Source organism: Lutibacter sp. (genome assembly GCF_016342705.1).
Classification (GTDB): domain Bacteria; phylum Bacteroidota; class Bacteroidia; order Flavobacteriales; family Flavobacteriaceae; genus Lutibacter.
Map to the genome: position 1 here is coordinate 173,015 of NZ_JAEINV010000005.1, position 57,671 is coordinate 230,685.

47 protein-coding genes (2 of these 47 running past the window's edge) are annotated in these 57,671 nt (G+C 30.3%); 25 read left to right on the forward strand and 22 right to left on the reverse strand.

The genetic code is table 11. From position 1 onward, the window contains the following. From JEY78_RS06640 to JEY78_RS06650, 3 genes are all read left to right on the forward strand, one after another. A protein-coding gene (locus JEY78_RS06640; RefSeq protein ID WP_291848415.1) for a TonB-dependent receptor crosses the window boundary here: on the forward strand, positions 1-1,891 show its 3' portion. It extends 881 nt beyond the left edge of the window; the window shows 1,891 of its 2,772 coding nt (coding positions 882-2,772); the start codon falls outside the window, past its left edge; its stop codon occupies positions 1,889-1,891. 87 nt (positions 1,892-1,978) lie between these two features. Then, on the forward strand, positions 1,979-4,171 hold the full coding sequence (locus JEY78_RS06645) for a hypothetical protein (RefSeq protein WP_291848418.1): 2,193 nt from the start codon (positions 1,979-1,981) through the stop codon (positions 4,169-4,171). A 226-nt stretch (positions 4,172-4,397) separates the two neighbouring features. Beyond that, a complete protein-coding gene (locus JEY78_RS06650) occupies positions 4,398-4,910 on the forward strand; it encodes a DUF3124 domain-containing protein (RefSeq protein WP_291848421.1) in 513 nt (170 codons plus the stop codon). A 16-nt stretch (positions 4,911-4,926) separates the two neighbouring features. Here JEY78_RS06650 and JEY78_RS06655 read toward each other — a convergent pair whose 3' ends face one another. Continuing rightward, a complete protein-coding gene (locus JEY78_RS06655) occupies positions 4,927-5,538 on the reverse strand; it encodes an FAD-dependent oxidoreductase (protein WP_291848423.1) in 612 nt (203 codons plus the stop codon). A 60-nt stretch (positions 5,539-5,598) separates the two neighbouring features. Then, on the reverse strand, positions 5,599-6,183 hold the full coding sequence (locus tag JEY78_RS06660) for a MarC family protein (RefSeq protein WP_291848426.1): 585 nt from the start codon (positions 6,181-6,183) through the stop codon (positions 5,599-5,601). Positions 6,184-6,269: 86 nt separating this feature from the next. Between JEY78_RS06660 and JEY78_RS06665 the strand changes: the two genes are divergently transcribed. From JEY78_RS06665 to JEY78_RS06700, 8 genes are all read left to right on the forward strand, one after another. Continuing rightward, complete coding sequence (locus JEY78_RS06665; RefSeq protein ID WP_291848429.1) at positions 6,270-6,836, forward strand: DUF3109 family protein; 567 nt, start codon at positions 6,270-6,272, stop codon at positions 6,834-6,836. A 75-nt stretch (positions 6,837-6,911) separates the two neighbouring features. Beyond that, the gene (locus JEY78_RS06670) at positions 6,912-9,713 is read left to right on the forward strand and encodes a response regulator (protein WP_291848432.1); all 2,802 of its coding nucleotides are present in this window, start codon (positions 6,912-6,914) and stop codon (positions 9,711-9,713) included. A gap of 256 nt (positions 9,714-9,969) precedes the next feature. After that, positions 9,970-11,247 carry an OmpA family protein gene (locus tag JEY78_RS06675; protein ID WP_291848435.1) on the forward strand — a complete coding sequence of 426 codons (1,278 nt, stop codon included), beginning with the start codon at positions 9,970-9,972 and terminating at the stop codon, positions 11,245-11,247. 10 nt (positions 11,248-11,257) lie between these two features. After that, positions 11,258-12,766, forward strand: coding sequence for a hypothetical protein (locus JEY78_RS06680; protein WP_291848438.1), 1,509 nt, complete (start codon positions 11,258-11,260; stop codon positions 12,764-12,766). A gap of 7 nt (positions 12,767-12,773) precedes the next feature. After that, positions 12,774-13,463 carry a hypothetical protein gene (locus tag JEY78_RS06685; RefSeq protein ID WP_291848441.1) on the forward strand — a complete coding sequence of 230 codons (690 nt, stop codon included), beginning with the start codon at positions 12,774-12,776 and terminating at the stop codon, positions 13,461-13,463. A 53-nt stretch (positions 13,464-13,516) separates the two neighbouring features. Then, positions 13,517-14,431, forward strand: a complete 915-nt coding sequence (locus JEY78_RS06690) for a hypothetical protein (RefSeq protein WP_291848444.1) — start codon at positions 13,517-13,519, stop codon at positions 14,429-14,431. Positions 14,432-14,724: 293 nt separating this feature from the next. Continuing rightward, positions 14,725-15,699, forward strand: a complete 975-nt coding sequence (locus tag JEY78_RS06695) for a ribonucleotide-diphosphate reductase subunit beta (protein WP_291848447.1) — start codon at positions 14,725-14,727, stop codon at positions 15,697-15,699. Between the two features lie 149 nt (positions 15,700-15,848). Then, complete coding sequence (locus tag JEY78_RS06700; RefSeq protein WP_291848450.1) at positions 15,849-18,230, forward strand: ribonucleoside-diphosphate reductase subunit alpha; 2,382 nt, start codon at positions 15,849-15,851, stop codon at positions 18,228-18,230. 88 nt (positions 18,231-18,318) lie between these two features. Here JEY78_RS06700 and JEY78_RS06705 read toward each other — a convergent pair whose 3' ends face one another. After that, the gene (locus JEY78_RS06705) at positions 18,319-20,586 is read right to left on the reverse strand and encodes an inorganic phosphate transporter (protein ID WP_291848454.1); all 2,268 of its coding nucleotides are present in this window, start codon (positions 20,584-20,586) and stop codon (positions 18,319-18,321) included. Between the two features lie 148 nt (positions 20,587-20,734). Further along, positions 20,735-22,990, reverse strand: coding sequence for an inorganic phosphate transporter (locus JEY78_RS06710; protein ID WP_291848458.1), 2,256 nt, complete (start codon positions 22,988-22,990; stop codon positions 20,735-20,737). 394 nt (positions 22,991-23,384) lie between these two features. Between JEY78_RS06710 and JEY78_RS06715 the strand changes: the two genes are divergently transcribed. Continuing rightward, positions 23,385-25,172 carry a Na/Pi symporter gene (locus tag JEY78_RS06715; RefSeq protein WP_291848461.1) on the forward strand — a complete coding sequence of 596 codons (1,788 nt, stop codon included), beginning with the start codon at positions 23,385-23,387 and terminating at the stop codon, positions 25,170-25,172. A 13-nt stretch (positions 25,173-25,185) separates the two neighbouring features. Here JEY78_RS06715 and phoU read toward each other — a convergent pair whose 3' ends face one another. The 6 genes from phoU to JEY78_RS06745 form a co-directional block, all read right to left on the reverse strand. Continuing rightward, positions 25,186-25,848: a phosphate signaling complex protein PhoU gene (gene phoU, locus JEY78_RS06720; RefSeq protein WP_291848464.1), complete on the reverse strand. Its 663-nt coding sequence runs from the start codon at positions 25,846-25,848 to the stop codon at positions 25,186-25,188. Positions 25,849-25,860: 12 nt separating this feature from the next. After that, positions 25,861-26,640 (reverse strand): phosphate ABC transporter ATP-binding protein PstB, encoded by a 780-nt coding sequence (gene pstB, locus JEY78_RS06725; protein ID WP_291848591.1) that lies wholly within the window; start codon positions 26,638-26,640, stop codon positions 25,861-25,863. A 41-nt stretch (positions 26,641-26,681) separates the two neighbouring features. Continuing rightward, complete coding sequence (gene pstA / locus JEY78_RS06730) at positions 26,682-27,536, reverse strand: phosphate ABC transporter permease PstA (protein WP_291848467.1); 855 nt, start codon at positions 27,534-27,536, stop codon at positions 26,682-26,684. Further along, positions 27,529-28,404, reverse strand: coding sequence for a phosphate ABC transporter permease subunit PstC (pstC, locus tag JEY78_RS06735; protein ID WP_291848470.1), 876 nt, complete (start codon positions 28,402-28,404; stop codon positions 27,529-27,531). The genes pstA and pstC overlap by 8 nt, the downstream gene beginning before the upstream one ends. A gap of 54 nt (positions 28,405-28,458) precedes the next feature. Further along, the gene (locus tag JEY78_RS06740; protein WP_291848473.1) at positions 28,459-29,388 is read right to left on the reverse strand and encodes a PstS family phosphate ABC transporter substrate-binding protein; all 930 of its coding nucleotides are present in this window, start codon (positions 29,386-29,388) and stop codon (positions 28,459-28,461) included. A gap of 102 nt (positions 29,389-29,490) precedes the next feature. Then, positions 29,491-30,498 carry a hypothetical protein gene (locus tag JEY78_RS06745; protein ID WP_291848476.1) on the reverse strand — a complete coding sequence of 336 codons (1,008 nt, stop codon included), beginning with the start codon at positions 30,496-30,498 and terminating at the stop codon, positions 29,491-29,493. Positions 30,499-30,948: 450 nt separating this feature from the next. Here JEY78_RS06745 and JEY78_RS06750 point away from each other — a divergent pair, with 450 nt between their 5' ends. Beyond that, positions 30,949-31,296 (forward strand): hypothetical protein, encoded by a 348-nt coding sequence (locus JEY78_RS06750; protein ID WP_291848479.1) that lies wholly within the window; start codon positions 30,949-30,951, stop codon positions 31,294-31,296. A 73-nt stretch (positions 31,297-31,369) separates the two neighbouring features. Here JEY78_RS06750 and JEY78_RS06755 read toward each other — a convergent pair whose 3' ends face one another. The 6 genes from JEY78_RS06755 to JEY78_RS06780 form a co-directional block, all read right to left on the reverse strand. Beyond that, positions 31,370-32,461, reverse strand: coding sequence for an MBL fold metallo-hydrolase (locus JEY78_RS06755; RefSeq protein ID WP_291848482.1), 1,092 nt, complete (start codon positions 32,459-32,461; stop codon positions 31,370-31,372). A gap of 69 nt (positions 32,462-32,530) precedes the next feature. After that, on the reverse strand, positions 32,531-32,785 hold the full coding sequence (locus JEY78_RS06760) for an NAD-dependent epimerase/dehydratase family protein (RefSeq protein WP_291848485.1): 255 nt from the start codon (positions 32,783-32,785) through the stop codon (positions 32,531-32,533). 11 nt (positions 32,786-32,796) lie between these two features. Further along, on the reverse strand, positions 32,797-33,579 hold the full coding sequence (locus tag JEY78_RS06765; RefSeq protein WP_291848488.1) for an SDR family oxidoreductase: 783 nt from the start codon (positions 33,577-33,579) through the stop codon (positions 32,797-32,799). Between the two features lie 73 nt (positions 33,580-33,652). After that, complete coding sequence (locus JEY78_RS06770; RefSeq protein WP_291848492.1) at positions 33,653-34,216, reverse strand: TetR/AcrR family transcriptional regulator; 564 nt, start codon at positions 34,214-34,216, stop codon at positions 33,653-33,655. 69 nt (positions 34,217-34,285) lie between these two features. Continuing rightward, complete coding sequence (locus tag JEY78_RS06775) at positions 34,286-35,419, reverse strand: saccharopine dehydrogenase C-terminal domain-containing protein (protein ID WP_291848495.1); 1,134 nt, start codon at positions 35,417-35,419, stop codon at positions 34,286-34,288. Positions 35,420-35,655: 236 nt separating this feature from the next. After that, positions 35,656-36,597 carry a TIGR01212 family radical SAM protein gene (locus JEY78_RS06780; protein WP_291848498.1) on the reverse strand — a complete coding sequence of 314 codons (942 nt, stop codon included), beginning with the start codon at positions 36,595-36,597 and terminating at the stop codon, positions 35,656-35,658. Positions 36,598-36,649: 52 nt separating this feature from the next. Between JEY78_RS06780 and JEY78_RS06785 the strand changes: the two genes are divergently transcribed. Further along, the gene (locus tag JEY78_RS06785; protein ID WP_291848501.1) at positions 36,650-37,108 is read left to right on the forward strand and encodes a GreA/GreB family elongation factor; all 459 of its coding nucleotides are present in this window, start codon (positions 36,650-36,652) and stop codon (positions 37,106-37,108) included. Between the two features lie 47 nt (positions 37,109-37,155). Here the strand turns inward: JEY78_RS06785 and JEY78_RS06790 are convergent, their stop codons facing one another. Continuing rightward, positions 37,156-39,300 (reverse strand): prolyl oligopeptidase family serine peptidase, encoded by a 2,145-nt coding sequence (locus tag JEY78_RS06790; RefSeq protein ID WP_291848504.1) that lies wholly within the window; start codon positions 39,298-39,300, stop codon positions 37,156-37,158. A gap of 84 nt (positions 39,301-39,384) precedes the next feature. Further along, on the reverse strand, positions 39,385-39,750 hold the full coding sequence (locus JEY78_RS06795) for a DoxX family membrane protein (protein ID WP_291848507.1): 366 nt from the start codon (positions 39,748-39,750) through the stop codon (positions 39,385-39,387). A gap of 161 nt (positions 39,751-39,911) precedes the next feature. Between JEY78_RS06795 and trxA the strand changes: the two genes are divergently transcribed. Continuing rightward, a complete protein-coding gene (gene trxA / locus JEY78_RS06800) occupies positions 39,912-40,271 on the forward strand; it encodes a thioredoxin (protein ID WP_291848510.1) in 360 nt (119 codons plus the stop codon). A gap of 70 nt (positions 40,272-40,341) precedes the next feature. Here trxA and JEY78_RS06805 read toward each other — a convergent pair whose 3' ends face one another. Further along, positions 40,342-41,331: an aspartate-semialdehyde dehydrogenase gene (locus JEY78_RS06805; RefSeq protein ID WP_291848513.1), complete on the reverse strand. Its 990-nt coding sequence runs from the start codon at positions 41,329-41,331 to the stop codon at positions 40,342-40,344. A 173-nt stretch (positions 41,332-41,504) separates the two neighbouring features. On the opposite strand from JEY78_RS06805, the gene JEY78_RS06810 reads away from it, so the two are divergent. From JEY78_RS06810 to JEY78_RS06855, 10 genes are all read left to right on the forward strand, one after another. Then, on the forward strand, positions 41,505-42,758 hold the full coding sequence (locus tag JEY78_RS06810) for a peptidase U32 family protein (protein ID WP_291848516.1): 1,254 nt from the start codon (positions 41,505-41,507) through the stop codon (positions 42,756-42,758). Continuing rightward, complete coding sequence (locus tag JEY78_RS06815) at positions 42,759-42,989, forward strand: ferredoxin (RefSeq protein ID WP_291848519.1); 231 nt, start codon at positions 42,759-42,761, stop codon at positions 42,987-42,989. A 113-nt stretch (positions 42,990-43,102) separates the two neighbouring features. Beyond that, positions 43,103-44,593 (forward strand): regulatory iron-sulfur-containing complex subunit RicT, encoded by a 1,491-nt coding sequence (locus JEY78_RS06820; RefSeq protein ID WP_291848522.1) that lies wholly within the window; start codon positions 43,103-43,105, stop codon positions 44,591-44,593. Beyond that, a complete protein-coding gene (locus JEY78_RS06825; RefSeq protein ID WP_291848525.1) occupies positions 44,586-45,068 on the forward strand; it encodes a gliding motility lipoprotein GldH in 483 nt (160 codons plus the stop codon). Before JEY78_RS06820 ends, JEY78_RS06825 begins: the two co-directional genes overlap by 8 nt. Then, positions 45,068-47,356 (forward strand): transglycosylase domain-containing protein, encoded by a 2,289-nt coding sequence (locus JEY78_RS06830; RefSeq protein ID WP_291848528.1) that lies wholly within the window; start codon positions 45,068-45,070, stop codon positions 47,354-47,356. The genes JEY78_RS06825 and JEY78_RS06830 overlap by 1 nt, the downstream gene beginning before the upstream one ends. 5 nt (positions 47,357-47,361) lie before the next feature. Next, the gene (locus JEY78_RS06835; RefSeq protein WP_291848531.1) at positions 47,362-49,182 is read left to right on the forward strand and encodes an AMP-binding protein; all 1,821 of its coding nucleotides are present in this window, start codon (positions 47,362-47,364) and stop codon (positions 49,180-49,182) included. Then, the gene (locus JEY78_RS06840) at positions 49,179-49,940 is read left to right on the forward strand and encodes an exodeoxyribonuclease III (protein WP_291848534.1); all 762 of its coding nucleotides are present in this window, start codon (positions 49,179-49,181) and stop codon (positions 49,938-49,940) included. The genes JEY78_RS06835 and JEY78_RS06840 overlap by 4 nt, the downstream gene beginning before the upstream one ends. 23 nt (positions 49,941-49,963) lie before the next feature. Continuing rightward, complete coding sequence (locus tag JEY78_RS06845; RefSeq protein ID WP_291848537.1) at positions 49,964-50,917, forward strand: OmpA family protein; 954 nt, start codon at positions 49,964-49,966, stop codon at positions 50,915-50,917. Next, positions 50,918-52,429, forward strand: a complete 1,512-nt coding sequence (locus tag JEY78_RS06850; RefSeq protein WP_291848541.1) for a lytic transglycosylase domain-containing protein — start codon at positions 50,918-50,920, stop codon at positions 52,427-52,429. Next, on the forward strand, positions 52,426-53,400 hold the full coding sequence (locus JEY78_RS06855; protein ID WP_291848544.1) for a DUF4837 family protein: 975 nt from the start codon (positions 52,426-52,428) through the stop codon (positions 53,398-53,400). Before JEY78_RS06850 ends, JEY78_RS06855 begins: the two co-directional genes overlap by 4 nt. 3 nt (positions 53,401-53,403) lie before the next feature. Here JEY78_RS06855 and dinB read toward each other — a convergent pair whose 3' ends face one another. The 3 genes from dinB to JEY78_RS06870 all read right to left on the reverse strand — a co-directional run. Next, positions 53,404-54,498 (reverse strand): DNA polymerase IV, encoded by a 1,095-nt coding sequence (dinB, locus tag JEY78_RS06860; protein ID WP_291848547.1) that lies wholly within the window; start codon positions 54,496-54,498, stop codon positions 53,404-53,406. 70 nt (positions 54,499-54,568) lie between these two features. Beyond that, positions 54,569-55,906: an NADP-specific glutamate dehydrogenase gene (gdhA, locus tag JEY78_RS06865; RefSeq protein ID WP_291848550.1), complete on the reverse strand. Its 1,338-nt coding sequence runs from the start codon at positions 55,904-55,906 to the stop codon at positions 54,569-54,571. Positions 55,907-56,085: 179 nt separating this feature from the next. After that, positions 56,086-57,671, reverse strand: partial view of a PEP/pyruvate-binding domain-containing protein gene (locus JEY78_RS06870; RefSeq protein WP_291848553.1) — the 3' portion only. 1,444 nt of this gene lie beyond the right edge of the window; the window shows 1,586 of its 3,030 coding nt (coding positions 1,445-3,030); its start codon lies off the right edge, out of view — the gene reads right to left on this strand; its stop codon occupies positions 56,086-56,088.

Sequence of the window (57,671 nt, forward strand, 5' to 3'; positions counted from 1 at the left end):
TAGAGAAAAGACAAATTCACCAATTAATGGAAGTGTTTCTATAAAAGGCGGAGAAAGTTTTAATATAGACGAAGATACAAGAGTAAATATATTTGCTGTTGGATCTTTTGATAATGATTATTCCTATAAAGAAGGTGTTTCTCGCGGATCTGTAAACGTAGCTGGTGTAGCCAGAAAAAATTACGATTTTACAAGCTATGCTTATGACACCAATACTACTTTAATGAGTAATATAGGCATTACACATAAAGATCAATCGTTAAAATATAATGGCTTATTTGTAAACTCTACAAGTCAAAAGCAAGACGAATATTTTGGGACTGTTGATATTTTTGATTACGCTCCAGAAGGTGGTGCATTTTTACAAAGAGCAACTTTTGAAAAAACGCAACTTATTGTTCATCAATTATTAGGGGAACATAAAATTACCGATGCATTAGATGTAAACTGGGCTGCATCCTACAATTTTGTTAAAAATGCTATACCAAACCGTAGGCAAAATATTTTAACTCCTGATAACTGGGACAATCCAGAGGGTACAAAATCATTTCAGCAAACAAATAACGCTTCAGATAATCATAGGTTTTATCAAGATTTAGAAGAAGAAGAAATTGCTGCCAATTTTTCAACTATATATAAATTTGGTAAAAATGAAACCGATGAATATAAAGGAAAATTAACTGTTGGTTATAGCGGCAGATTTAAAACAGTTGATTTTAAAGCAACACAATTTAACTTCAGAATTAATACCAGAGTTAATCAACCTTTTGTTGAAAATATTTACAATTTAGATGCTTATTTTAATCAAGTCAACTTAAATGCTAATTTATTCAGTATTGAAACTTTTAGAGGAAATGTAAGTCAGGCAAATGCTTTAAATCCCCAAACATTTGGAGGTCCTCAAAATATTCATGCCGGATATATTTCAGTTGAATATATTTTATCTCCAAAACTAACATTTGTTGCAGGTACAAGAGCCGAGCAAATAAATCAAACCATAAATTGGAATACTTCTTTATCATCAGGTTCAAGTAAACTAGATGAATTGGAAATTTTACCAATGATTTCCTTAAAATATGAATTAAATGATCAACAAAATTTAAAATTTGCTACAAGTAAATCGTATACATTACCTCAATATATTGAGCGTGCTTTATTTCAATTTGTTGGTGCAACCCAATCTTCTGTAGGTAATCCAAATTTATACGCATCAACAGATTACAACGCTGATGTTAAATGGGAATTCTTTCCAAAATCTAATGAAATTATTGCTTTAGGCGTTTTTGGAAAAACTATACAAAATCCAATAAATGAAGTAGTTATAAACTCTGCTTCTAATGATATTAGTTATGTAAACTCCGGAGATATTGCAACTGTTGTTGGTGCTGAGTTTGAAATTAGAAAAACCCTTTTAAACAACAATACAAAACTAACTGCAGGCTTTAATTCATCATATATGTACACCAACCAACAGTTAGATAAAGAAAAAGTTATAAATGAAACTTCGGCTTCTGGATATGGAATTAGTGTAGATTTTACAAATAAGGAAGATAAATTATCTGGTGCATCAGACCTTCTTTTAAACGCAGACATCAGCTTTGAAAGAGAATTTAACAATCAAAAAAGCTTACAAGCAACAATTGCATATAATTATTTTTCTGACAGAATATTTGCTTTAGGAACCGAAGGAAAAGGAAACTTGGTAGATCAAGGTTCTGGTTCACTAGATATTATTTTAAAATCAAAAATAAGTGAAAAACTTGGACTAAACATTTCTGCAAAAAACATTTTAAATCCATCAATAAAAAGAGTTCAAGAAACTCAAAATGTAATTGTTTCTTCCTTTAAAAAAGGAATGAATTTAAAACTATCTCTTTCATATAAATTTTAATACATAAAAATACAATTAACATAAACAGTAATTAAATTTTACAAATCAATTAAAACACAAATGATGAAAAAACAATTTTTAAAATTAATGATACTAATTGTCAGTGCTACTTTCGTAATTTCATGTGGAAGTGATGATAATACAGACCCAATTATGACTTGTGGAGATGGCATTCAAAATGGTGATGAAACCGGTATTGATTGTGGTGGTTCAACTTGCGAACCTTGCGCAGCCAACACAACATTAGCAGGTGATGTAACCGAAAATGTAACTCTTAATGCAAATTTAATTTACAAACTAACAGCGGCTTATGTAGTTAGAGATGGTGGCTCATTAACAATTCCTGCAGGAACTGTTATTAAAGCAACTGGAGGTACTGCAGCTTATATTGCTGTTGCTCAAGGAGGAAAAATTTATATTAACGGAACTGCTGACAACCCTGTTGTTATGACATCAGGAGCTGATTCTCCTACTCCAGCAAACTGGGGAGGTTTAGTAGTTTGTGGTAAAGCACCTACAAATGTAGGAGCAACCGCAACTTCTGAAGTAGCCGATTTAACTTATGGAGGAACAGTTTCTAATGACAACTCTGGTTCAATAAGATATTTACGTTTAGAATATACTGGAGCCAATTTTACACCAGATAAAGAATTTAACGGTTTATCACTTTTTGGAGTTGGTTCTGGAACCGTTGTAGAGTACGTACAATCTTATGAAGGTAGTGATGATGGAATTGAATTTTTTGGAGGAACAGTTCAAGGTAAATACTTAGTATCCACAAATAGTCAAGATGATGGAATTGATTTTGCTGATGGTTGGGCTGGTACTGGAGAAAACTGGTATATTTCTGGTGCAGCCAAAGCTGGTGTTGAAGGCTCAAACAATGGTGATAACGGTGATGCCACACCTGTAACCAATGCAACTTTAAGAAACATTACAGTTGTTGGTCCAGTAACAGAAGGTGCATTATATTTTAAAGAAGGTGGAGGGAACTTTAACATCGATAATTTTTATATTGCAAGTGTAGATTTAGGAGTAAAAGTAAAAAGCTCTGATGCTTCAGCCATCGCTAGAATTGATGCTGACAAATTGGTTATGACTGACATTCAATTTGCATCTAACGCCACAGGATTTAAATATACTGATTACGCTGGAACAAATACAGATTTTATACAAGAAGGTATTGCAACTGGTGCTGGAAATGGTGCTGCTGCACCAAATTGGACAGCAGGTTGGACAAGAGGTTTAAGTAACAGTGGTGTAACTTCTGAAAATTTAGCCGGTGTTGTTACGGGTAATATTACTTTAAATGCAAGTATAGCGTACAAATTAACAAGTTCATTTGTTGTGAAAGATGGTGGCTCATTAACTATTCCTGCAGGAACAGTAATTAAAGCAACTGGAGGAACTTCTGCATATATTGCAGTAGCGCAAGGTGGTAAAATTTATGTAAACGGTACATCAACCAATCCGGTTATTATGACTTCAGGTGCAGCCACTCCAAATCCGGCTGATTGGGGTGGTTTAGTTGTTTGCGGTAAAGCGCCAACAAATGTTGGTTCTGTTGCTACTTCAGAAGTTGCCGATCTTACTTACGGCGGAACCATAGCAACCGATAATTCAGGTTCTTTAAAATATTTAAGATTAGAATACACAGGTGCTAACTTTACACCAGATAAAGAATTTAATGGATTATCCTTATTTGGAGTTGGATCTGGAACTACGGTTGAATATGTACAATCTTATGAAGGCAGTGATGATGGAATTGAGTTTTTTGGAGGAACTGTAAGTGGAAAATACTTAATATCAACAAACAGTCAAGATGATGGAATAGATTTTGCTGATGGCTGGGCTGGAACAGGTGAAAATTGGTACATTACTGGAGCTGCAAAAGCAGGTATTGAAGGTTCTAATAATGGTGATAATGGTGATGCTACACCAGTAACCGTTGCTTCACTAAAAAATATTACTGTAGTTGGTCCAGTTACAGAAGGAGCATTATACTTTAAGGAAGGCGGAGGAAATTTTACTGTTGATAATTTTTATGTTGATAGTGTAAATTTAGGTGTAAAAGTAAAAAGCACAGATGCAGCAGCTATTGCACGTATTGTAGCAGGTAAATTAGTGATGACAAATGTGCAATTTAAAAATAATACTACCGATTTTAAATTAACAGATTATGCTGGTTCTTCAGCATTTATTTCCGAAGTTTCAACTGCAACTGGAGCGGGAAATAAATCTGATGTACCAAGTTGGGCTGCTGGTTGGGCTAAATTTTAATTAACATTATAATTGAGTCGTCCTAAAATAAGTTGACGATTATTAATAAATTAAATTAAGCCAGTGAATTTGTTTTCACTGGCTCTTTTGTTTCTACACTTTTACTTATTAGTAGGTTTAGTAGCAACACAAATTCACAAATAAAATCAAATCATATTAACTTTTTAGTTACTAAAAAAAATTCATTAAATTTGAACTTCATCATCCTCTTATTTAAGAACAATCAATGAGAAAATTCACCTTGTTTTTATGTATTAGCATCATTTTTATTTCTTGTGAAAATAGCAAGGAAATTAGTTCTATTGCACCTATAAATTGGGAAAAAAGAGCCGTAAATAACAAACTTAACGATTCTCTTCAGTTAGGTAAATCGTACTTATCTGTTTATTCTCAAATTTATAGTACTACAGAGCATAGAACTCATAACCTAACAGTAACTGTAAGTATGCGAAATACCAATTTAAATGATTCAATTTATATTAATAAAGCCGCATATTATGATACTGAAGGAAACTTATTACGTACTTATTTTAACAAACCAATTTATTTAAAACCAATGGAAACTGTTGAAATTGTTATAGATGAATTAGACAAACAAGGTGGTACAGGCGCAAATTTTATTTTTGATTGGGCAATTAAACAAGCTACAAATGAACCATTATTTGAGGGTATTATGATTTCAACTTCAGGGCAACAAGGGTTATCATTTACTACTGTTGGAAAAAAAATAACTCATTAAAAAATCATGAGTCTTTTTATTCAATTACATCATGAATCATAGTGTGGTTTCCACCATTCCACTCGGTTAAAATATCGGTAGCAACTTGTGTTCCACTTCCGGCTGCAATGGCATATTGGCTTCTGAAACCCGCTAAAACACCTGCTACATAAATGCCTTTTGTAACCAAATGGTTGCTGTTTTGAAGCATGATTTTTTCTTTAACGGCAGGAATTGCAGGATGAGGTTTTACATATTGTAGCAACCCTTTAATATCAAATAAATTTGAAGGTGTTGTAGCAACCACAATAATTTTAGCTGTATAGGTATTTTTATTGGTAATTACTGTAATAAGATCATTTTCATTCACAATTTCAATTACTTTTTCCTTTTCAATTTGAATAATTTGAGGGTATAAATCGGTTAACTGTTGTAAACCTTCAGTTAAAATTTCACTTCCTTTAGTTCCTTTTTTAAAACCTAACACATTATTTAATTCTGCTGTTTGAAGTGCAGAATTTTTTTGATGGCTAATTATTCCAACTAGTTTATCACTTGCAAAAGGTTTATTATATGCGGAACCTAAAATTAAAGCGCAAGACAAGCCTGCTGCACCTCCACCAATAATTAATACGTCAAAAGATTTCATAATTAATAAATTTAAAAAAGACTAAAATAAATGATATTCTGTAAAAAACAGTTATGAATGTTACACTTTAAACAACCCTTGAACGTTAGAAGCAAATAATTTAACAGCGATAGCTAATAAAATAACTCCAAATATTTTTCTTAAAATATTGATACCGTTTTCTCCAAGTAATTTTTCAAGTTTTGTGGATGTTCTTAAAACTATGTACATAAAAATCATATTTATAACAATAGCAATTACAATGTTAATTGTAGCGTATTCCGCTCTTAATGATAAAATAGTTGTTAAACTTCCCGGACCTGCAATTAAAGGAAACGCAATTGGGAAAACTGAAATAGTTTTTGGGCTTGTAGCTTCTTCTTTGTATAATGATATACCTAAAATCATTTCTAATGCTAAAAAAAACAAAATAAATGAACCAGCAACAGCAAAAGAATTTACATCAATACCAATTAAATTTAAAATACTTTTCCCTAAAAATAAAAAAGCAATCATAATTAATCCAGCTACAATTGCAGCTCTTTCTGCATGAATATGACCAACTTTAGAGCGTAAATCAATAATTATTGGAATATTTCCAATAATATCAATAACTGCAAACAAAATCATTACTGCCGTTATTATTTCCTTAAAATCTAAAACCATTTTTTGTTTTTTTGTTGGGTACAAAATTAGGCAATCGAAATTTAGGATTTCATAAAATGTATAAAAAAATAGTTTAAATTTGCCAAATGTTTCAATTAGGAAAAACCATAGTTTCAGAAGATATTATAGAGAAAGATTTTGTCTGTAATTTATCTGCCTGCAAAGGCAAATGTTGTATTGATGGAGAGGCAGGAGCTCCGTTAGAAGAAAGTGAACTTCAAATATTATTAGATATTTATCCTTTAGTAAAACCCTTTTTAAGACCCGAAGGTATTGCTGCTATTGAAGATCAAGGTCTTTTTATTACCAACGAAGGTGACCATGAAACACCATTAATTGATGATAAAGATTGTGCATATGTTATTTTTGATGAAAAAAATACGGCAAAATGCGGAATTGAAGAAGCTTATAATCAAGGGAAAATTAAATGGCGCAAACCTATTTCTTGTCATTTATACCCAGTTCGAATTATGGAATATAGCGAATTTACTGCTGTAAATTATCATAAATGGCCAATTTGCGATGATGCATGTATTTTAGGACAAGAGCTTCAAGTTCCAGTTTATAAATTTGTAAAAGATGCATTAATTAGAAAATTTGGAAAAAACTGGTATGCTGAACTAGAAAAAGTGGCCGAAAATCATAAAAAGTAATTTTTTATAAAACATTAGTAGCTAAGAAAAATTTAATATTTCGTATTTTTACGGAGATAGGAAATTTTCTTGGCTATGAATAAAAATTACTATATCACATTTAAACTTTTTTTTATATTTTTTTCACTCTTTATCTCGTGTAATTCTAAGGTTGAAAACAAAACACATCACGCTTCAATACTATTAAAAGATAGCACAAATTCTGAAGAGTTTGTTTATAATGAATTTGAACAAAAATGGAAACGAAATTCATTAGAAAATAAAAATTTAGATAGTCTTTTAAAAAAAATTGAATTTCTTAATCAACAAGGAGATGATTTTAGAGATAAATCGCTGTTTAAAAACGCTTTAAATATTCATTTTGAAGCCTTGCAGCTTGCTGAAGAAGTGAATGACACTATTGGAATTATAACTGCTTTAAATAATATTGGTACAGATTTAAGGAGAACTTCTTCAAATATAGAAGCTACAGAATATCACTATAGAGCTTTTGAATTGGCTAGTTTTAATGAAAAAAATTTAAAATCTAAAGCCATTGCTATGAATGGTTTGGGAAATGTATTTTTAGAATTAAAAAAACCCGATGAAGCAGCTAAGTATTTTGAAAAATCTTTAGCTATAGAAAAACAGTTAAATAGCAATTTAGGACAAGCTATAAATTACGCAAATTTTGGAGACGTAATGAAAATGAAAAGCGACTTAAATACTGCTTTAATTTACTATAACAAATCATTACAACAAAACCATAGTATTCATTCAAATCTTGGTATTGCAATTTGTAAAAATGCCATTGGATCTATTTATTTACTTCAAAAAAATACAACAAAAGGTTTAAAATTAATTAGAGAAGCTGTTACTATTTTACAAAACTCTCCAGATGCTTTTCATAAGTTAGAAATGCAAATTTCATTATGTAAATCATTAATAAACCTCAACCAATTAAAAGAATCACAAATCTTATTAAATGAAATTTTTAAAACTTCAAAAAGTGTAAATTCCTATAGCAGTAACCAAACAGCTTATGAATTACAAACTTTACTAAGTAAAAAACAACAAGATTATAAAACTGCATTAACGGCAAAAGAAATGGTAATAGCCTATAGAGACAGTACTTTAACTTTAAACAATGAAGTAAAAATTTTAGAAATTGAAAACAGGTTTAAAACCAAACAAGCACTGCAACAAATTAAATTTTTAATTAAAGAAAAAGCGCTTATTGAAACAACAAATACAAATCAAAAGCGTATATTTTTACTGCTTTTTTTGTTTATGAGTTCAATAATTGGATTTACCTATTACTTATACAGAAACAGAAAACATGTGAATCTAGAATTAAAAAAAGTGAACGAAATGAAATCTAGGTTTTTTGGAAATGTTTCACATGAATTTAGAACACCGCTTACTTTAATTAAAGGACCTTTAGAAAAAATACTACATAGCAAACTATCTAAAAGCAATAAAGAAGATTTGGAAATGATGCACAGAAACACAGATAGGTTGTTGTATTTAGTAAATCAAATATTAAGTCTTTCAAAAATTGATGCAGGAAAATTTCAAATAAATGCTCAACAAGGAAACTTAGCTAGTGAAATAAAAGGAATTTCACAATCCTTTGAATATATTGCTAACACTAAAAATTTAAATTATTCAATTGAAATTTCAGAAAGTGAAAATGTTTGGTATGACACTGAAATCTTAGAAATGCTTTTAACAAATATACTTTCAAATGCATTTAAATTTGCGCCTGAAAATGGAAGTGTTTCCATAAAAGGAATTACAGAAAATGAAAAATATATTATTAAAATATCTAATACAGTTGAGCATATAACAACCAAAGAAATTGACCTTTTCTTTACACGATTCTATACCAATTCAACTTCATTTCAGCAAGGAACAGGTATTGGATTATCGCTGGTAAAAGAATTATGCGCTATATATAGAGCAACTATTTCAGTTCATAAAAAAGACGATAACACTATTGAATTTAAACTTGTTTTGCCAATTTTAAAACACCATTTTAAACCTTCAGAAATAAATACAGAGCCTAATTTTTCAATTGGAGAGGCTACAAGTATTGTAAGTAATATCTCCAATTTAGTTGCTGAAAATGAAAAAGAAATAAAAAATTCAATATTATTAATTGTTGAAGATAATGATGATATGCGAAAGTATATTGCAAGTATTTTTAAAAATTCATACCAAATTATAGAAGCCAAAGATGGAAATGAAGGTGTAAATCTAGCCCAAAAACATATTCCAGATATAATTATTTCAGATGTAATGATGCCAAATTTAAATGGAATTGAACTGTGTAATATGCTAAAAACAAATTCAAACACCAATCATATTCCAATTATTTTACTAACTGCCGTTACTGAAGAAGAAATGATGTTAAAAGGCCTCAATGAAATGGCTGATGACTACATAACCAAACCATTTGGAATAAAATTATTGCAAACCAAAGTGGCTAATTTAACGCGCATACGTAAAACATTGGCAAATAAATATAGAGAGGAAATTGTGCTTAAACCAATGAATCAATTATTAAAATGGGGAAATAATTCCTTTTCTGAAACCTTAAAAAAAGTGTTAGAAAACAACATTACCAATCCTAATTTTGGAATTGAAGAATTTTGTGACATAGCAAATATGAGTCGCACTCAATTACATAGAAAATTAAAAGCCACTACAGGAATGTCTGCTACAGAATTTATTAGGGTGCATAGAGTTAAAAATGCCTCAGAATTACTAAAAAACAAAGAGCTAGCAATTTCAGAAATTTGCTTTGCCTGTGGTTTTGAAAACACCTCCTATTTTTCTAAACAATTTAAAATAGTTTTTGGATGCTCTCCAAAAGACTATCGAAAAACACTTTAAAATAATAAAATTTTAAAATTCATGTTTTCCTTAATAGTGGTATTTAATTCACATAACTCACTTATTATCATAAATTAAGCCTGTTTATAAACATATGAACACTTAGTTGGAACATTTGTAATAGTCTTAAAAAGAAAATCAAATTACCTTTATTTAAAAGAAAGAAACTTTAAAAAAGTTGCTGTTTTTTTATTGAAACTCCCTTATGTTTTAATAAAGATAATTTGCTGCATGATAATAATTTAAAAAATCAATTATGAAAATTAACACTTACATTTTTAAAATAGCAATGGTAATAGGATTGCTATTTTTTATTCCACAAAACGTTGAAGCTCAATTTCTAAAAAAATTAAAGGAAAAGGCCGAAAAGAAAATTGAACGCGAAGCAGAAAAACGTGCAGAACGCCGAGTAAATAAAAAAATTGACAAAGAATTTGATAAGGCTGAAGATGTTTTGGATGGGAAAAAACCCGAAAGCAATAAATCTGCTGAAAAAACTTCATCTGACAATAAATCTGCTGAAACTAATTCTGAAAAAAATATTTCTTCAACAAAACCATCCGTTGTTTGGAGTAAGTTCGATTTTATTCCTGGTGATGAAGTTATTTTTGAAGACATTCCAAGTGCTGATGAAGAAAATGGTGAATTTCCAAGCCGTTGGGATTTAGTAAATGGTCAAGTTGAAATTGCAAATGTAGACGGGGAAACTGTGATAATGTTTGTAGATGGAGGCGAAATTGTTCCATATTTAAAAAATTCATCAGTAGATTATTTGCCTGAAATTTTTACAATTGAATTCGATTTTTATAAGCCTGCAGGTGGAAATCGCTTGTCGTTTTATTTAACCGACCAAAAAAACCAACGAGGTAAAAAAGTATACGATAATTCACAAGTGTTTGATGTAACACCTTTACGTGTTTCACCTCCAGAAGGATCTTCTGTTGAGCATTCTGGAAGAGATTATAACTATTGTAAAAATGGCTGTTGGACACACGTTTCTATTGCTTATACCAAAGGAAAACTAAAGGTGTATTTAGATGATACCAGACTGGTTAATATCCCACATTATTCCTTTAATCCAACCGGATTTACAATGTATCCATATTTTGCCAGTGCAAAAGATAACGTACCTTTTTATGTTAAAAATATACGTATTGCTAAAGGCGGTGTAAAATATTACGACCGCTTTTTATCAGAAGGAAAAATTATTGTAAACGGAATTAAATTCGACGTAAACAAAGCAACACTAAAACCAGAAAGTATGGGGCCAATTAATGAAATATATCAATTAATGATTGACAATCCTACAGTTAATTTTAGTGTTGAAGGACATACTGATAGCGATGGTGGAGATGATACAAACATGACACTTTCTAAAGCGAGAGGGCAATCTGTAATGGATAAATTAATAAGTATGGGAATTGCTTCAAACAGACTTAAATATGATGGTTTTGGTGAAAGCAAACCTATAGATAACAACACAACTCCTGAAGGAAAAGCAAATAACAGAAGGGTTGAATTTGTGAAATTTTAAAAAATAAATAATGAAGAAATTAATCATTTTAGGTATTGTTCTTATAACTTTTATAGGAAGTATAAATGCACAATCAAATTATATTGACGGAGTTTGGAAACTTTCAAACATGAAAGATGCAGGTGAAATATATCCTGTAAATATGCACGTCGTATTTAATAATGCTGGAGAAATTAATATTTCAGGAGCAAATGTAGGAACATGGTCACAAAATGAAACGGAAAATACATTTACCATTAGTTGTCCTTACTTAGGAGTTCTTGAAGGTGAAAATAAAATTGAAGCATTGAACGATTCAGAATTAAAATTGAGCAATGCAAATGGAGATGTAAATAGTTTCCAAAAAATAAGCCTTCCTAAAAACAAAGAATTACACAACAAAATTACAGGAGATTGGTTTTTTGAAATAATGGAGACAACAGGAAAAACAGAAATTGTAAACCAATTTGCAACATTTAATAAAAACGGAATTTTCTATATGCAAGGAATGGTATTTGGGACTTGGAATTATAACGAATCTAGTAACACAATAATTTTAGATAATAAAGATTTTAAAGGCGAATATGCTATTTCGCAACCCAACAAAAATAAACTTGTTTTAAATACGGATGAGTACAAAATCTATTTTTCAAAAATAGATAAGCAAAAAACCATAAATGAAAATAAAGAATCTGGTCTTATAGGTACATGGGAATTTAAAGAAGTACCAGATGCCTATGCTACCACTTTTATTTCATTTAAAGAACCTGATGAGTTTACCATTATTCAAAAACAAGAAGGAATGACAAGCAAGTTTGGAGGAATTTGGATGTTCAATAAAGAAGAAATGTCACTTATAATGGTTGGACTTCGTGGAGGAGATGCCTTTAATGGTGAAAACAAAATACTAAAGATTGACGGAGAAACTGTGGCTCTAAAAAACAATAGTACTAACTACCAAGGAAACAGAAAAGCTGAAGACAACATAAAAATTGAACATTTAAGCTTCACTAAAAAAGACTTTTATGATGAAACTGGAGATTATAAATATTATGATGATGACCAAAAATTACCTTGGAATAGTTCTTATAAAATGATGAATGATTTAGCCAATGTTAAACAATTAATATATAGTTATTCAAAACTTATAGAAGGCACAAGCAGTTTTGAAACTAAAACACTTACGGCTAATGTAGTTGCAAATATTCAAGAAGGAATACTTAGTATTGATAATATATTTAAAGGGTATGATCGTTTTAATATTACAGAAGATTCAGAAATGCCAACAAATAATTATGATGAATACAACAAACTTTTTCCACTAGATGAAGATACTTTTAGGGTTGTTGGCGAAGAAGAAATTACAGTACCTGCAGGGTCTTTTAATTGCACAGTTATTGAAGCGGCAAGCAGCTTTGATGAAAATATAAAACTTTGGATGATTAATGATAAACCTGGAATTATAGCAAAAGTTATAAATGATAAACCAGATGAAAGCTTTGGGCATTATTACATATACGAATTACAAGAAATAAAATAATCGTAAAATGAAAAATAAATTCTTACTCATTTTAGTATTGGTTACATCTTTCACTTTTGCACAGGTGAATAAAAGTCAAACAGTAGATAGGAAAGCTACAGATTCTATAAATTTTACGGTATCTAAACTCATGGAGTTCTATGACTCTTATGAAGATGGCAGCCCAGAATCTTTAAAAAAAGCAAAGTTTAACAAAGCTGTAGATGCTTTACCTGGAAGTAATGTTTCTAAAAAAGATAAAGCCGATGTGTATCAAATAGTAAATGCCTACATAAAAGGTGATAAAGCACTTGAACAAGATAATTCACAAAAAAATAAGACGCATGAAGGTTTAGATGATGCTATTAATAATACAAATGAAGCCAAAGAAGCACAAAAATTCATAGAGCAACAGAAAGACATGTTTACACAAATGTCTTATTCAGAATTTGAAGCATACATTATTAATATAAGTCCGGGAATAGGGAAAAAAGAGATTAAAACAGCCTACAATGAATTACATAAAAATGATGGTAAACAAGTTTTAATTACTTCAGAAGATGAAGAAATGACAGAAACTCAATTACAAATGTGGGCATTAGAAACACTTCAAAATCCAAAAAATTGTGAAGATTTTAGAAAAGCAATTAAAGTTTTAAAAATTCAAATGCCTGAAATAGAAATTGAAAAAGTTTGTAAAAAAATTAATGAAAACTAAATGGAACATAATAGTCTATAACTATATACACCTAACAATTTAAAAATACAAATATGAAAAAATTAAGCATCATACTAGCATTATTAATTGCAACTATAAGTTGCAAAGGAAACGAAAATAAACCCGCAGATAGTTTAAGCGTAGAAACTACAAAAGAAGAGCAACAACAATTAAAACGTTACCAAGTGGAATCTGGAATCATAAAATACACTACAAAAATTTCAGGCAACGTTATGGGAAGCACCATTACAGGAAGCGGCACAGAAGTAAGATATTTTAAAAATTGGGGAGCAATGGAACTTCATGAGCAAAACTCAACAACTAATACGCATGCCGTTATAATGGGCAAAGTAATTAATGAAACAACCTCAGACCACCAAATGAGTAAATTAGATAATGGTAAAAGCTACATTGTTGATTTTAAAAACAAAACCATTAGTGAAACCAATGATATGGCTATGGAAATGATAAAAAAAATGCATCCGAATGCAGATGCCGGTGAAGTTGGAAAATCTATGTTTGAAGGAATGGGTGGTAAACAATTAGGCGAAGAATCATTTTTAGGTTACACCTGTGAAATTTGGGATTTAATGGGTATAAAACAATGGATTTATAAAGGTGTTATGCTGAAATCTGAAGCTAGTTTAATGGGAATTACTACTATTACAGAAGCTTCAAACGCAACGTTTAATACAAATGTACCAAGTGCTAGTTTTGAATTGCCAAATTATCCAATTAATAAAAACGAAAGTTTTGCGATTGACAATGGTAATGTAGATTTTGATATGAATGATATGGAAAACATTGATGCCGAAATAAATAAACTCAGCAAATTATCTTATGACGAATGGAAAAAAATGGCTTTATCAGATAAAGAAGATGAGGAAATGCAAAATATGAGCGAAGAGGAATTACGTCAAACATATGATATGATTCAAAAAATGGTAAAAATGAGGAAAGGGAATTAATAAAAAGTGTTCAAAAAAAAAAGAGTGCAATTATTTGCACTCTTTTTTTAAAGGCACCTTTTTCTAATAACCTCAACAAAACCAACTAGCGAGCAAATTTCAACATTTGTAATCTATTGAATTTCAGTTTTTAAGACTAATTAATCGTTTGTTTAAAAAATAAAAAAATGTTAAAAACTTACAGTCAATTGTGAATAAGTGCCCTTTTTTAGTGTCTGTTTTTTTTCAATCTTTGCTTTTATCGTTTCAACCGAAATTTTACGAATTACTAACTAAGAAAAAAGCCACAATTAATGTCGTTTATTGAACCTATTTTACAAGAAAATAAAGATCGATTTGTAATTTTCCCAATTCAACACCAAGATATTTGGGAGTGGTACAAAAAACAAGAAGCAAGTATTTGGACAGCCGAAGAAATTGATTTGCATCAAGACGTAATTGATTGGGAAAAAAAATTATCTGATGATGAGCGTTATTTTATAAAACACATTTTAGCTTTTTTTGCTGCTTCTGATGGAATTGTAAATGAAAATTTAGCTGAAAATTTTGTAAGTGAAGTTCAATATTCTGAAGCAAAATTCTTTTATGGTTTTCAAATAATGATGGAAAATATTCATTCTGAAGTGTATTCATTATTAATTGACACCTACGTTAAAAATGAAGTTGAAAAAAATGAATTATTTAAAGCTATTGAAGTTTTTCCAGCTATTAAATTAAAAGCCGATTGGGCGTTAAAATGGATTGATAGTCCAAGTTTTGCAGAACGATTAATTGCTTTTGCGGCAGTTGAAGGTATTTTCTTTTCAGGGAGTTTTTGTTCTATTTTTTGGCTGAAGAAAAGAGGTTTACTACCAGGTTTAACTTTTTCAAACGAATTAATTTCTCGTGATGAAGGTTTACATTGCGATTTTGCGGTGCATTTACACAATCACCATATTGTAAATAAAGTTCCAAAAGAGCGTATTACCGAAATTATTGTGGATGCGTTAAATATTGAAAGAAAATTCATAACAGAATCATTACCAGTAAGTTTAATTGGTATGAACGCTAAATTAATGACACAATACTTAGAGTTTGTAACTGACAGATTACTAATGGAATTTGGTTGTGATTCAGTTTACAATGTTTCAAATCCATTTGATTTTATGGAAATGATTTCATTAGAAGGAAAAACAAATTTCTTTGAAAAACGCGTTTCAGAATATCAAAAAGCTGGTGTAAAAAGCGGCACAGGAACAGGAAACATTAGCTTTGATGCTGATTTTTAAACCATGAAATATCTTTTGACTTTCTAAAAAAAATCCCTTTTTTGAATGTCAGATTTGAATAAAAAACTAACTAAAATAAGGAGATTGTTTTAAAGTATGCTATATGCCTTAAAATTTTAACCACATAAATAAAAAACCAATAACAGCTTATGTTTGTAGTAAAAAGAGATGGAAGAAAAGAGCCAGTGATGTTCGACAAAATCACAGCTAGAGTGCGAAAAATGTGTTATGGTTTAAATAAACTCGTAGATCCAGTAAAAGTAGCTATGCGAGTTATTGAAGGTTTGTATGACGGCGTAACTACTTCAGAATTAGATAATTTAGCTGCTGAAACTGCCGCTACTATGACGGTTCAACATCCAGATTATGCAAAACTTGCAGCTAGAATTGCAGTTTCTAACTTACATAAAAATACCAAAAAAACGTTTTCTGAGGTAATGACGGATTTATACAATTATGTAAATCCACGAACTGGAAAAAAAGCGCCACTTTTATCTGATGAAGCCTATAAAGTAATTATGGAAAATGCAGAAAAACTAGATTCAACCATTATTTACAACAGAGATTTTGGGTATGATTATTTTGGTTTTAAAACATTAGAACGTTCCTACTTACTAAAACTTAATGGCGAAATAGTAGAACGACCACAACATATGTTAATGCGTGTTTCTGTTGGAATTCATATGGAAGATATAGACGAGGCCATTGAAACCTATGAGTTAATGTCTAAAAAAATATTTACACACGCTACGCCAACATTATTTAATTCTGGAACACCAAAACCACAAATGTCATCGTGCTTCTTATTACAAATTCAAGATGATAGTATTGATGGAATTTATGATACACTAAAACAAACTGCAAAAATATCTCAATCTGCTGGAGGAATTGGGTTGTCAATACATAATGTGCGCGCAACAGGTTCATATATTAGAGGAACCAATGGAACTTCCAACGGAATTGTTCCTATGTTAAAAGTGTATAATGATACAGCGCGTTATGTAGATCAAGGTGGTGGAAAACGTAAAGGTTCTTTTGCAATTTATATGGAGCCTTGGCATGCAGATGTTTTCAATTTTTTAGATTTACGTAAAAATACAGGTGCTGAAGAAATGCGTGCACGTGATTTATTTTACGCTATGTGGATTCCAGATTTATTTATGAAACGCGTGGAAGAAAATGGTGATTGGACTTTGATGTGCCCAAACGAATGTCCGCATTTATTTGATACGTATGGAGATGAGTTTGAAAAACTATATACTGGCTACGAAAAAGTTGGAAAAGGACGAAAAACAATAAAAGCACGCGAACTTTGGGAGAAAATTTTAGAAGCTCAAATTGAAACTGGAAATCCTTATATGTTGTATAAAGATGCAGCAAATAGGAAATCTAATCAAAAGAATTTAGGAACCATTCGTTCTTCAAATTTATGTACAGAAATTATGGAATATACAGCAAAAGATGAAGTTGCTGTATGTAATTTAGCCTCAATTGCAATTCCAATGTTTATTGAAGAAGATGCTAATGGCGTTAAATTTTTCAACCATAAAAAACTATTTACAGTCACTAAAAAAATCACAAAAAACTTAGATACTGTTATTGACAGAAATTACTATCCTGTAAAAGAAGCTGAAAATTCAAATTTCCGTCATCGTCCAATTGGTTTAGGAATTCAAGGATTGGCAGATGCGTTTATTCTGTTGCGTATGCCTTTTACAAGCGATGAAGCTAAAAAATTGAATGAAGAAATTTTTGAAACCATTTATTTTGCAGCTGTTACATCATCCATGGAAATTGCAAAAGTTAAGGAGCCATATTCTACTTTTAAAGGATCACCAATGTCGCTTGGGGAATTTCAATTTAATATGTGGGGAGTTTCTGAAGATGATTTAAGTGGACGTTGGGATTGGAAAGCATTGCGTAAAAAAGTGATGAAAAACGGTGTTAGAAATTCGCTTTTAGTTGCGCCAATGCCAACTGCATCAACATCACAAATATTAGGAAATAACGAGGCTTTTGAACCGTATACTTCAAATATTTATACGCGAAGAGTTTTAAGTGGTGAGTTTATTGTGGTAAACAAGCATCTTTTAGAAGATTTGGTAGATTTAGGTTTGTGGAATAATGAAATGAAAGAAAGCATAATGCGCGCCAATGGTTCTATTCAACATATTGATGTGATTCCTCAAGAATTGAAAGATTTGTATAAAACAGTTTGGGAAATGAGTATGAAAGATATTATTGACATGTCTCGCCAAAGAGGTTATTTTATCGATCAATCCCAGTCGTTGAACTTATTTATGCAAGATGCTAACTTTTCTAAATTAACATCTATGCACTTTTACGCTTGGAAAAGTGGATTAAAAACAGGAATGTATTATTTACGCACAAAAAGTGCCGTAAATGCCATTCAGTTTACTGTATCAAAAGAAAAGAAAGTAGAAGAAACACCTTTAACTCCAGAAGAGTTAAAAGCAATGCTAATAGCCTCACAAAACAATCCTGATGATTGTGAAATGTGTGGCTCATAAAGTTCTATAATTTTTTGCCCAAAGACTAAAAAACCCTTATCATTTAATTTTGATAAGGGTTTTTGAATAAATAAGAATACTAAAAAATCTATTTTTTCTTGTTTTTGGTTGCATACAATTCTAACAAGCTCATTGTAGCTTTAATTAAATCTTCAGTTTCTAACAAAATACTAAAGTAAAGCGTTGTGTTTTTAGGACTAGATTCAGTTGTTCTAGTTCTTTCTACTTGCTTTTGGGCACATTTTGAAACATCTAGCAACAATTCCTTTTTCTCTTCAATAATTGCTCCAATTTTATTAAAAGAACGTGTTTCAAAAATATCTTTCATTTTTCCAAATAAGTGATTTAATTTGGTGCTAATTTCTTTTAGTTCTTTTGCCTGATTTACCTTTAATCCTTGATGGTTGTTGTGAATATGTTTATGACTTACTTTTGAAATAAATCCTACGGACTGTGCAATATCTTGCAAATCACCAATAACATCAATATAAAAAGTACTTGCACTTACAGATGACTCATCTAAATTTTTAATAAAGTAGAAAATATTATTTTGTAAATCTTCAATCTCAGACTCTAATTTCCCAACAGTATTTTTTGCTTTTTTAAGTGTTGGTAATTCTTGCTTAATTAATCCGTTTATAGTGTTTTCTTGAATTTTACTAACACGTTTTAATACTTTAGCAATATTATCTGCGCTTTCCTCTATAACACCTTGTACCGATTTACTTTCGGCTCTGTTTAAACTATCTTCAGCTTTTATTTCTTTAGATTTTTTAAGATGACTTAATGAGTTTCTAATTAATAGTGCAACGGCAATTAATAATAAAATTGCAATCATTGTAGCTCCACCTAAATAAATTAAATAGGCAGCTACACCTGATGCTATAAAAGCACTTATTGCAGTAAAAAACCATCCGCCAATAACGTTTAAAACACCGGCAACTCTATAAACAGCGCTTTCACTTCCCCAAGCTCTATCTGCTAAAGATGAACCCATAGCAACCATAAACGTTACGTATGTTGTAGATAATGGTAATTTATAGGAAGTTGCAATTGAAATTAATACACCCGCTACCATTAAGTTTACAGCAGCACGTACTAAATCAAATGCAGGTAATTCGTGTTTTTTACCTTGTGCTAATTTAATCACTGGCTTTTCAAATTGTTTGTCTATTTTTTCTTGAATTGTATTTGGAACAACGGCAGTAAAATATTTTGAAATTAAAATAGAGCCACGAACTAAAACTCTTGATAAAAAATTAGGCTCAAAACGTTCTTTGGTTTCACCTTGGCTCGCCAAGTCTAACGAAGTTTTTACAACTGATTTTGCTTTGGATGAAAACCATAATGTTATTACCATAACCATTCCAGCAATAAATAATAAAATAGTTGGTGTTGGAACTTTTTCTGCTAAAATTGTCATTGTAAACTCCGTTGCTGGCACTCCAGAAACTACCCAAGCTTCATAAGATTGCCAAGCTGCAATTGGTACCCCAATAAAATTCACCAAATCGTTTCCTGCAAATGCTAATGCTAATGCAAACGTTCCAACAATTATTATTATTTTGTAAATATTTGTTTTAAAAAATGTAATTAAAATATATGCTAAAGCTGACCAAAAAAATAAGTTGGCTGCAACAATTGCAAAAACGTAATGCTCTAAAAAGTCCTTAATTGTTTCACCACCAATAAAATCGAAACTTTGTTTTGCATAGCTTGTTCCTCCAATTCCTTTCATTAAGATAAAATACATAATTGAAGTTAAAGCAATTCCACCAAATAAAGCGCCCACCCAATTAGCTTTTCTCTCAAAGTTAAATGATAATAATAAACGCGATAAATATTGAACTAAGGCACCTACGGAAAATGCTACAACTACGGAGAGCAGAATTCCAAAAATAATTTGAGTAGCTTTTTCTGTATTTATATAATTTACAACATCTGCAAAATTGCCAGTATCAGCACCAATTTTAATTAGGGCAACAGCAACAGCAGCTCCCAATAATTCAAATACTATTGATACCGTTGTTGAAGTTGGCATACCAAGGGTATTAAAAAAATCTAGCAACAAAATATCTGTAATCATTACTGCCATAAAAATGACCATAATATCACTAAACATAAACATTCCAGGATTAAAAATACCTTTTCTTGCAACCTCCATCATACCACTTGAGAAAATTGCACCGCAAGCAATACCTATGCTGGCAACAATCATAATTGTTTTAAATGATACAGCTTTTGAACCTATCGCTGAGTTTAGAAAATTCACGGCATCATTACTTACACCAACCACCAAATCGGCGATGGCTAAAATTCCTAATGCAACAATCATTAATAAGTATAAGTTATCCATATTTTTAAGTTGATTTTAATCAATCTGGTAAAAATACTAAGTTATTTTTTTTTATGCTATTATTACTTTGTTTTTATTGATTTTTATACGGAATATATTAACAAAAAAAAGGATTTAGTTATTAGCTAAATCCTTTTTTAATTTTCTGTTATACTTTTGTATACAATTCCAGCAAATTAATTTTTGCCTTTAATAAATCTTCAAATTCAAGTAAAATACTAAAATACAAAGTAGTGTTTTTTGGACTAGATTCTGTAGTTCTGGTTCTTTCTACTTGTTTTTGTGTATACTCTCCAACTTCAGCCAATAAGTTTTCTAATTCTTCTATTAAATAAGGAATTTGATTTAATGAGTTAGATTCAAATACTGTGCGTGTTTTTGAAAACATTTCATTTAATTTTAATTCAATTTCCTTTAACTCATTTGCCTGATTTTCTTTTAAAGCTTTATGATTATTATGAATATGTTTGTAACTTATTTTTGAAATAAACCCAATAGACTGCGCAATATCTTGTAAGTTTTTAATAACATCAATATAAAAAGCACTTGCACTTACCGATGATTCGTGAAGATTTTTAATGAAATAAAATATATTATTTTGAAGATCTTCAATTTCAGTTTCTAATTTACCAACATCATTTTTAGCCTTTTTCAGCTTCTTTAAATCTTCTTTTACCAAGCCTTCAATAGCAGCACTTTGAATTTTATCAACACGTTTTAATACTTTGGATATATTATTAGCGGTTTCTTCAATAACTCCTTGAACTGAATCACTTTCAGCATTATTTAAACTGTCTTCAGCCTTAACTTCTTTAGATTTTTTTAGGTAGCTTAAAGAGTTTCTTATAATAATTAAAATAGCAAATAATAATAAAAAGCCTATCATTATTGCACCACCAATATGTATTAAGTAGGCAACTGTTGCTGCGGCTACAAAAGCAATTATAGCCGTAAAAAACCAACCGCCAATAACGTTCATAACTCCGGCAACTCTATAAACGGCACTTTCGCTTCCCCAAGCTCTGTCTGATAAAGACGAACCCATTGCAACCATAAACGTTACATAGGTTGTAGATAAAGGTAATTTGTACGAAGTAGCAATTGAAATTAATATTCCGGCTACCATTAAATTTACGGCAGCACGAACCAAATCGAACGCTGGTAAATCTGCATTCTTAGCATGTTCTAGTTGAATTACAGGTTTTTCAAACTGTTTTTCAATTTTATATTGAATTGATTTTGGTGTTTTTGCTTCAAAATAAAAACTAATTGCTTTAGAACTTCTTACCAAGATTCTTGAAAGAAAGTTAGGTTCAAAACGTTCTTTTGAACTTCCTTCTCTGGATAAGTTGATTTCTGTTTGTGCAACGTATTTTGCTTTTTTTGAAAACCATAACGTTAAAACCATTACAATTCCAGATATAAACAGCAATAATGTTGGCGTAGGAACTTTGTCTGCTAAAAACGACATTCCAAATTCTGCCGCAGGAACTCCTGATACAACCCAGGCTTGATAAGATTGCCACGCTGCAATTGGCACTCCAATAAAATTCACTAAATCGTTCCCTGCAAAAGCCAATGCCAATGCAAATGTTCCAACAATTATAACTATTTTATAGATGTTAACTTTTAAAAATTTAATAACAACAAAAGATAATACCGACCAAAATGCTAGGTTAATGGCTATAATTGGCACTGCATGTATTTCTAAAAATTCTTTAATTGTTTTTCCTTCGGTAATAGCAAAACTAGCTTTTGCAATTCCTGTTCCTCCAATTCCTTTTAAAAGAATAAAATACACCATGGATGTTAAAGCAATACCGCCAAATAATGCACCAACCCAAGCGGCTTTTTTATCATAATTAAAAGATAATAATAATCGTGCAATATACTGTACAATTGCTCCAACTGTAAACGAAATAATTACAGACAATAAAATTCCAGTAATAATTTCAGTGGCTTGTGAGGTGTTTATATAATTAACAACTTCAGAAAAACCTCCACCATCAGCATAAATTTTAACTAAAGCAATGGCAACGGCTGCACCCAATAATTCAAAAACAATAGAAACTGTTGTTGAAGTTGGCATGCCAATAGTATTAAAGAAATCTAGTAATAAAATATCCGTAATCATTACCGCCATAAAAATGACCATAATATCAGCAAACATAAACATGTCTGGGTTAAAAATACCTTTCCGTGCAACTTCCATCATTCCACTTGAAAAAATAGCTCCTAAGGCAATTCCAATACTGGCAACAATCATAATTGTTTTTATTGAAACTGCTTTAGACCCAACTGCAGAGTTTAAAAAGTTAACAGCATCGTTACTAACTCCTACAACTAAATCTGCAATAGCTAAAACTGCAAGCGCAATAATCATTAATAAGTAAATATTATCCATAAATTAATTTTAATTTTTTAGTGAGATAGCTGTGTTTTATACTTTATTTACAGCTTGTTATCTCATTTTTTTATTAGTTTTTGTCAGTGCAAAGAACTTACTCTAATGTTAACTTAACGTTAACATTATGTTATTTTATGCTACGAAATAAAAAAAGGCTACCAAAGAAATTGGTAGCCCTAGCATTTCAAAATCTTGTTGACAAAAACTAATAGAATTTATGAAATGAAATGATTATTATAAATAATAATTCTAGCGTAAAAATCTAAAATTAAATTTCATTTTATGTGAAGTAAATATTAAGTAATTATTAAAATTCATTTAAGAAATGGCTGTTTAAACCTTTTATTTTTTAATTTAAAAATGTATGTTTACTTATCCCTTATGAGAAAATATGATTAGAAGAATTGTTTTTTTAGCATTTTTGGTTGTTTTGGCAATCATATTATTTTTTAATCCAAATTTTAAAACTATTGCTGCAGGTGTTGCAATTTTATTGTTTGGTATGATTATGCTTGAAGAAGGATTTAAAGTATTTACCAAAGGACCTTTACAGTTAATCTTAAAAAAAGCTACCGATAAATTGTATAAAAGTATTTCTGTTGGAGCACTTGTTACGGCATTTATACAATCTAGCTCACTAGTTTCTGTAATTACTATTTCTTTTATTAGTGCTGGTTTAATTGATTTAGCCGGTGGATTGGGTTTAATTTTTGGCGCAAACATTGGTACAACTGCAACAGCTTGGTTAGTGGCTGCTTTTGGATTAAAGTTTAAAATTTCCGCTTTAGCATTACCAATGTTGGTTTTTGGAATTATATTTTCATTTCAAAAAAATAGTTCATTTAAAGGAATAGGAAATGTGTTAGCCGGTTTAGGGTTTTTCTTTTTAGGAATTCACTATATGAAAGAAGGATTTGATGTTTTTAAAAACCATATAGATTTAACTCAATACGCAGTTTCTGGTTTTTTAGGTGTTTTAATTTATACGGGGTTAGGAATTATAATTACCACCATTTTACAATCTAGTAGTGCAACTTTGGCATTAATTTTAACGGCATTGGCCGCAAATCAAATTACTTATGAAAATGGATTAGCATTGGCAATTGGGGCAAATGTTGGAACCACAATTACCGCCATTTTAGGTTCTTTAAGTTCTAATATTGCTGGAAAAAGATTGGCAGGAGCGCATTTTATTTTTAATGTAATTACAGGTGTTATAGCGTTGGTGTTTATTTTTCCGTTAGCGAAGGTTGTTAATTATGGCGCTATTTTATTTGGAATTAATGAGAACGATTTTACGCTCAAATTAGCGTTATTTCATACCCTTTTTAATGTAATTGGTGTTTTAATTATGATACCGTTTATTAAAAAAATTGAACAACTTTTATTGAGAGTTTTTAAAGAAAAACTAGATAAAGATATTGACGAACCAAAATATTTAAATGAAGCTGTATTGAAATTCCCAGGCTCCACAATTGTAGCGTTAATAAACGAGTCTAAATATTTGTATAAAAATGCTGTTTTTGAAATTGTTACACATGGTTTAAATATTCATAGAGATGATATAAAATCTGATAAGAAAATCAAAAAAATTATAAAAAAATCTAACAAAGATTTACAAGTAAATATTGATGATTTATATTTAAAAAAAGTAAAATCTATTTACGGTGAAATTATTCGGTACGCTGCAACTGCCCAAAACGATTTGAAATTAAATAAAAAGCAAAATAATATTATTACTGAAATAAAAATTGCAAACCGAAAAATGGTTGAAATAATTAAAGATGTAAAAGATTTAAATAAAAATGTTTTAATGTCTTTAAATATAGCTAACAAGTACCTATCTAATGAATATGATAATTTCAGAAAAAAACTTACTAAAGTTTTAAGGGTTATTTATTTGTTTAGAACCGAAGAAAACATAGAAAAATATGCGGTGAAATTAGCTAATCTTAAAAAGGAAGCCAAAGAAAATATTAAACAAAGCAATAAATCTATAGATAAATTAATTAGAAAAGAATTAATAACTGTTGAAATGGCATCGTCACTTTTTAATGATTATTCTAATGTAAACGATATCATTAAAAAATTAATTGAAGTTGCTGAATTATTGTATGGATCAAAAGATACGCTCTTTGAAAATGGCAATTTTATTAATGAAAAAAAGAGCGCTGATTAGCGCTCTTTAATTATTACTTTTTCTTTTTATGCTTTAAAATTTTAGCATCAATATAATAGATAATACTTTCAGAAATATTTTTTAATAAATCACCAATTTTCTCATACTTTTTCATCACTACCAAAGCCATTAAATATTGTTTTACCAAAGCCGGGTTTTTAACTACCTCTTCTTCAACTATAGTAAAAGTATTTGCGTTAATTTGATTGATAACTTTATCCTTTTTAAAAACTTTTCTGGCAGCTTTTAAATTTTCTTCAGTATATGCAGTAATTATATCTTTAAACATACTTTCCAAGGTTTCAAACATTACGTTAAATTGTAATTTTTCAACCAATTCCGGTGCTAATTTCTGATTTAATTCTATGGTATAATTAGAAATATCAAAAGCCTGATCGCCAATACGTTCTAAATTATAGTTAATTTTAAGCAGTGCCAATGCAAAACGTAAATCTGTTGCAACTGGATTATTTAATGCTATAAAATTATCTAAATCTCTTTCAATTTTTAAATCCAAAGCATTTACTCTATTCTCTTTTAAAATTACCTCTTCTGCAATATCGGTATCAAATGTAATAAACGCTTCAAAAGACTGCTCCACTTGGTTTTGACATAAGTTTAGCATTTCTTCTCCAATTTTACTTAAAGTAACTCTTTGTTCTTCAATATTTATCATAATATTACTTTTTTAACCGAATCTTCCTGTGATATAATTTTCAGTTTGTTTTTTCTCTGGATTTGTAAATATCTTTCTTGTTTTATCGTATTCAATTAATTCTCCTAAATAAAAGAAGGCCGTATAATCACTAATACGAGATGCTTGTTGCATATTATGTGTGACAATAATAATGGTGTATTCCTCTTTTAAATGATGAATTAATTCTTCAATTTTAGCTGTTGAAATAGGATCTAATGCTGATGTTGGCTCATCCATTAATAAAATTGAAGGTTGCACAGCTAAAGTTCTGGCTATACATAAACGTTGTTGTTGACCTCCGGATAACGCAAGTGCAGATTTTTTTAAATTATCTTTCACTTCCTCCCATAAATCTGCTTGTCTTAATGCTTTTTCAACGCGTTCATCAATTAATTTTTTATCTTTTATTCCTTGAATTTTAAGTCCGTAAGCTACGTTTTCAAAAATAGATTTTGGAAAAGGATTTGGTTTTTGAAATACCATTCCAATTTCTTTGCGTAACTGCTCAACATTTACCTTTTTCTTGTAAATACTGTCGCCATTAATTTTAATTTTCCCTTCCATTTTAAATCCTTCAACATAATCATTCATTCTATTAAATAAACGAAGAAAAGTAGATTTTCCACAACCAGAAGGGCCAATAAATGCAGTAATTGTATTTGGTTTAATAACCATATCAATACCTTTAATTGCCATAAAATCATCATACCAAACTTTTACATCTTTGGCTTCAATTCTTGATCCATTACTTAGTGTAGTTTCATCCTTCATTGAGTCTTTCTCTAATTTTATATTTTTTGTTTTTTCCATTATTATTTTAATCTCTTTTGCCATTTATTTCTAAAATAAACTGCTATTCCATTCATTACAAATGTAATAATTAATAAAACGATAATTGCTCCAGCGGCTGCAATTGCAAACCCTTGTTGTGGCCTTGTGGTCCAGCTAAAAATTTGCATTGGAAGCACTGAATATGTATCGAAAATTGAATGAGGCACAAAAGGAACATATGCCATAGCTCCTACTACAATTAAAGGAGCAGTTTCACCAATTGCCCTAGATAAAGACAGAATAATACCTGTTAAAATTCCACCAAATGATGAAGGCAAAACAACGTTTTTTATAGTTTGCCATTTTGAAGCTCCTAAGCCATATGACGCCTCTTTTAAAGAGTGTGGCACCGCTTTAATAGCTTCACGAGTTGCAACAATAATTATTGGTAGAATTAAAAGTGAAAGTGTTAAACTACCCGATAAAATACTACCACCAAAGCCAAAAAATCTAACAAAAATTCCCAATCCTAAAAGACCATAAATAATTGATGGTACACCCGCTAAATTTGAAATATTTATTTCTAATATGGAAGAAAATTTAGACTTTTTAGCATATTCTTCTAAATAAATTCCTGCACCAACTCCAATGGGAATTGCAAATAATACCGTTAATAACATTAAGTCTAATGTTCCAATAATGGCTGTATAAATACCCGCTCTTTCAGGTTTTCTTGAAGGTAAACTAGTTAAAAAATCCCAATTAATACGTGTAAAACCTGCAATTACAATATTATAAATTAAAACACCTAAAATAAAAATTCCAAGCATAGTAAATAAAATTCCAAGCACTTTAAAGCTTTGGTCTATATATTTATTTTTCTTATGATTATTCATATTTTTCTTGGTATTTTTTCTTAATATAAAAACTAATACTATTTAAAATAAATGTAAACACAAAAAGTGTTAATCCTGCAGCAAAAATAGTTTTGTATTCAATTGATCCTTGAGGAGCATCACCCATACTTACTTGTACTATATATGATGTTATTGTTTGTACTGGAACTGTTGGGTTTAATGTAAACTGAGGTTGCTGCCCAGCAGCAATAGCTACAATCATTGTTTCGCCAATAGCTCTTGATATTGCTAATATTATGGAAACAATAATACCTGAAGACGCCGCAGGAACCATAACCTTAAAAGCTGTCTGAAATCTAGTAGCACCCATTCCAAAAGATGCTAATTTTAACGATTTAGGAACTGCATATAAAGCATCCTCACTCAAAGAAGATATAAAAGGAATAATCATAATACCCATTACTATTCCTGCTGATAATGAATTAAACGTTTCTAAATCAGGATAAATAGTTTGTAAAAAGGGAGTTACAATTGTTAATGCGAAAAAACCATAAACAACCGTAGGTATTGCAGCCAAAATTTCTAGAAACGGTTTTAAAGTTTTTCTAAAAGATGTTGGGGCATACATATTTAAATATATGGCTATTGTTAAACCAATAGGCAATGCAACAGCTATTGCAATAGCGGCAGTCAGAAAAGTTCCAGAAACTAATGCTAAAATTCCAAAATGCTTTTCGCTATACAACGGAGTCCATTGTGTATCTGTTAAAAACTCAAAAATCGATACACTTTTAAAAAACGCAATGCTTTCAAAAAGAAGAACAGCAATAATTCCAACAGTAGTTAAAATTGTTATGGAAGCACAAAACTTTAAAATGAATTCTATTATTTTTTCTTTAACTTTCATAAAATATAATAGCCGGTAATGGAACTTACCGGCGTATATTTAATTAAATTATACTTATTGTTTTATTAAAATCTCATTGAAAGCTTTAACTTGCTCATCATAACCACTTTGAGGCATAGGAACATAACCTACTTCTTTAGATAATTTTGGAGCATTTGCTAAATAAAAGCTAATGAATTTTTGAACTTCTGGACGCTGAGCAGATTTTTTGTTTACAAAAATAAATAACGATCTAGATAATGGAGCGTATTGATTATTTGCTACTGTTTCAATACTTGGTAATACAACGCCACTTCCATTGTCTATCCCTACAACACCTAATTTATCTTTATTTTCTTCATAGTACGATAAGCCAAAATAACCTAAAGCATTTACATCTTTTTCTATTCCTTGCACTGCAACGTTGTAATCAGATACCGCATTATAATCTGTTCTGCTTGCTCCAGATTCTCCCATAATTTCTTCTGTAAAGAAATCATAAGTACCATGTGAAGTATTTGGTCCATATAAATGGATTTCTTCATTTGGCCATTCAGCTCTAATATCATTCCATTTTTTTACAGTACTGTTAGGTTCCCAAAGTTTCTTAAGCTCTTCAGTAGTCATACTTTTAGCCCAAGTATTTTCTTTGTTTACCACAACAGTAATACCGTCAAGAGCAACGGTTAGTTTTATATATTCAATTCCGTTTTCTTTACAAAGTTCAATCTCTTTACCTTTAATATCTCTTGAAGCGTTACTAATATCAGTTACACCAGTAGCAAATTTTTTAAAACCACCACCTGTTCCAGATTCACCAACAGTTACTTTTACTTTAGGTTCAATAGCTAAAAATTCTTCAGCTACTGCCTCAGAAACTGGGTAAACAGTTCCCGAACCATCAATTGAAATTGACCCTGTTAATTCAGTTGCTTTATCTGCTTTTTTTTCTCCACATGAGCCCATTACTAAAGCTATGGACATAATAATTACTAATTTTTTCATCTTTATATTCTTTAATTTATTTTGCAAAGGAATGATTTGATTGTTAAGTTTAAGTTAACTGAAAATTATTTGTTTAATATTGATTTCTTTACGTTTATTTGACTATAATTTAAATTCAGCATTTAAAAACACTAATGATTGATTATCTATAGTTGAGTTATCAAAACTAAATCCTTGATAGTTTAATGCAAATTTTAATCCCTTAATTGGCGCGTACTGAATACCTGCAATTATTTGATTTCCATCTTTTGAATTGTTCCAAGCGGCTGTATCACCAACTAAAGTATTGGAGCTTAACTGATCAAAACGTCCAAATATTTCAACTTTTTTATTAATTACATACGTTGAATAAAATGATAAACCATCTAAATTGTGATTATCAATTGGACTAGAGTATTTTTTACCATTTTGCAATTTGTTAAATTCTGCTCCTAATTTCCAATTAGACATTTCATACCCTGCAAATAATGCAATTGAAGTTAATGCTTTTGAGGTTGCTGAATTTTGACTATCTGCATAAATTTTAGTTGTTAAACCATCTATTGGCGTAAATACTAAACTTCCTCCAAATTTTTGATATCCATCTGTATCTTGTAATTTCTTATAACCTTCTCCATTAGCTATTAAAACATTTGCTTTTAAGTTTTTACTCAATGAGAATTCTGCATTTACACCCAAATCTGCACTACTTCCAAAACTATTTTCATCCATAAAAGATTTAAACAAATAACGATATCCCCAAAAATCTTCTTGATCGTTAAATTGTTTCATGCCAATTAATCCCATACTCAATTTTACACCGCTCGCTACTTTCCAATCTAGCTGAGCAGCTTTTAAAAACGCCGTATATTCACTTCCTGCGCTATTACTTCCAACATCAAAAGTGATTTTTGCAGAAATATCTTTACTAAATGCGTATTTGTAACCTAAATACGAGCGTGTTAATTCAAAAGCGCTTGTTTTAGTAGCGTTATTACTAAAATCGGCATGATAATTCCAAAATACTTTAAACTGAACATCACCATTTGGTTTAAAATCTTCATTAGTATTCTGAGAAATAGAAGCGAATGAGATAAGCAGAATGCTAAAAATTAATAATTGTTTTTTCATTTTAAATCTGTTTTATGATGGTTATTTAAAGATAACCAATTAATAATTAACAACATAAAACAAATACACTTTTTCTTTTCCTTTCAATATTATAAATAGGAAGTTAAAAAATAGAAGTGGTTAAATTTCATTTCTATGTAAATATGTATTAGTTTTTGTCGATGCAAAGAACTAATACGAATGTTAAATAAAGGTTAAGGGTACGTTATATAAAGAATAATTTTAAAGAGAAAAGAATCATTAATTAATCCCAAATTAAAGGTTTTAAAAAAATTAATTTTAAATCACCAAATTTTACAGCTAGTTAAAAATTTATTTTAAATCGCTGTATATGAGTTTACTAAGGTGGTCTTTAAAAAACTTAATGTAAACTTAACGTTAATTAATTCTTAATATAAGGTAAAGAAGTTACATTTGATATGTAGTTTAAAATAAGTAAAATATATAATTATGAAAACATTTATAAATAGTATTTTAATGTTGTTTTGTGTAGCAACATTTTCACAAGAGCAAAAAGTTGAATTTAAAAAAGTTGACGCTAATTTAATTAAAGCTACGTATTATTTTGCTGATAATAACACCGTAATTGAAAGGGAAGGGTTTTTTAATAAAAACGAAAAATTACATGGAATGTGGGTGAGTTATGATACGCAAGGAAATAAAATAGCTATTGCATATTATAATGATGGAAAAAAAGACGGAATTTGGTCTTATTTTAATGAAGGGAAAGTTAATTTAGTAACTTATGACAATAATAAAATTATTAATGTTGAAGAAAAAATTGTGGCAATAAATTAATAACATAGTATTCTTTTTCTAAAAAAGCAATTCAAAGATTTTTGAATTGCTTTTTTTTATTTTTTAAAATGTTCTATTTCCACCAATTTTCAGACGGAAAAACTGCTTTCCCAAGAACAATAGCTTCTCCAATTTTTGGGGTTGTAAATTTAACTTTTAGTTCCTTTGCTTTTTTGGAGGAACGTATAATTGAATCATCCCAAGTGTGCAAGGCTAGTTTAAAACTTCCCCAGTGAATTGGCATAGTTAGGTTGCTTTTAACATCAATACTTGCTTGTATTGTTTCCTCAGGAGTCATATGAATTTGAGACCATTGTTCATTGTATTGCCCGCATTCAACCATCGCAAAATCAAAAGGTCCAAATTTTTCTCCTATTTCTTTAAAGTGTTTTCCATAACCGCTATCACCACTAAAAAATATCTTTGAATTTTTAGATTTCAATACCCAAGAACACCATAAAGTGCTATTTCTATTAGTAACTCCTCTTCCTGAAAAATGACGTGCAGGTGCAGAAACAAACTCAACTCCCTTATAATTTACACTTTCCCACCAATCAAATTCTGTAATTTTTTCTTCAGCAACACCCCACGAAGTTAAATGAGCTTTAATTCCTAAAGGAACATAAAACTTAGCTACTTTATCTTTTAGTTTTACAATTGAACTATAGTCTAAATGATCATAATGATCGTGTGAAATTAGCACCACATCAATGCTTGGTAAAGAATCTATTGAAATAGGTAATTCCTTCTGAAATCTTTTTGAACCCAACATTGGATGTGGCGCAGGAACATCCCCTAACATTGGATCTATAAAAATATTCATCCCTTCTAATTCAACAAAAGCAGCAGAATGACCAAACCATGTAATTCTTGGCTCCATTGGTGCATTTTCAAAATACCTTTTTGTAAGTTTTATAATAGGTAATTCTTTAGTAGGCACTTTATTATTTCCATTGGTGAAAAACTGCGGAATGGTACTCCATTTAAAACCTGTGTTTTGTAATGTTTTTTCAGCATTTTTAAAGGCGCCATTTAAAAAGTTTGGAGATTTTCTAATTCGTTCTAAACTCAAGTCTTTTGAGCCTGATCCAAACTGAGGACTTACGTTTATAAAGGTAACACCAACCAATGTTATTACCCCAACAACTGATAATATTCCTATCATAATTTTCTTTAGTAGCTTTATTATTATTTTAATCATTATTTTTTTGCGATTTTATTAATGTTCCTGTTATCAATAATTTTCTGGTGAAAGTGTTGCTGAAGAAACTCCCATACTATGAAAACAGGCATGAAAACCATTTAAATTTTCTTTAATTGAAGTAAAATCTAGAAAGTCTGAATGAATTATTTCTTTTAACTTTGGGTTAGAAATTCCAACGGGCGTTCTACCTATTGAAAGAATTTCGGAAATGGAATTATCTCTTAAACATTCCAATAAAACTCCTTTTCCAACCATTCCTGAAGCGCCTGTAATTAAAACTTTCATAATTTATAGTGTTATTTAACTTCTTGCATTTGACGAATTTGCTTTAATACCATTTTTTTAGGCATAAAAGGAATTGCAGCCATCATTAGTTTTTGCATTGTTTTTAAACCAGAAATCACATCTATTTTTCCTTTTAACATTCCGTTGTATCCATCTAAAGCAACAGAATGAGCTGTAGCTGCTTCCTTAAACATTTCAGTTTTATCCATTCCAGATATTGCTCCAAATTCACTTTTAGTAGCTCCAGGCATTAAGTTAGTTACCGTAATATTAGTGCCGGACAATTCTTCAGAAAGCGCATTGCTAAAAAATGTAACATATGCTTTTGTAGCAAAGTAAACTGCTTGTAAAGGTCCGGGCATAAAACTAGCTGTAGAAGATGTATTTAAAATTTTACCTCTATTGCGTTTTACAAATTCTGGTAAAAATAAATGTGTTAAAGCGGTTAATGAAGTAACATTTAAGTTAATCATAGAAATTTGTCTTGCTAAATCTAATTCATAAAATTTACCTAAAGCTCCAAAACCCGCATTGTTCATCAAATAGTCAATTTCAATTCCACGCTGTTTTACCTCATTGTAAATTTGTTGTGGTGCATTTAAATCGCTTAAATCTTTAGCAATTACAACAACATTCACTTGGTATTTTTGCTCTAATTCTTTTTTAAGTTCATTTAATTTAATTTCGCTACGTGCAATAATTATTAAATTTCCTCCTTTAGAAGCGTGAATTGTAGCCAATTCTTTTCCAATTCCTGTACTTGCTCCTGTAATTAAAGCTGTTTTAGTATTCATAATTTAATATTTTTTTATGTGACTTTTTGTTGTTTTTGATTGATTAACCACTCAATTATAAAATCAAATTTTTTTAAGGTCTTAAGCTGTTTGAAAATACTTCCCAAGCTTGTTCTATAAATAATTGATCATTTCTTTTATCAGGAAATTGAGTTAAATACGAAACCATTGAAGTTATTAAACCAAACATTGAACCCATTATAAAATAGGCGTCCATATTTTTAATAAGTTCTTTATCAACATATTCTTGAATTAAATTATGGAATAACTCATACTTAGCAATAATTTCAGGATGTGTTTTTACACGTTCAGCACAACTTGTATTATCTACTTGTAATAAAAATTTGAATTTCAAATCATTATCTATTGCCCAATTCCAAGAGTTAGACCAAATTAATCGTAATTTTCCAAGGTCTGAATGAATTTTATCAAGATCACTCATTATAGAAGAAGTATACTCTTTTTTTATGGAAACATACAATTCATCAATTAAATCATCTTTGGTTTTAAAGTAATGAAAAAGTATTCCAGCGCTAACTCCTGCTTCTTTTGAAATAGCTGAAGTAGGTGTAGCGTGCAAACCTCTTTCTACAAAAAGCTTGGTGGCTGCTTCTAATAACAATTCTCTTTTATCCATTTTTAAGTGACTAATCACTCAACAAAAGTAATATAAATTTTTTATTTACAAACAAAAAAGATGAAATTATTAATTCTCTATTTTGGTGTATTGAATATTTCGTTCTTTTAAATAGGTAAAAATGAAATTAAAACAAGCTTCATGTTTTCCAACCAATTCCGGTGGAAACACACCTTTTTCTTCAAAAAGATTATTTAATATTAAATGAACAGCTGCGGTTGCAGTATAACCTGTTGTTCTGGCCATTGATGAGGTATTGGTTTTGGCGCAGAATTCATCGTGTAAATTGTAAACTATGGTTTTTTGCTTACCATTTTTTTCATTTCCTTTTAAAGTAATTCTCATTACTGTTAATTCTTCTTCAGCCTCTTCTAATTTCCACTCATTAAATAAAATAGCAGATGAAATTTCTAATGGAATTACTTTTTTGCCTTTTACTTTTATTTCTTCTGTATTAAAAAATCCACTGGCTTTTAACACCTTAATATATTCCACATGCCCTGGATAACGCAATGTTTTTTCCTTCATATTTAAAATATGTGGCATTGTATAAATAATAGAACGAAGTCCATCTGAGTTAAAAGCCTCTAAAGTTCCAACGTTGTCAAATTCTACAAATTCGCAATCAGAAAGCGCTTCTTTAACCACTAAATTACCATTTTCAATATAACGTGCAGGTCGTGTATATTCCTCAATTACATCAATTGGAGAAAAGGGAGCTTTATAATTAAATGGCCACTTTTTTACTTTAGGTAAACCTCCAACTAAGCATTCAAAATCGGTTAATTTTAGCTTTTCATTATAATATCCTAAAATAATATTTCCAACTCCCGGCGCAACACCACAATCTACAATTGCCGTTACATTATTTTTTTTTGCAAGATCAGATAATTCCAAGGCATTTTCAGAAAAAAACGAGATATCTACCACATTTTTCCCTGTTTCAATAATAGTTTTCAAAGTTGCATATCCTAAAAATCCCGGAACAGCACAAACTACTAAATCAAATGATTTAATTGTTTTTTGAAGTTCTTTACTATTGGCAAAGTCAAGGATTATTGTATTTAAAGCATCGCACTTTTTTAATACTTTATACAACGTTTTTTTATTAAAATCTGCTATGGAAACATCATGATTTTTAGATAAATCAATTGCCATTGCACTACCAACCATTCCTGCGCCTAAAACAATTATTTTGCTCATAAAAAAATATTAAAATTGAAAAATCACAATTAAATTTAAGAAGTTAAGTAACTAAAATTACAATTTATTTTGACATAATAATTAATTATTAGCTAATTAAATAGTTAACTAGAAAAAGTTATTTAAAAATAACCAATGCACGCAACTTTTAATACAAAATATCAAAAGAAAATTCAAGTAAAATAAAGCATCTAAATAATCAAAAAAACATCATTAAAAATAACAATTACAATATGTTATTGAATAGCAACAGTGTAGTGTTTTCCTTGCCACGTGTTTTTTTCAATTAGAATTTTATCAATTTTAGCAACTACTTCAAAGTTTTTTAAGTTGTTCCATTTTGGAGCAATTAAAAGATTATGTGGCGTTTCGCTAATAAAACGTTCAATAATAATATCTGGTCTTAAATTCCCAACAAAATCTGTAATAAAATCAATATAATTTTCGGAAGAAAACAAACTAAAATTTTCAGGATTCCTTTTGTATTGAACAGCCATTACCGAATTTTTTACAATTTGTAAATGATGCATTTTCAATGTATCAATAGGTAATTTTGAAACTTCCTTTGCATGATTTAGTAAATCCTTTTTATCTTCTCCTGGCAATCCTAAAATAATATGTGCACCCAAATGAAATCCTTTGTTTTTACATTTTTCAAAAGTTGCTTTGGTTTCTTCAAAAGTATGACACCTGTTCACTGCTAACAATGTTTTTTCATTGGTACTTTCAACACCAAACTCTAACGAAATAAAGTGTTTTTTAGACAACATCGAAAAATAAGCAATCAATTCATCCGAAATACAATCAGGCCTGGTTCCAATTACTAAACCAATAACTCCAGGTACATTTAATGCTTCTTCGTACATTTTTTTAAGCGAATCAATATCAGCATATGTATTTGTATATGCTTGAAAATAAGCTAAATAATGAATTGCTTTGTATTTTTTTCCGAAAAAAGCAATACCTTGTTCTAACTGTTCTTTTATGCTTTTAGTTGGCTCGCAATAATCCGGATTAAACGTGTTATTATTGCAATAGGTGCAGCCGCCATATCCTTTTGAACCATCTCTATTTGGGCAAGAAAAACCGATATCTAATGATATTTTTTGAACACGTTCTCCAAACGTTGCCCTTATAAATGAAGAATAATCTAAATAGCGTTTTCCTGTAAATTGCATGGCGCAAAATTATTAAAACTAATTGGATTGCGTTATTTTTACCGTTGAAATTATGAAAGACGATACTCAAAATATTAAAAAAACTTTATTAGTAGCTTGTGTTGATTTTGTTCAAAAAAAGGAAACTGTAATTTTAGAAACAATTGCTTCTAACAAAAACGATTTATTTTCTGAAACCAAAAGTTCTGCCGGAGATAAACATGAAACTGGCCGAGCCATGCTGCAATTAGAAATGGAAAAAGCCAGTCAACAATTAGCAATTGTAAACCAAATGAAAGAAACCTTGCAACGTTTAACTATTGAATATTCTTCTAAAAACGTGAGGCTTGGTAGTTTGGTAAAAACTACAAAAGGAACTTATTTTTTAGCAGTAAGTGTTGGACAAGTACTTATTGATAAAGAGACTTATTTTGTTGTTTCAACAGAATCACCTATTGGAAAACAATTGTTGGGTAAAAAAATAGGTGAAGTTATTACTTTTAATGAAGCTCAAATTTTAAAAATCGCATAAAAAAAACCGCTCAAATGAGCGGTTTTTAAAAATAATTTAATTAAAAATTACTCTTTCACTTTTGTTTTATTTGGTAAATCTTTATAACCCATATTGTATAAAGTAAATCCAAATATATCAGCATATTGCTCAATAGTTTTTGAAACTGGTGTTCCGGCTCCGTGTCCGGCATTGGTTTCAATTCTTATTAAAGTTGGATTACTGCCCGTATGTTTTGCTTGTAATTCCGCAGCAAATTTAAATGAGTGTGCAGGCACAACTCTATCATCGTGATCACCTGTTGTTACTAACGTAGCTGGATAATTAACCCCTTCTTTCACGTTTTGAACTGGTGAATAAGCGAGTAAATAATCAAACATTTCTTTAGAATCATCTGCAGTTCCATAGTCGTAACCCCAGCCAGCTCCAGCAGTAAATGTGTGGTAACGCAACATATCTAAAACTCCAACTGCCGGTAATGCAACTTTCATTAAATCTGGTCTTTGAAGCATTGTTGCGCCAACTAATAAACCACCGTTAGAGCCACCACTAATTGCTAAATAATCCGCAGAAGTATATTTGTTAGCTTTTAAATATTCAGCCGCAGCAATAAAATCATCAAATACATTTTGCTTTTGCATTTTGGTACCAGCATTGTGCCACGCTTTACCATATTCACCTCCACCACGTAAATTTGGAACGGCATAAATACCACCTTGTTCCATCCAAACCGCATTTGTAATGCTAAAACTTGGTGTTAAACTAATATTAAATCCTCCATAACCATATAAAATTGTTGGGTTTTTACCATTTAAAACTGTTCCTTTTTTATACGATATAATCATCGGTATTTTTGTACCATCTTTTGAAGCATAAAATACCTGATGTGATTCATAATTATCTGAATTAAAATCAATTGCAGGTTTTTTATACAACTCAGATGTTCCAGAAACTGTATTAAATGAATAAATAGAACTTGGTGTTATGTAGTTTGAAAATGAATAATAAATAGTTTTGTCATCTTTTTTACCACTAAATCCACCTGCAGATCCAACTCCTGGCAATTCAATTTCACGAATTAATTTTCCAGTATAATCGTATTGTTTTACTTGTGAAACAGCATCTACCATATAATTTGTAAAAATAAAGCCGTTTGCCGTAGATGGTGCCAATACATTGTTGGTTTCAGCAATTACATCAACCCAATTTTCTGGTGTTGGTTTAGATGCCTCAACTTTTACAATTCTTTTATTTGGCGCATTTAAATTAGTGCCTAATAATAGTGTTTCACCAATATTATCCAACACAAACGTGTCATTTTCAAAATTATTTACAACGGTTACAATTTTACTATTTTCTTTAGATAAATCTTTAATATATAATTCATTACCAGAAGTAGATTCAGAAGCTGAAATCACTAAGTATTTTCCATCTTCGGTAACAGAACCATTTATATATCTTCTTTTTACTTTGTCTCCAAAAATAATTGGATCATTTTTTTGAGCGGTTCCCAACTTATGATAAAACAATCTATGTTGATCCGTTTTTGCGGAAAGTTCACTTCCTTTTGGTTTTTCATAACTAGAATAAAAAATTCCTTCATCACCTTTCCAAGCCATCCCGCTGAATTTTACATCAATAATAGTATCTTCTAAAATTTGTTTTGAAACGGCATCCATAAGTATAATTTTACGCCAGTCACTTCCACCTTCAGAAATTGCATAAGCCAACTTACTTCCATCTTTAGAAAAAGACAAACCACCTAAAGAAGTTGTTCCATCTTTTGAAAATGTATTAGGATCTAAAAAAATTACTGGTTCTTCTTTATCTTTAAATCTGTACAATACATATTGGTTTTGTAATCCGTTATTTTTATAAAAATACGTGTAGTCACCTTCTTTAAATGGTGCTCCTATTTTTTCATAATTCCAAAGTTTTTCTAATCTTAATTTTAATTCTTCTCTGTAAGGGATTTTAGATAAATAGTTAAATGTGACTTCATTTTGAGCGGTAACCCAATTTTTTGTTTCTTCAGACATGTCATCTTCTAACCATCGATACGGATCTTTAACCATGGTTCCGAAATAATTAGTAATAGTGTCTACTTTTTTTGTTAAAGGATAGTTCAATTTTTCAGGAGTTTTTTGAGATGAATCGTTTTTACAAGAAATAAAAAACGTTCCAATCATTGCAATTAATATTAAATTTTTCATTTTAGAAATTATTTTGAATAACAAATTTAATGAAAAAAGGCGTAGTTAATTAACTACGCCTTTTTAATACTAATTTTTTAAATACTAAAAGAGTGTTTTAAACTTTCTCCAATTCACATAAATTAATGTCACGTTTAATATAGCTACTAAAGCCGCCGGTCCAATTGTTGAAATGTCATATTTTAAATGAAAAAACACAATATTTATTGAAATTGGAACCAACCAAACCAATGCCAATCCAGTCCATTTATTTATAAATAACAATATTCCAGGAATAATTTCAGAAATAGCAATTAAAGGCATTAAATAACCAGTTTGTACTAATGCATACATAAAACTACCTTCTGGAGGCGCTTCCATTGGAATAAAGCCAAAAAATTTATTTAATCCAAAAACCAATAGGATGATTGATAACACAACCCTAAGAACTTTTTGTAAATTTGAATTCATAATTTAATGTTTTAGTTAATATTCAGTTAAATTGGACGTTAATGTACAATTAAAATTACAGATGTAACTTAAGTTACTATATAATTGTAAGTTTATGTGTCACTTTGCCGTCAAATAACGTAGCTGTTAAAAGCTGATTTATTAATATTAAAAAAATAAGTATGACTGAAATGTTAACAAAGGAAACTTTTTTAGAAAAAGTTTTCAATTTCGAAAAAAATAAAGAATGGAAATTTGAAGGTGATTTACCTTGTCTTATAGATTTTTATGCAGATTGGTGTGGACCATGTAAAATGATTGCTCCAGTTTTAGAAGAATTAAGTGACGATTATAAAGGAAAAATAAATATTTATAAAATTGATACAGAAGTAGAGCAAGAATTAGCTGCTGCTTTTGGAATTAGAAGTATTCCATCTATGTTATTTTGCCCAAAAGAGGGAGAACCGCAAATGGCGCAAGGAGCTTTACCTAAACATCAGTTAGAAGAAATTATAAAAGATGTTTTAAAGGTTGAAAAATAAACTCCAATAAACCCCAAAAAGAAAGCCGCAAATTTGCGGCTTTTATTTTTTTAATAAAATAGATCTAAAACTATACTAAACCATTTGCAATTAAATATTCACCAATTTGAATAGTATTAGTTGCAGCTCCTTTACGCAAGTTATCAGATACAATCCACATATTTAAGGAATTTGGTAACGATTCGTCTCTTCTAATACGTCCAACAAAAACTTCATCTTTATTGTTCGCATACATTGGCATTGGATAGGTATTTGTATCTAAATTATCTTGCACAATAACTCCAGGTGTTGCAGCTAATAATTTACGAACATCTGCTAAATCAAAATCATTTTCAAACTGTACATTTACCGCTTCAGAATGTCCACCAGAAGTTGGAATTCGCACTGCAGTTGCAGTAACTGAGAAAGATTGATCGTTTAAAATTTTCTTTGGTTCTTTCACTAATTTCATTTCTTCTTTAGTATATCCATTCTCTAAAAACACATCACACTGTGGAATTGCATTTCTATGAATTGGATAATGATATGCCATTTCTCCTTTAATTCCTTTCTCTTCGTTTTCTAATTGTTGAACAGCTTTTACACCAGTTCCTGAAACAGATTGGTAGGTAGAAATTACCACACGTTTCATTTTATATTTTTTATGAAGTGGAGCCAAAGCCATTACTAACTGAATAGTTGAACAGTTTGGGTTTGCAATAATTTTATCTTCTTTTGTTAATTCGCTTCCATTAATTTCTGGAACTATTAATTTTTTTGAAGGATCCATTCTCCAAGCAGAAGAATTGTCAACAACTGTACAACCAACTTCAGCAAATTTTGGAGCCCATAATTCAGAAGTTGTTCCACCTGCAGAAAACAATGCAATGTCTGGTTTTGCATCCACAGCATCTTGCATTCCAATAATAGTATATTTTTTACCCTTATATTCTAATTGTTTGCCAACAGAGCGCTCTGAAGCAACTAATAATAATTCTGTAATTGGAAAATTACGTTCCGCTAATACTTGTAACATTACATTACCTACCATTCCGGTAGCGCCTACAACAGCTACTTTCATCTTTATGAATTTAAATTTTAATACTACGCAAATTTTATAAAAAAAGGTGACAAACCATCATTAATAAATAAAAATTAACAAATAAATAAATTTTTGTTAAAAAAAAGTATTATGATTCTGAAAACTAATAGTTATTATAAAATACGTAATTTTGCAAAAAATCAAAAAAAAGAATGACTACTACAGGAAAAATTGAATTAATGGCTCCTGCCGGAAATTTTGAATCTTTACAAGCTGCTTTAGATAATGGCGCAGATTCAATATATTTTGGTGTTGAGCAACTAAATATGCGGGCAAGAGCATCTATTAATTTTACATTGGACGATTTAAAAGAAATTTCAGAAAGATGTAAAGCTAAAAATGTTAGAACATATTTAACATTAAACACTATTATTTACGATCACGATTTAAGTATTGTTAAAACACTATTACAAAAAGCAAAAGATGCAGATATTACAGCAGTAATTGCCATGGATCAGGCTGTTATTGCATCGGCAAGAGCTATTGGAATGGAAGTACATATTTCTACTCAAATTAATATTACAAATATAGAAACCGCAAGATTTTACGCCATGTTTGCAGATACTATGGTGTTAAGTAGAGAGTTAAGTTTGCGTCAGGTTAAAAAAATAACTGAACAAATTGCCAAAGAAAACATTTGTGGTCCATCAGGAAATTTATTAGAAATTGAGATTTTTGGACATGGAGCATTATGTATGGCTGTTTCTGGAAAATGTTATATGAGTTTACATTCTTCAAATTCTTCAGCAAACAGAGGTGCTTGCAAGCAAAATTGTAGAAAAAAATACACTGTTATTGATCAGGAAACTGGTTTTGAAATGGAATTGGATAATGAGTATATTATGTCGCCAAAAGATTTATGTACCATCGATTTTTTAGATCAAATATTAGATGCTGGCGTAAAAGTATTGAAAATTGAAGGCCGAGGAAGAGCTCCAGAATATGTAGCAAATGTTATTAAATGTTATCGTGATGCTATTGATAGTATTGAAGCAGGAACTTACAACAAAGAAAAAGTAATTTCTTGGATGTTAGAGCTAGAAAAAGTATATAATCGTGGTTTTTGGAGTGGCTATTATTTAGGTCAAAAATTAGGCGAATGGAGTAATGGTTCTGGAAGCCATGCTACACAAAAGAAAGTGTATGTTGGTAAAGGAATGCACTTTTTCCCAAAAGCAAATATTGGCGAATTTAAAATTGAAGCCTACGATATAAATGTTGGAGATACTATTTTAATAACCGGTCCAACAACGGGTGCCAAGGAAATGCAAATAGGCCAAATGTTTGTAAATGATGTTGAAGGAAGTAGCGCTCAAAAAGGTGATTCTTGTACTATTCCTTTAAATTTTAGAATTAGACCTTCCGATAAACTATATAAAATAGTTGAAAACAAAGTAGAAGCTTAAATGGTAATTATAACGTTGCAAAGAGCCAAATGTATTGGCTGTAATTACTGTGTAGAATTGGCTCCAGCTCAGTTTCAAATGTCTAAAAAAGATGGCAAATCGGTGTTGCTTCATTCTAAAGAAAAAAAGGGATTTTTTACTATAAAATCACAGGATGAAACCATTTTTAACGACAGCATAAAAGCTAAAGAAGCTTGTCCGGTAAAAATTATTGATGTAAAACAAACATAAATTCCAGTTTTTATCGTTTTACAGTTCGTAATTTTAATTATATCTTTACAAATTAGTGAAGATAGTATAATTGTATTTTTCAATTTACTTAACCGTTTAAAATTTAAACATATATGAGCTGTAATAGTTGCTCTTCAGATATAAATAGTGTGCCCAAAGGGTGTAAAAGTAATGGAAGTTGTGGCACAGGAGACTGTGAAAAGCTTTCTGTGTTCGATTGGTTGGCTAATATGGCATTGCCTGCGGGTCAGGAACCAATGAATATTGTTGAGGTTCGTTTTAAAAACGGGCGAAAACATTTTTTTAGAAACACCGATAAATTACAAATTTCAATTGGCGATGTTGTTGCTGTTGAAGGAAACCCTGGTCACGATATTGGAACTGTTTCTTTAGTAGGTGAACTTATTAAAGTTCAAATGAAGCGAAAAGGAATAGCCGTTGATAGCGAAGAAGTTAAAAAAATATACCGAAAAGCTACTCAAAAAGATATTGATATTTGGAATGCTGCTCGTGATAAAGAATACGATACACAATATAAAGGGCGTGAAATTTTAGGTAAATTAGGACTTAAAATGAAACTGTCAGATGTGGAATATCAAGGTGATGGAAACAAAGCTACTTTTTATTATACAGCTGATGACCGAGTTGATTTCAGACAATTAATTAGAGATTTTGCCAGCACTTTTAATATTCGTATTGAAATGAAACAAGTTGGTTTACGTCAAGAAGCTGCCCGTTTAGGTGGCGTTGGTTCTTGTGGTAGAGAATTATGTTGTTCTACTTGGTTAACCGATTTACGAAAAGTGAATACTACAGCTGCTCGCTACCAACAATTATCACTAAATCCACAAAAATTAGCGGGTCAATGTGGTAAATTAAAGTGTTGTTTAAATTATGAATTAGACACCTACGTTGACGCTTTAAAAGAATTTCCAAAACAAGATACCGTTTTAAAAACCGAAAAAGGTGAAGCCGTTTTTGTGAAAATGGACATTTTTAAAGGATTACTTTGGTATACCTATAAAGAAAATAGAGCAAAGTGGTATAAACTTACGTTGGAACAAGTTCAGGAAATAATTTCTGCTAATAAAAATCGCGAAGTGGTAGCCTCTTTAGAAGAATATGAATCTGAAATTATTGAAGCTCCAAAAGCTGAATATGAAGATGTTGTTGGGCAAGATAGCTTAACAAGATTTGATGCTCCTAAAAATAGAAAAAAACGTAAAAACAAAAACAAAAGACCACAAAACGCTGACCCAAATCAACCAATTAAGGCAACTAAAAATCAGAGGCAACAACCTCAAAAACAACAAAGTCAAGGTCAACAAGCGAGGGTAAAGCAAAAACCTAATTTTAATAAAAAACCTGCCAATCAAGTAGCCGAAAATAAAAATTCAGAGGGTGTTAATACCCCAAAAACGAATCCGAAAAAACAGCCTATTCGTAAAAAGGTAACTACACCTCAGCCTCAAAAGGCACAACAAAATATTGAGAATAAAGCGGTAAATACTCCAATTCCGATAGGTAATAAACCTAAAAACAAGAATAGAAATAAAAAAAGAAGACCTCCTAAAAAAGACTCTAATAATACAGAAAATGCATAAACAAGCACTATTTTTTTTATGTGGCTTATTGTTTTTGTCTTGTGGTGAAAACAAATTATACGATCAATTTCAATCTGTAGAAAATTTAGAGTGGTCTGCTGAAACCAATTTTGAATTTATTGTTAGTAATACCGATACTATTTCAAAAAGAAATGTGTTTATAAATATTAGAAATAATAAAAATTACGAATTCAGTTCGTTATTCTTAATTGCAAAAATAGAATTCCCAAGCGGTTATAAATTGGTAGATACGTTGGAATATGAAATGACAAATGCACAAGGAAAATTTTTAGGACAAGGTTTCTCTGATGTAAAAGAGAATAAATTATTTTTAAGGGAAAATGTAGTGTTATCCGAAAAAGGAGATTACAAATTTTTAATTCAACAAGCAACAAGAAGTATTAACGATATAGATGGTAAAAATCCTTTAAAAGGTATTACCGATGTAGGTTTAAGCATAGAAAAAGTTAAATAATGGCAAAAAAAAATACAGCTGCACCAAATTTTTCTAAATATATAAAGTGGTTTTGGATGACCATTTTATCAGGAACAATTGCATTAATAATATTGTTTTTATTAGCGTCTTGGGGAGTTTTTGGACCGCTTCCAACTTTTGAAGAATTAGAAAATCCAGAAAATAACTTAGCTACTGAGGTTATTTCAATTGATGGAAAAACCTTAGGGAAATATGCATTTGAAAATAGAACTCCTATTAAATTTAAAGATTTAAATCAGAACATTGTAAATGCACTAATTGCAACTGAAGATGAACGTTTTTACGAACACTCAGGGATTGATGTAAGAGCAACGGTTAGAGCCGCTGTATTAATGGGGAAAGATGGTGGAGGAAGCACCATAACGCAACAATTAGCAAAGTTACTGTTTCATGGCGAAGGTTCTAAAAGTTTACCTGAACGTATTCTTCAAAAATTTAAAGAGTATGTAATTGCTGTTAAATTAGAGCGCCAATACACCAAACAAGAAATTTTAACAATGTACTTAAACAAGTACGACTTTTTAAATTTAGCGGTTGGTATTCGTTCTGCATCACGTATTTATTTTGGAAAAGAACCCATTGAATTATCTGTAAAGGAATCTGCAATGTTAGTGGGAATGCTTAAAAATGCCTCTTTTTATAATCCTTTAAGATTTGAAGAAAGAGTAAAAAACAGAAGAAATACTGTTTTAGGGCAAATGTATAAAAACGATTTTATCACCAAAGTTGAAAGAGATTCATTACAAAGCACGCCTCTTAATTTAAATGTAAACCGAGAAAGTCATAGTGATGGCTATGCAACATATTTTAGAGAATATTTGCGTGATTTTATGAAAACTTGGATTAAAGAGCATCCAAAGCCTGATGGAACAGAATATAACTTGCACAGAGATGGTTTAAAAATTTATGTAACGATAGATTCCCGTATGCAAAAATATGCTGAAGAAGCAATGGCTGAACATATGGCAAATTTGCAACGTGTTTTTAATAAAGAGCAAAAGAAAAATAAAAATGCCCCTTTTTATGATTTAGACGATACTCAAATTGAATCAACAATTTTGCAAGCTATGAAACGTTCAAATCGCTGGATTAGAATGAGTGCAAATGGTGCTTCAGATGAAGAAATTTTAAAATCTTTTGATGAAAAAACAGATATGCGAGTTTTTAATTGGAAAGGCGAATTAGACACCATAATGTCTCCAAAAGATTCCATTTTTTATTACAAGCAAATATTAAGATCTGGTTTGTTTTCTGTTGAACCACAAACAGGTCATGTAAAAGCCTGGGTTGGAGGCATCAATTACAAACATTTTCAATTTGATGCCGTTAAACAACAAAAACGTCAAGTTGGTTCAACATTTAAACCATTTGTATATGCAACTGCAATAAATCAGTTAAACTTATCACCTTGTCAAAAATTTCCTAACATTCCATATACTATTTTAAAAGAAAAATATGAAATGCCTGAAGATTGGACTCCGAAAAATGCAGACAATAAATACGGTGGGGAATTAACCTTAAAACAAGCATTAGCTGGTTCTGTAAACGTTATTACCGCTAAGTTAATTGATATGGTAAACCCTAAAAATGTGGTAATATTGGCTAAAAGTGCAGGGATAGAAAGTGAAATTCCTGAAGTTCCATCAATTGCATTGGGATCCGTAGATTTATCATTATTTGAAATGGTTGGAGCGTATTCAACTTTTGCAAATAAAGGTTTACGCATTGAGCCTATGATGATTTTAAAAATTGAAGACAAAAACGGAACTGTTTTAGAGCAATTTATTCCAAATTCTAAAGAAGTTTTAAGTGAGGAATCTGCCTATGTTATTACCAATTTGTTAGAAGGTGTGACCGAAGGAGGTTCAGGTATTCGTTTAAGAACTAGCGGAGGTTATTATCCAGATAATGTTGTTACAGGTTATCCTTATAAATTTACAAATGCCATTGCCGGTAAAACAGGAACCACTCAAAATCAATCAGATGGTTGGTTTATGGGAATTGTTCCAAATTTAGCTACAGGTGTTTGGGTTGGTGGTGAAGATAGAGCAACACATTTTAGAGGAATTACTTTCGGACAAGGAGCTACAATGGCTTTACCTATTTGGGCTTTATATTACAGAAAAATGTATGCCGATCCAACTTTAAATGTTAGTAAAGAAGCTTTTGAAAGACCCGAAAACTTAACTATTAATATTGATTGTTCTAAGGAAAGTCTTGATAAAGAAAATTTATTAAATTCTTCGGAAGAAGTACCAGAATTTTAATGTAAATGAGTATTATACCTTTTTGGAAACCAACTAAAGAAACTATTGAACAAAGCAACATTTACAAAATGATGCAAAAACAAGGTTTTGAAAATTATCAAGACTTTTGGAAATGGTCAGTAACAAACAAAGAGGATTTTTGGAAAGAAACTGTTCTAAATTTAAACATACAATTAGCTCAAAAATATACGTCAATAGTTGATACTTCAAAAGGTGTAGAAAATGCCGAATGGTTAAAAAATGCCAAATTAAATATTGTTGATTCTTGTTTTCAAAATAATGAGGAAGCAATTGCAGTCATTTTTCAGAAAGAAGGAAAAGAACTTCAAAAAGTAAGTCAAAAACAACTACTTGAACTTGTTAATAAAATAGCCAATAGTTTAATTGATTTAGGTTTAAAAGAAGGCGATAGCATTGCCATTGATATGCCCATGACATTAGAAGCTGTTGCAGTTTATTTGGCTGGAATTAAAGCCGGAATGCCCATTGTAACTATTGCTGATAGTTTTACACCCAATGAAATTGAAATTAGATTAAAAATAACCCAACCAAAAGTTATTTTTACACAAGATGTAAATAAAAGAGCGGGAAAAGAAATTCCACTTTACGCTAAAGTTATAGAAGCAAATGCTCCAAAAGCAATTGTTTTAAAATCTTCAAAAGAAAATATTCTACTAAGAAAAGATGATGTTTTTTGGGAAGCATTTTTAAGTTCAAAAACAAAATTTAAAACAGTTATTCAAAACCCAGAAGATATAATTACCATCCTTTTTTCATCTGGAACAACTGGTGAACCAAAAGCAATTCCTTGGACGCATACAACTCCAATAAAAGGCGCAAGCGATGGCTATTATCACCAAGATATTCATAAAAACGATGTGGTGTGTTGGCCTACAAATTTAGGTTGGATGATGGGACCTTGGCTTGTATTTGCTTCATTAATAAACAAAGCAACTATTGCTTTGTATTATGATATGCCAACTGGAGACGGTTTTGGTGAATTTATTGAAAATGCAAAAGTTACCATGTTGGGCGTTATTCCAAGCTTTGTGAAGTACTGGAAAACTTCAAAAAATATGGAAAAATATAACTGGAATTCTATAAAGTGTTTTAGTTCAACTGGTGAAGTTTCTAATGCCGAAGAAATGATTTATCTAATGCAATTAGCAAATAACAAACCAGTTATTGAATATTGTGGAGGTACTGAAATTGGTGGTGGTTATGTTACAAGTACTGTTGTTCAGCCAAATATTGCAAGTACATTTTCTACCCAAGCATTGGGTGGAGAATTTGTTTTGTTAAATGATGATCACAATAAATGTTCAAAAGGAGAGTTATTTTTAATTCCACCAATTATGGGATTGTCTAATACACTTTTAAACAGAGATCATTTTAATGTGTATTACAAAAACACGCCTGCTTTTGAAGGTAAGTTATTAAGAAGGCATGGTGATGAGTTGGAAGAATTAGAAAACGGGTATTACAAAGCGCAAGGAAGAGTTGATGACGCCATGAATTTAGGTGGTATAAAAGTAAGTTCTGTTCAAATTGAAGAAGTTTTAAATTCATTAGAGTTTATTAAAGAATCTGCGGCAATAGCAGTTTCCCCAGAAAATGGAGGGCCAAGTTTATTGGTTATTTTTTATATAGAAAACCCTTCACATTTAATAGAAAACGAACGTTTGTTTAAAGCTATTAACAGCATAAAAGAACAACTAAATCCACTTTTTAAAGTGCACGATTTAGTGAAAATTGAAGCCTTACCAAGAACGGCTTCAAATAAAATAATGAGACGAAATTTAAGAGATATATACGAAAGTAAATGAAAATAATATCATACAACGTAAACGGAATTAGAGCTGCATTAAAAAAAGGTTTTATAGAATGGTTACAAGCTTCAAATCCTGATGTAATTTGCATACAAGAAACAAAAGCACATAAAGATCAGTTGGATTTAAGCGTTTTTGAGGAAGCAGGTTATCCTTATCATTATTGGTTTTCTGCACAAAAAAAAGGGTATAGTAGCGTTGCTGTTTTATCTAAAATAAAACCAAATAACGTGGAATATGGAACCGGAATTAAATCTATGGATTTTGAAGGTAGAAATTTACGCTTAGATTTTGACGATCTTTCGGTAATGAGTTTGTATTTACCATCTGGAACAAATGATGATAGACTTGATTTTAAGCTAAACTATATGGCTGAATTTCAGGAATATGTAAATGAATTGACAAAAAAAATACCTAATATTGTTATCTCGGGTGATTATAATATTTGTCATACAGAAATTGATATCCATAATCCAAAACAAAACGCAAATACTTCAGGTTTTTTGCCTGTTGAACGCGAGTGGTTAGGGCAATTTATTGATAGTGGTTTTGTAGACTCTTTTCGTCATTTAAATAAAGAACCGCACAATTACAGTTGGTGGAGTTATAGAGCTAACGCCAGAAACAATAATAAAGGTTGGCGAATAGATTATCATATGGTTAGTGAGCCTTTAAAAACCCGAATAAAAAGAGCTTATATTTTGCCTGAAGCAAAACACTCTGATCATTGTCCAATAGTAGTAGAAATAGAATAAAAATATATATAAAGTAAAATATTATGTTAAAAAAAATAGCTTTTTTAGTGGTAATTACACTTTCAGTAACCTCTTGTGTTAGTAAAAAAGTGTATCAAGAATTGGAATCTAAATTTAATAATTTACGTTCTTCAAATTTAGAATTGTTAAAGGAAAAAGACGAGTTAGTTGCTTCAAAAAAAGTATTAGAAACATCTATACAAAGCCTTAAAGATGAATATGCTGCTTTAAAAAACAAAAAACTTATTTTAGAAAACGAATTATCATCGCTTCAAACAAAACATAAAAATTTAGAAGAATCATATGATGCTCTTTCAACACAAAGTTCAAAAAAATTAGCAGAACAAGCTCAGAAAAATCAAGAATTATTAGCAGAATTAGAAGTTAAAGAATTAAAATTAGCTGCAGAAAATAGCCGATTAGAAAAACTTCAAAAAGAATTAAAACAACGTTCTGAACAAATTGACGAATTGGAAAGTTTAATTAATGCAAAAGAAGCACAAATGCAGCAATTAAAAAATGCAATTTCTAACGCATTACATAATTTTGAAGGAAAAGGGCTGACAGTAGTACATAAAAATGGAAAAATTTATGTTTCTATGGAAAATAAATTATTGTTTAATTCTGGAAGTTGGGCCGTTGGTGTTGAAGGTAAAAAAGCGGTGGAGCAATTGGCAAATGTATTAGCCGAAAATAAAGATATAAATGTGTTAATTGAAGGACATACAGATGATGTTCCTTATACTGGTTCAACGGTTATTGATAACTGGGATTTATCTGTAAAACGTGCCACTGCAATTGTTAGAATTTTACAAAGCAAAAATGTAAATCCAACACAAATTACTGCGGCAGGAAGAAGTGAGTTTGTGCCAGTTGATACCAATAAAACAGCGGAAGGAAAAGCTAAAAATAGAAGAATTGAAATAATTTTGGCGCCAAATTTAGATCAAATTTCAAAACTTTTAAAAGAGGAATAAATGAAAAATTTAATAGTATTAATTCTAATTTTAGTTGCTAATATTGGATATACGCAAGATAAAACTGAAAATCAGGACTTAAAAAAACTAGAAGATTCTATTTTTCAAAATAAATTAGATTCTATTAAGTTTCAATTTCATAATGAAGTTAGTACAATAGATAGTTTATGGATTAATGAATTAATTAATTCGCCATTAAATGATACATTACGATATTCTTTAGATGAAGATGAAGTTTTTGTGCCTGAATTAAAAGAATTACCCACGGAACTATTAAAAAAACGCTTGGTTGAATTAGATAGTAAAACGCCTTTTAATGTTGAATATAATCCTCAATTAGAGCAAATAATTAAATCATATCTATTAAAAAGAAAACCAGCATTATCCATAATTATGGAAAGAGCACGGTTTTATTTTCCAATGTTTGAAGAGCATTTAGATAAATACAATATTCCGCTAGAATTAAAATATTTAGCAATTGTAGAGTCTGCCTTAAAACCAAATGCAAAATCTAGAGTTGGAGCAACCGGACTTTGGCAGTTTATGTACCAAACAGGCGTTTTATATAACTTAAATATTAGTTCTTATGTAGATGAACGTTCCGATCCAATTAGAGCCACAGAAGCAGCGTGTAAATACCTTTCAACATTATACAAAATTTATAATGATTGGGATTTAGCATTAGCAGCCTATAATTCGGGTCCTGGAAATGTAAATAAAGCAATTAGAAGAGCTGGTGGAAGTACTAATTTTTGGAATATCCGAAATTATTTACCTAGAGAAACAGCTAGTTATGTTCCAGCTTTTTACGCAACTATGTATATCTTTAAATATGCAAATGAACATAATATTGTAGCGCGTGAAAATACAATAACACGTTTTGAAACAGATACTATTCAAATAAAAAAGCATATTACATTTCAACAAATTAAAGAAACGTTAAATGTAGATCCTGAAATTTTAAAATTTTTAAATCCACAATACAAATTAGAAATTATACCATATGTAAAAGAGAAAAATTACGTATTAACATTACCCATAAAACATGTTGGTAATTTTGTAAGTAATGAAAATTTAATTTACGCATATGTAGATCTTCAAGAATCTAAACGAGAAAAAACCTTGCCTCAATATGTAGAAGTAAAAGATCAAGTTACCTATAAAGTGCGTAGAGGTGATTATTTAGGAAGAATTGCAAATAAATATAAAGTTTCCGTTACTAATTTAAAACGTTGGAATAATTTACGAAGCAACAATGTTAAAGTTGGGCAACGATTAAAAATTTACACAAATAATGTAAATGTAGTTTCCACAACTAAATCAAAGTCTTCAGCAACAAAAGAAACAACAAATGGGGATTACAAAACCTATATTGTAAAATCTGGAGACTCACTTTGGGCCATTGCACAAAAATATGCAAATGTTTCTGTTTCAAATATTAAAGATTGGAACAATATTTGGAGTGTTAAAAGTTTAAAACCGGGAACCAAATTGAAAATATTTAGCAAATGAAAAAAATAACATTATTTGTAGTTTTAATTTCCTTATTAATTGCTTGCAATCCAGCAAACGATAAAAAAGTATTAAAAGCAGCGAACGGAAGAATAAACAGTTTATTAGTAGTTATTAAAAATAGTGAATGGCAAGGCGATTTAGGAAATGAGTTGCGCAAAATTTTGGCAGAACCAGTATTAGCATTGCCGCAACCAGAATCTCAATTTGAAGTATCCCAAGTTCCGTTAGAAAGCTTTGGAAGTATGTTTAGAGCTACTAGAAACGTGTTAAGCATAAATTTAGGTGATGAAAACTCCTTTACTATTACCACTAATGTATATGCGGCACCTCAAAAAATAATTACAATTACAGGGAAAACAGACGAAGATTTAATTGAATTGATTAAAACCAACAGTAAAAAAATTGTATCAGAATTTAAAGCATCTGATTTAGTTACTGTTCAAAAAAATATTTTAAAGAAATATTGGGATCCAACCACTATAAAAACATTTAAAGAGCAAGGTTATTCTATTAAAATTCCAAGAAATTATAACTTAGTGGATGATACCGGAGATTTTCTTTGGTACAGATACCACATTAATGGAGCAAATAGCATGGAAATTATAACCTATTCTTATCCTATTGAAAATGAAGATGATGAAAATGGAAATACAATTGTTGCGCATAGAGATTCTATAGGTAAAAAATATATTCCAGGACAAGTTGAAGATTCGCACATGATTACTGAAGAAGCGTTTACACCACATATTTTTGAAGTAGAATTAGCTGGTAAAAAAGCATTTGAAACCAGAGGAAAATGGGAAGTGAAAGGCATGTATATGGCTGGCCCATTTTTAAGTTATTCAGTAATTGATAAGGCTAAAAATAGAGTTGTTGTTGTAGAAGGCTTAACCTATGCTCCATCAGTAAACAAAAGAGATTATATGTTTGAAATTGAAGCTATTTTAAAAACGTTAAAAATAAATTAGTTCTTAAAATTCAAATTTTAACTGCACATTTATAGGTTTTTCAGGGCTTTCTTTTGAATGAATGTTTAAGTTAGTGACTGAAATTCCTAATAACCGAACAGAGTTTAATACTTTATCTTGATATAATAATTCCTTTACAGTATCCAAAAGAATATTTTTATCTTTTATAAAATAGGGTAAGGTTTTACTACGCGTTTGGGTAGTAAAATCGCTGTATTTTATTTTTAGCGTTATAGTTTTACCAGAAACTTTAGATCGTATCAATCGTTGTTCTAATTCTTCAGAAATTCGCACTAATTTTTCTAACATATAAACTTCTGAAGTCAAATTTTTTAAAAACGTATGTTCAGCAGCAACTGATTTTCGTTTTTTGTTTGGCTTCACTTCACTTTGATAGTGCCCTCTTACTAATTGATAATAATGACTGCCCGAATTTTTAAAATGTTCTATTAAAAACTCTTCTGATTTTGATTTTAAATCAATTCCTTTAAAAATACCTAAATTGTACATTTTGGCTGTTGTAACTTTACCTATTCCATAAAACTTTTCAATAGGTAATTCTTCTAAAAAAACAATAATTTCTTCAGGTGGAATTGTTTTTTGTCCATTTGGTTTATTAATATCTGATGCTATTTTTGCAACAAATTTGCTACTTGAAATTCCTGCAGAAGCATTTAATCCTAACTCATCAAAAATACGTTTCCTAATTTCTTTGGCAATTAAACTAGCTGAGGGATTTCCCTTTTTATTTTCAGTAACATCTAAATAAGCTTCGTCTAAAGAAAGTGGTTCAACCAAATCTGTATATTCATGAAAAATGGCGCTTATTTTTTTTGAAATTTCTTTATATCTATCAAACCTTGGTTTTACAAATATTAAGTGTGGACATTTTTTTTTAGCTAAAATACCACTCATAGATGAGCGAACTCCAAATTTTCTAGCTTCATAACTTGCTGCAGAAACTACACCTCGTTCTCCACCTCCACCAACTGCAATTGGTTTTCCTTTTAATTCAGGATTGTCTAATTGTTCAACAGAGGCATAAAACGCATCCATATCAATATGAATTATTTTTCGATATGTAGTTGTTTGCTCCATTCAATAACAAATATAAAAAGAAAAGGGTTGCTAATTAGCAACCCTTTTCAACCTATTTAAACTTTATTTCTTATACAATTCCTAAATCTAACATAGAATCTGCAACTTTAATAAATCCAGCAATATTAGCTCCTTTTACGTAGTTAATATAACCATCTTGTTCAGTTCCATATTTTAAACAAGCTGTATGAATAGAGTGCATAATTTGATGTAATTTAGCATCAACTTCATCTTTAGTCCAACTCATTTTCATTGCGTTTTGGCTCATTTCTAAACCAGAAACTGCTACTCCACCAGCGTTTACTGCTTTACCAGGTCCGTATAAAATTTTAGCATTATGAAATACATCTACAGCTTCAGGTGTGCAACCCATATTAGAAACTTCTGCAACATATTTAACACCGTTTGCAACTAATTTTTTTGCGTCTTCGCCATCTAATTCGTTTTGAGTAGCGCAAGGCATTGCTATATCACATTTAACTCCCCAAGGTTTTTCACCTGGATAGAATTTTGCTTCTGGAAATTCTTGAACATATGGTGCAACAATATCATTATTTGAAGCTCTTAAAAGTAATAAATAATGAATTTTGTCAGCATCTAATCCTTTCTCATCATAAATATAACCATCAGGTCCAGAAATAGTTACAACTTTACCTCCTAATTCAGTAAGTTTTAGTGCAGAACCCCAAGTTACGTTTCCAAATCCTGAAAGTGAAATTGTTTTTCCTTCAAAAGTATCGTTTTTAGTTTCTAACATTTCTTTTGTGAAATATACGCCACCAAAACCTGTTGCTTCTGGTCTAATTAAGCTTCCTCCCCAATTTAAACCTTTACCTGTAAATACTCCTGAATTTTCTTGTTGTAGTTTTTTATACATTCCGTACATAAAACCAATTTCGCGTCCACCAGTTCCAATATCACCAGCAGGAACATCGGTATTTGGACCAATAACTCTCCATAATTCAAGCATAAAAGCTTGGCAAAAACGCATAATTTCATTATCTGATTTTCCTTTTGGATTAAAATCAGATCCACCTTTTCCACCACCCATTGGCAATGTAGTTAGTGCATTTTTAAAGATTTGTTCAAAACCTAAAAACTTTAAAATACTTAAGTTAACACTTGGGTGTAAACGAATTCCTCCTTTATATGGACCAATAGCATTATTAAATTGTACTCTGTGACCTAAATTAACTTGTACATTTCCGGCATCATCTACCCAAGAAATTCTAAATGTTAAAATACGATCTGGCTCCACTAGGCGTTCAATAATTTTTGCAGCCTCATATTGTGGATTTTCATTATATATAGTCTCAATAGACTCTAAAACTTCGTGCACAGCTTGCAAATATTCTTTTTCGCCTGGGTGCTTAGTTTCAAGATTAGTTAATATTTCTTTTACATTCATAATTATATTATTTATAGTTGGTTAAAAAATAAAATCGTACACAAAAGTACATATTTTTAATTCAATTTTGAGTAACTTTTATATTGTTATTTTTAGCATTTAATATTTATTTAACGATATTTTATTAATTTGAGATATTTTAACTGTTTTAAAGGCTGTTTTTTATGAATTACATATTTTTACATAAATCCATCCGGTGGCATTTCATCACTTAAATCGTCTAGTTTTGAAACATCTTCAACCGAAAAACCTTCTTTAAAAATGGCTGCTTTATTATTTTTTCCTTCAATAATAACTGTAAGTGGTTGTTTAAAACAGATGTGACGTAAAAACTCATCTTCATAAACAGCTTTTTGTTTATTTAAATACTCCACATCAAAAAATCCGTCATTTATAAATGGATTTATAGTTAAATATCCCACTTTAAATGATGTCAAATTCTGAAAGAAATGAGTTCCCTGACTTGGGTCAATTCTAAAATTATCTAAACCAGACTCTACTATAATTTTAGCAGCAGAAATTTGTGGCCATATCACTGGAATTCCTAACCAAGGATCACTAGACCCCCATCTTCCTGGACCAACTAAAATATAACGTTTGTCTTTTTCAACAAACATTTTATTAATTTTATCTACGGCTGTAGCAATTTGTCTGGTATTTGCTGAATTAAATGTCTCTGGTTTTACATATACAAAATCTGTAATGTGTTCATATTTACCATTTCCTAACGCCGATTCTGAGTAAATAATTGAATCATTCACATTAAAGTTGTCAGGTAATTTCCCTACATCATCATTGCTTTCTACAATTGGTCTAATTTGTAAAAAACTAAATTCTTTTCGTTTACCTTCTGGAACATCGAGGTTTACAGCAAACTCCATTTCAATTGGATTTCGCATTTCTCTTTGCCCTGTTTTTAATAGTTCTTGTAAAATTTCGGCTAAAGGAAATGTGTTGTATTTTAAAATATTATCAAATGAAATAACACGAATTCCATCGTGCATAACACCTGGTCTAATTATATTGTTTTGCAAATCATAGGTTGCCGCCACAAATTTTAAGGAACCGTGATTTTCTGCACTTCTAATTGAAATTTTCTTTTTATTTATAGATTGATTTGTGGAAACCGTATAACTGTTTGGGTTTACATCTAATCCGTAAAAATACTGTTGCGTATCACGTTGTGTTGAACCTGGAGATGATAATTGTAATACTTTTTTGGGATGGTATGGTGAAAACCGCAAGGTTTGCCCTCCACCAACTATCATTTCACCTAAACCTAACGCAATGTTTGCAATTCCTTCTTCCGGAAGTTCATTTCCTATTGGATAAAAATTTATTGATCTGGCAACTCCTGAAACATTTGGGTAATATACATCTTGGTATTGTTTTCCTGTAACTTCTTGAAGAATTACGGCCATTTTACTTTCTTCAATTGTATGAGCTGTAGTTTTTAAATACATTTTACTGCCTATAAAAAACGCTGAAGCCATTACAGATTTAACAGCATTGCACACCATTTCTAACATTTGAACTGGTGGTGCTGGCGGAAGCATGTAAGTTGCAAAAACACCCGCAAAAGGTTGGTAATGACTATCTTCCAAAACACTTGATGACCTAACAGCAAGTGGCGATTTATTTACTTTTAAAAATGCTTTAATATCTTCAACAACCCAAACTGGTAATGGTTTAGATATAAATTCATTTAAAATTTCATCATCATTATCACAATTTGCAACAAACCTAATTAGCTTATGTTCCTCCA

Excerpts from the sequence above, each read along its gene's own strand:
- JEY78_RS06645 (WP_291848418.1), top strand. The coding sequence starts at position 1,979 with ATGATACTAATTGTCAGTGCTACTTTCGTAATTTCATGTGGAAGTGAT.
- JEY78_RS06650 (WP_291848421.1), top strand. The coding sequence starts at position 4,398 with ATGAGAAAATTCACCTTGTTTTTATGTATTAGCATCATTTTTATTTCT.
- JEY78_RS06655 (WP_291848423.1), bottom strand. The coding sequence starts at position 5,538 with ATGAAATCTTTTGACGTATTAATTATTGGTGGAGGTGCAGCAGGCTTG.
- JEY78_RS06660 (WP_291848426.1), bottom strand. The coding sequence starts at position 6,183 with ATGGTTTTAGATTTTAAGGAAATAATAACGGCAGTAATGATTTTGTTT.
- JEY78_RS06665 (WP_291848429.1), top strand. The coding sequence starts at position 6,270 with ATGTTTCAATTAGGAAAAACCATAGTTTCAGAAGATATTATAGAGAAA.
- JEY78_RS06670 (WP_291848432.1), top strand. The coding sequence starts at position 6,912 with ATGAATAAAAATTACTATATCACATTTAAACTTTTTTTTATATTTTTT.
- JEY78_RS06675 (WP_291848435.1), top strand. The coding sequence starts at position 9,970 with ATGAAAATTAACACTTACATTTTTAAAATAGCAATGGTAATAGGATTG.
- JEY78_RS06680 (WP_291848438.1), top strand. The coding sequence starts at position 11,258 with ATGAAGAAATTAATCATTTTAGGTATTGTTCTTATAACTTTTATAGGA.
- JEY78_RS06685 (WP_291848441.1), top strand. The coding sequence starts at position 12,774 with ATGAAAAATAAATTCTTACTCATTTTAGTATTGGTTACATCTTTCACT.
- JEY78_RS06690 (WP_291848444.1), top strand. The coding sequence starts at position 13,517 with ATGAAAAAATTAAGCATCATACTAGCATTATTAATTGCAACTATAAGT.
- JEY78_RS06695 (WP_291848447.1), top strand. The coding sequence starts at position 14,725 with ATGTCGTTTATTGAACCTATTTTACAAGAAAATAAAGATCGATTTGTA.
- JEY78_RS06700 (WP_291848450.1), top strand. The coding sequence starts at position 15,849 with ATGTTTGTAGTAAAAAGAGATGGAAGAAAAGAGCCAGTGATGTTCGAC.
- JEY78_RS06705 (WP_291848454.1), bottom strand. The coding sequence starts at position 20,586 with ATGGATAACTTATACTTATTAATGATTGTTGCATTAGGAATTTTAGCC.
- JEY78_RS06710 (WP_291848458.1), bottom strand. The coding sequence starts at position 22,990 with ATGGATAATATTTACTTATTAATGATTATTGCGCTTGCAGTTTTAGCT.
- JEY78_RS06715 (WP_291848461.1), top strand. The coding sequence starts at position 23,385 with ATGATTAGAAGAATTGTTTTTTTAGCATTTTTGGTTGTTTTGGCAATC.
- phoU (WP_291848464.1), bottom strand. The coding sequence starts at position 25,848 with ATGATAAATATTGAAGAACAAAGAGTTACTTTAAGTAAAATTGGAGAA.
- pstB (WP_291848591.1), bottom strand. The coding sequence starts at position 26,640 with ATGAAGGATGAAACTACACTAAGTAATGGATCAAGAATTGAAGCCAAA.
- pstA (WP_291848467.1), bottom strand. The coding sequence starts at position 27,536 with ATGAATAATCATAAGAAAAATAAATATATAGACCAAAGCTTTAAAGTG.
- pstC (WP_291848470.1), bottom strand. The coding sequence starts at position 28,404 with ATGAAAGTTAAAGAAAAAATAATAGAATTCATTTTAAAGTTTTGTGCT.
- JEY78_RS06740 (WP_291848473.1), bottom strand. The coding sequence starts at position 29,388 with ATGAAAAAATTAGTAATTATTATGTCCATAGCTTTAGTAATGGGCTCA.
- JEY78_RS06745 (WP_291848476.1), bottom strand. The coding sequence starts at position 30,498 with ATGAAAAAACAATTATTAATTTTTAGCATTCTGCTTATCTCATTCGCT.
- JEY78_RS06750 (WP_291848479.1), top strand. The coding sequence starts at position 30,949 with ATGAAAACATTTATAAATAGTATTTTAATGTTGTTTTGTGTAGCAACA.
- JEY78_RS06755 (WP_291848482.1), bottom strand. The coding sequence starts at position 32,461 with ATGATAGGAATATTATCAGTTGTTGGGGTAATAACATTGGTTGGTGTT.
- JEY78_RS06760 (WP_291848485.1), bottom strand. The coding sequence starts at position 32,785 with ATGAAAGTTTTAATTACAGGCGCTTCAGGAATGGTTGGAAAAGGAGTT.
- JEY78_RS06765 (WP_291848488.1), bottom strand. The coding sequence starts at position 33,579 with ATGAATACTAAAACAGCTTTAATTACAGGAGCAAGTACAGGAATTGGA.
- JEY78_RS06770 (WP_291848492.1), bottom strand. The coding sequence starts at position 34,216 with ATGGATAAAAGAGAATTGTTATTAGAAGCAGCCACCAAGCTTTTTGTA.
- JEY78_RS06775 (WP_291848495.1), bottom strand. The coding sequence starts at position 35,419 with ATGAGCAAAATAATTGTTTTAGGCGCAGGAATGGTTGGTAGTGCAATG.
- JEY78_RS06780 (WP_291848498.1), bottom strand. The coding sequence starts at position 36,597 with ATGCAATTTACAGGAAAACGCTATTTAGATTATTCTTCATTTATAAGG.
- JEY78_RS06785 (WP_291848501.1), top strand. The coding sequence starts at position 36,650 with ATGAAAGACGATACTCAAAATATTAAAAAAACTTTATTAGTAGCTTGT.
- JEY78_RS06790 (WP_291848504.1), bottom strand. The coding sequence starts at position 39,300 with ATGAAAAATTTAATATTAATTGCAATGATTGGAACGTTTTTTATTTCT.
- JEY78_RS06795 (WP_291848507.1), bottom strand. The coding sequence starts at position 39,750 with ATGAATTCAAATTTACAAAAAGTTCTTAGGGTTGTGTTATCAATCATC.
- trxA (WP_291848510.1), top strand. The coding sequence starts at position 39,912 with ATGACTGAAATGTTAACAAAGGAAACTTTTTTAGAAAAAGTTTTCAAT.
- JEY78_RS06805 (WP_291848513.1), bottom strand. The coding sequence starts at position 41,331 with ATGAAAGTAGCTGTTGTAGGCGCTACCGGAATGGTAGGTAATGTAATG.
- JEY78_RS06810 (WP_291848516.1), top strand. The coding sequence starts at position 41,505 with ATGACTACTACAGGAAAAATTGAATTAATGGCTCCTGCCGGAAATTTT.
- JEY78_RS06815 (WP_291848519.1), top strand. The coding sequence starts at position 42,759 with ATGGTAATTATAACGTTGCAAAGAGCCAAATGTATTGGCTGTAATTAC.
- JEY78_RS06820 (WP_291848522.1), top strand. The coding sequence starts at position 43,103 with ATGAGCTGTAATAGTTGCTCTTCAGATATAAATAGTGTGCCCAAAGGG.
- JEY78_RS06825 (WP_291848525.1), top strand. The coding sequence starts at position 44,586 with ATGCATAAACAAGCACTATTTTTTTTATGTGGCTTATTGTTTTTGTCT.
- JEY78_RS06830 (WP_291848528.1), top strand. The coding sequence starts at position 45,068 with ATGGCAAAAAAAAATACAGCTGCACCAAATTTTTCTAAATATATAAAG.
- JEY78_RS06835 (WP_291848531.1), top strand. The coding sequence starts at position 47,362 with ATGAGTATTATACCTTTTTGGAAACCAACTAAAGAAACTATTGAACAA.
- JEY78_RS06840 (WP_291848534.1), top strand. The coding sequence starts at position 49,179 with ATGAAAATAATATCATACAACGTAAACGGAATTAGAGCTGCATTAAAA.
- JEY78_RS06845 (WP_291848537.1), top strand. The coding sequence starts at position 49,964 with ATGTTAAAAAAAATAGCTTTTTTAGTGGTAATTACACTTTCAGTAACC.
- JEY78_RS06850 (WP_291848541.1), top strand. The coding sequence starts at position 50,918 with ATGAAAAATTTAATAGTATTAATTCTAATTTTAGTTGCTAATATTGGA.
- JEY78_RS06855 (WP_291848544.1), top strand. The coding sequence starts at position 52,426 with ATGAAAAAAATAACATTATTTGTAGTTTTAATTTCCTTATTAATTGCT.
- dinB (WP_291848547.1), bottom strand. The coding sequence starts at position 54,498 with ATGGAGCAAACAACTACATATCGAAAAATAATTCATATTGATATGGAT.
- gdhA (WP_291848550.1), bottom strand. The coding sequence starts at position 55,906 with ATGAATGTAAAAGAAATATTAACTAATCTTGAAACTAAGCACCCAGGC.